Here is a 57,383-nt window from a genome sequence, read left to right on the forward strand (position 1 = left end):
GGAATAAGCGCATACAGCGCCGGGCGATGGCTGGCCACAGCGAATCCTTGCTCACCGCTCTGCACAAACCACCAGGCCACCGGCACCAACAACAGCATATCGACCCACAGGCCGCCGAGGTTGTCCGTGGCTGCGCGTTTGCGCAATACGAAGTACAGCGGGTAACCGATAGCAACCACCAGGGTGGTCCAGGAAAATCCGCCGACCCGGTACACCTCGTTGGCGACCCCGAGGGTGGCCAGAGCCGCAGCGATTTTCTGCAAATGCGATAACTGCTCGCCATAGACCAGGCGCCCGGTAAGAAGCATGGTTAGAGGCAACAGGAAGTAGCCCAGCGAGACGTCGAGGCTATGGCCGTTAAGCGGTGCCCACAGAAACAGCCACAACTGCACCCCCACCAGTGCGCTGGACGCCACCAGCACTGCCCATAGCCGGGGTTGCTGACGCAGCCGCGAGACGATCACCGGAACCAGCCGCCAGTCACCGGAAAAGCACATGAACAGAGTCATGCAGGGCAGGGTCAGGAGCATTCGCCAGCCGAAGATTTCGGCGCCGCTCAAGGGCCAGAGCAGGGACGTGAAGTAATACATGACACCGAACAGGCTCGATGCCAGAACTGATAAGACAATACCTTTGGACACAACAGCCTCGTTGAAACGCACATTCTGATTATTGGAGGTGCATAGCTTGAGGCTCAGCGGGCCGAAGGGCAAATGGCTTGCTCACATTGGCCTCTGCAGGAGCGAACTCGCTACTGCAGAGGCCAAGGGGGTTTATGCCTGAGTCATGCCGCGGGTCATGCGCAGCGCCAACAGGCTGCCGCCCACAATGACTGCCGCCAACAGGTACAGGGCTACGTCGGTGGAGCCCGTGGCGTCTTTGACAAAGCCCACCAGGTACGGGCTGAGAAACCCGGCCATCTGCCCCATCGAGTTGATCAGCGCCAGGCCGCCCGCTGCCGCACCGGCACTGAGCATGGCGGTCGGCACCGGCCAGAACATTGGCAAACCGGTCAGGGCACCCATGGTGGCGATGGTCAGCCCCAGAATGGCGATCACCGGCTGGGCGGCAAAATTGACGGCAATCACCAGGCCCAGTGCACCCATCAACATAGGCACCACCAGATGCCAGCGGCGCTCTTTGCGCAAGTCCGCAGAACGGCCCACCAGCAACATGAACACAGCCGCCAGCAAGTAGGGGATAGCGCTGATCCAGCCGATCACCAGGGTATCGCTGAAGCCCATGTTCTTGATGATCGACGGCAGCCAGAAGTTGATCGCGTATACGCCGCTCTGGATACAGAAATAAATCAGACCGAACGCCCAGATGGCCGGGTTCTTGAACACTGCGAGCAATGAGTCGGAGGTAGTTGCAGGTTTGTTCAGGGCGTCCAGGGCATGGTCCGCTTCCAGCACTGCGCGCTCTTTTGCACCGAGCCATCTGGCGTTGGCAAAACTGTCACTGAGCAAGAAAATCGCCAGTGCGCCCAGCACAACCGTCGGCACCCCTTGCAGCAGGAACATCCACTGCCAGCCGGCGAGACCGCCCTGGCCCGCGGCAAAGTGGCTAAGGATCCAGCCGGAGAAAGGGCCGCCAATCAGGCCCGAAACCGGAATGGCACACATGAACAACGCCATGATCCGGCCGCGGCGGAAGGTCGGGAACCACTGCGAGAGATACAGCACCACCCCGGGAAAGAACCCCGCTTCAGCCGCGCCGGTGAAAAAACGCAGGGTATAAAACCCGGCAGGGGTGGTGACAAACATCAGGCAGGTCGACAGCAGGCCCCAACCGATCATCATTACGGCGATCCAGCGCCGTGGCCCGAATCTGCTGAGGGCCAGGTTGCTCGGCACGCCGCACAGCACGTAGCCGATAAAGAAAATCCCGGCGCCAAGGCCGTATACCGTCTCGCTGAACTTCAGCGCGTCGAGCATCTGTAATTTGGCGAAGCCAACGTTTACCCGGTCCAGGTAGTTAAACAGGTAGCAAATGAAGATGAAGGGGATCAAACGCAGGGTGATGCGTTTGTAGATGGCGTTTTTATCGTCATCGCTGATCAGCGATGCGGCGGCGCTCTGTGACATCTTATGTCTCTCTTTATTATGATTTTTCACGATCCGAGGTTAACGTTGATCGCGTGTTGAGTCTCGGCCACCCCAACGCTGCTGTCTTTGTGCCCCTGCACAGGTTTTATCCGCGCCACCTGTGCCCGTGAACAAATGCCTACAAGGATTTTCACCCTATGTTCGAACTGGATCATGATTTGGCACAGGACATCGTGGATCGCGCGATGGCCATCTTGCCGTACAACGTAAATGTCATGGACAGCCAGGGCCTGATCCTTGGCAGTGGCGAGCCTGAGCGTATCAATACCCGGCACGAAGGGGCGCAGTTGGTACTGGCCAATGGACGGGTGGTGGAGATCGACGAACAAACCGCCAAGTGCCTCAAAGGGGTACAACCGGGGATCAACCTGCCGCTCTTGCTCGATCAGCGCCTGATCGGCGTACTGGGCCTCACCGGCGATCCGCAATTGCTGCGCACCTACGCCGAACTGGTGCGCATGACCGCCGAGATGCTGGTGGGCCAGCGCTTTCAGCAAGCCGAACAACAATGGCGACGCCAGCGCTGTGATGATCTGGTGGCCTTGCTGCTCAGTGAAGGCGGCGATTCCGCGCGCTTGATCGATGAGGCCCGGCAATTGGGGCTAAAGCCACAGTTATCGCGCATTCCATACCTGTTTGAACTGGGCAGCGGGCAAAGCGCCGAGGCCTTGAGTGCCTGGTTGCAATCGCGCTTCCCCGACAGCTGGTGCGTGAGCCCGGCCACCGGCTCACTGCTGTGGTGCCGCCCGGCAACGGCGGCGCTGGATGACCTGCGCCTGCTGGAAAAGCTCGACGCACAGGGCTGGAAGGTTTTGCGCATAGCCGCAGGAGGGCAGGCCGATGCTCTCAATGGCTTGCGCCGTTGTTATCGGCGGGTCGGCGACCTGTTGGCCTACGGTCGTGATGTATTGCCGCAGACGCGACTGCTTAGCCTCAATCGCTATCGCCTGCCGGTCATGCTGTGGCGTCACCGCAATGATGATGCCCTTGAAGAATTGCTTGGCCCGCTGCACAAAGTGGTGGCCAAAGACGGCAACGGCCAGTTGATCGCGACCTTGCGCAGCTGGTGTGAGCACGATGGCCAGAGCCAGGCGTGCGCCGATGCCCTTGGCATTCACCGCAACAGCCTGCGCTATCGCATGGAGCGCATCGCCGAACTGAGCGGTGTCGACCCGCTGAGTCTGAACGGCATGCTGGCCCTGTACCTGGGCGTGCAACTGCTGCCCCAGAATCTCTAGGGTCAGCCGCGTCTTGTAAAAATGAACAACAAAGGCCGTTATTGCTTGTGCACCAGACTGGCGTGTTTGCAGTCAGTTGCTGGCAGCATGGATGCCATAAGAACTGGAGATGCGCCCCATGAAAATCGTGATTGCCCCCGACTCGTTCAAAGACAGCCTGAGCGCTGAAAAAGTCGCTGCTGCCATTGCTGCCGGTTTCGCCCAGGTATTGCCACAGGCACAGTTGATCCAGTGTCCCATGGCCGATGGCGGAGAAGGCACCGTGGAGGCGATCGTGGCCGCAGGCAATGGCCAGTTGCGCCGCAACCAGGTGCAAGGCCCGTTGGGCGCAGCGGTCGAGGCCCACTGGGGCTGGCTGCCGGACAGCCACACGGCAATCATTGAAATGGCCGAAGCCAGCGGCTTGCAACTGCTGACACCGGGACAGCGCGATGCGTGCGTCAGCAGCACCTTCGGCACCGGCCAACTGATCGGGGCGGCCCTGGATGCGGGCGCCCGGCGCATCATCCTCGCCATCGGCGGCAGCGCCACCAACGATGCCGGCGCCGGTGCGTTGCAAGCCTTGGGCCTGGGGCTGTTCGACGAGCAGGGCCAGCCCCTGGCACACGGCGGCCTGGCCCTGGCCGGACTCGCCCGTATCGACCTTGCAGGCCTTGATCCGCGCCTGGCCCAGGTGCGCTTCGAGATTGCCGCAGACGTCAATAACCCCCTGTGTGGCGAACACGGGGCATCGGCCGTATTCGGCCCGCAAAAAGGCGCGTCCCCTGAGCAGGTCCAGCTACTGGACAAGGCCCTGGGGCATTTTGCCGATCACTGCGCCCGGGTCTTGCCCAGGGATGTTCGTCAGGAGCCAGGCTCGGGGGCTGCAGGCGGTCTCGGCTTTGCCGCCAAGGCGTTTTTCGCCGCGCAGTTTCGCGCCGGAGTTGAAGTGGTGGCCGAACTGGTGGGCCTGGCCGAAGCGGTGCAGGGCGCTGATCTGGTGATCACCGGCGAAGGCCGTTTTGATGCGCAAACCCTGCGCGGCAAAACCCCTTTCGGGGTCGCGCGCATCGCCCGGGCCCAGGGTGTACCGGTGGTGGTACTGGCCGGCACTCTGGGCGAGGGCTACCAGGCCATGTACGAGCACGGGGTCAATGCCGCATTTGCCATCACCAGTGGCCCGATGAGCCTGGAAGACGCCTGTGCCCGGGCCGAGCAATTGCTCACCGACCGGGCGCGGGACATTGCCCGCCTGTTGAGCCTGAAACCGGGCCCGTATTAACCCGCCCCCGTCTTGATTGACCGACCCGCGTAGTCGCTGACGAGATTCGAAGGCTGCGAGCTTTCTGGTTGTGACACCGCAGGTGCTTTTTGATACCGCCACAGGTTTTCTGTGTGGCCGTCAAGCAAGGTCCTGCGGACCTAATCGCAGCCTTCGAGCCTCGTCAGCGACCACCGGCAACCTGGCGGTTTGCCATGGCCGGTATGGCTTCGGGGCACGATCGTGTAAGCTTCGTGGCTCTTCGCATTCGACCCTTAGCGAGCCCTATGCCGTCGCTCTTCAAACGCTCTTTGCTGCCCAAGCTACGCAGCTTCCCGATATCCGCCGATGCCTTGAGCATCTTGCCCGGCGCGGCTGACTTTCGTCGGTGCCTGCTGGAGCAGATCGCGGGTGCACGCCAGCGCATCACGCTGGTGGCTTTGTACCTGCAACAGGACGAGGCCGGACAGGAAATTCTCGATGCCCTGCACGCAGCCAAAGCCGCCCGTCCCGAGCTTGAAATCGTGGTGCTGGTGGACTGGCTGCGCGCCCAGCGCGGACTGATCGGCGCCGGCAAGCAGCCCGGCAATGCCGCCTGGTATCAGGCGCAAACCGCTGCCCATGCCAGCCAGGTGCCGATTTACGGGGTGCCGGTGCAAACCCGGGAGCTGTTCGGGGTACTGCACCTCAAGGGCTTTATCGTTGACGACTGTGTGATTTACAGCGGCGCCAGTCTGAACAATGTCTACCTGCACAAGTTCGACAAGTACCGGTTCGACCGCTATCACCTGCTGCACAACAAGCAGCTGGCAGACTCCATGCAGCACTTCATTGAACAGGACCTGATTCAGACCAGGGCCGTGCATCGCCTGGACCTGCCATCATTGCCTTCAACCCGCAGCCTGCGCAGTGCCATCGGCGATTTTCGCAGCCACCTGAAAAAAGCCAGCTACGACACCAGCGCTGGGGTCAGCGGTCACTTTGGCCTGTCGGTCAGTCCGCTGCTGGGGGTCGGCAAGAACAATCCCCTGAGCCGGGTGATCTGTGAGCTGATTGCCAGCAGTCAGCAGCAACTGACTATTTGCACGCCCTATTTCAACCTGCCGCTACCCGTGACCCGGGAGATCAATCGGGCCCTGGAGCGAGGGGTGAAAATTGATATCGTGGTCGGCGACAAGACCGCCAACGACTTCTACATCCCGCCGAGCGAGCCGTTCAAGGTCATCGCGGCATTGCCTTATTTATACGAGATGAGCCTGCGCCGGTTTGCCAAAAAACATCAGTCCATGATCGATAGCGGCTTGCTCAACCTGCACCTGTGGCGTGATGGCGACAACAGCTTTCACCTCAAGGGGCTGTGGGTCGATGACCGCTACACCTTGCTCACCGGCAACAATCTGAACCCCCGAGCCTTCCGTCTGGACCTGGAAAACGGCCTGTTGATCGATGATCCGCGCCGCGAACTGCTGGAGCCGCGAAGCAAGGAGCTGGCGGCGATTTTTGCCAACACTCGACGCATAGAGAGCTACAAGATCCTGGAATCCATGGCCGAGTACCCGCCGGCCGTGGCCAAGTTTCTGCGCCGGGTCAGCCGGGTCCGGATTGAACGTTTGCTCTACAGGATCCTGTAGATCGTCAATTGCTGGCGGAGCATTGCTGCCCGCCAGTCGCCCTCAAGGCAGGCCCGGGATATAGGCGATGCTGCCTTCGGCGCGCCGATGCAGCAAACGCTCACCGTTATCAGGCTGACTGATAACCGCCTGATAATAGCTGCCTGACGCGCAGTTCAACCGGCTGATTCAAACCGGAACAGGCTAAGGGCTGGCGGGTAGCGGCGAGGTGAAGCCAATGTGAAAAAAATGCCGTACCTGCTGTTTGAGGGCGGCAATTTGCTTACACGCTGAAACCTATTCGCTACCAATTACGGTTGACCTCTGCGGTTAATCGCAATCACGTATTTAATCAAGCGCAAATGTGCTCCAGGGCCCGACAAATCGGGCCTGAGGCGATTTGTCGCAGGCCTGCGCCGTTACCGCCCGGTTTGGCTGCCTGCAAGCAGACAGGGCCACTACCGGGGGGCTGCCCGGCCGTGCGGGCAGCAGATGAGAGTGTTAAATTGCGCACCCATGAAACGCGTCTACCCCACAGCAATCGTGCGTACTTGAGCCAATGGCCCGGGCGACGTACACCCCTGTTGCGTACTGCGCAGGGTGAAGGCTTTTGTTTGTAGTAAAAGCCGCTTAAAGGAACCTCATACATGAACGAATTACTGACTCGCCGCCATGTCGTTGCAGGACTTGGCGTGCTCAGTCTCGGTTTGCTTGCCGGCTGCGACATGGGCAGCGGTTTGTCATACAAGTACGCAAAAGACCTGAGCAATGAAATCATGGGGCGCAAGTTCAAGTTGCGCGATGCCGAAGGCAACGAAATGATGCTGGGCAGTTTCCGCGGCATGATGCCGATGATTTTCTTCGGTTTCACCCAGTGCCCGGCCGTGTGCCCGACCGCGCTGGCCCGTGCTGCCCAGGCCAAGAAGCTGATGGGCCCGGACGGTGACCGGTTGCAGGTGGTGTTTATCACCCTCGATCCGGAGCGCGACAAGCCCGCCATGCTCGATGCCTATGTCAAAGCCTTCGATCCGACGTTTATCGCGCTGTCCGGGACGCTGGAAGAAACAGCGGCCACGGCTAAGGAATTCAAGGTTTTTTACGAGAAAATCCCTACCGGCGACTCCTATACCATTTCGCACACCGGCACCAGTTTCGTCTTCGACTCCCGTGGCGTGCTGCGCATGGGCCTGTCACCTTCGCTGTCGGCCAAGCAGTGCACCGAAGACCTGCTCACCGTCATGTCAGTCTGCTGATTTCACGCACCTTTGAACGAGCCACTTATATGAAACCCGTCAAGTATCTGTTGCTGTCCCTGCTGGGCATGAGCCTGCATGTTTCCGCGCAAACCGTGGTCGATGATGCCTGGGTCCGCGCGACCGTTGCCGGCCAGCCCTCGAGCGGTGCCTTCATGCACATCACCGCGAGTACCGACAGCAAGCTGGTCGAAGTCAAATCCCCGGTTGCCAAAACGGTGCAGATCCATGAGTCGACGATGAAAAATGACGTGATGAGCATGCAGCAAGTGCCATCGGTGGCATTGCCGGCCGGCAAGACCGTCGCCATTGATCCAGAGGGCTATCACGTGATGCTGATGGACCTGAAGGGGCAGATCAAAGAAGGCGACAACGTGCCGCTGACCCTGATCGTCGAAGACAGCAAAGGGGTCAAGGAAGCCATTGAAGTCACGGCCAAGGCCCGCGCCCTGAACAGCATGCAGATGGACATGCATGACCACGGCGCCATGCAACACTAACCCTCTGTAGGAGCGAGCTCGCCTCGCGATGGCGCCGCACGTATTGACTGACTCACCGCCATCGCTGGCAAGCCAGCTCCCACAGGATCTGCAAGCAACACCCCATATTCTGTAGGAGCGAGCTTGTCTCGCGAGCTCTTCATTGCTGCGTTGAAGAGCTCGCGAGACAAGCTCGCTCCTACATCCAGTCGCCCGTCGTCAGTGCCGCCCGGCGGTTAAAAACGCCCGCTCAGGGGGTATTCAACGGCCAGCCGGACTTGATCGGTATCCAGTTCGGCCTGGGCCGTATTGCCCCGATGCACGTTATGGCGCAGTGACAGGATGGTGCCCTTGGCGGTACCGCTCTGGATCACATAACGCGCTTCCAGATCCCGCTCCCAGTGCTTGCCGCCCTTGCCGTAACCCAGATACGCATAACCGCCGCGGGGGTCGGCATGACTGCCGTCGATCTGGCTGCCACGCACATACGCCGCGCTGAACACCAGGCCGGGCATGCCCCACGGCGTCATCCCCAGGTCGTAGCGGGCCTGCCACGATTGTTCATTCGGCGCGTTGAAGTCAGACAGTTGCACGGCGTTGGTGAGAAAAATCGCACCCCGCGTCACATAGTCGAACGGCGTATCGCCATGCACCTTCTGATAACCCAGGCTGAAACTGTGGGGGCCTTGAGCGTAGGTGCCCATCAGGCTCCAGGTGGTGTTGTCGATATTGCCCGACAGTGCTTTGCCTTCATCGGTGGTGCGATACAGGTTGAAGTTGTAGGTCAGCGAGCGGTTTTCATCAATCGCCTGGCTGTACAGGGCGCCCAGGTACTGCTGGTTCCAGGTGTCCTCGTAGCGCGAGCTGTAAATGCTGGCACTGAGATTTTTACTCGGCGTATAGACCACCCCGGCCAGGTCGAAGGCATCGCCTTTGGGCCCGTTGGAGTAATTGACCACAAAGCCTTGATCGTGACTGCTGGCGTTACGGTCGGTGCTCCCGGTGAAATGCCCGCCGACCATCTTCAGGGCAGTGAATTCATTGCTGGTGAGAAACACCCCGGTGGCGGTTTCCGGCAGCAGGCGGCTGTCGGAGGAACTGAACACCGGGGTTTTGACCCGTTGTTCGCCCCAGGACAGCACGGTGTCCGACATGCGCAGCTTTATCGCCGCGCCGCCCCGGCCGAAGTTGTCCTTGGGGTAGCCGTCGTTATCCAGCCCCAACAGGCGCGCCTTGCCAGCGCGGCCACCACCGCTGTCCAGTTTGACCCCCAGATAGGCGTGGGCATCCACCCCGACCCCGATCAGGCCCTGGGTGAACCCTGATTGCAACGTGCCCATCAACCCGTAGGCCCATTCCTCGGCATAACCATTGCGTTCGGCGCGCGGTTTATAGGCATTGCGCGCTCCGCTGTTGCGTGCGCCGTGGCGATACTCGCGGCTGTCGTAAACCGTGCGGTTGACCAGGCTCCAGGTGCTGTCTTGGACCAGGCCCGCGGACCGATCCTGGGCGCCCGGGTCGGCGAGCGCCATGGGGCTGGCGAGGGCCAGCAGCATCGCAGATCGCCAGCGGACTTTGCTCACTGCCCGGCCTGCAGTTTTTGCAGGGCCACATGTAAACGCTCAAGTGCCCTGGCCGGTAGCGTTGCAGGCAGTACCGCAGGCTGCGGCCCGGCCTCACCGACCTGAATCAGCATCACCATGCCCATGGCCAGGTGGGGAACGCATTGAATACCGTAGAGCCCAGGCACAGTGAAGGTTTGCTCGATTTGCTGATTGATCTTGCCAGCGAAGGGTTGCGCGCCTTCGGGCAACAGTCCGGGCAAAGTGGCGGCGTTATGACCGGTTTGGGTGGCAACGAATTTAACCGTATCGCCGGGAGCTATGTGCAAATAATCCGGCTCGAACACCATGCCCGCAGTAGCACTGCGGGTAAGCATCTTCACTTCATGGGTTTGCGCCAGTGCCGATGAGCAGAGCAGGGCCGCACTGAGCAACAGGCTCAGGGATGAAATACGCATGTCGGGCTATCCATATAGGCTTTGAGGAGTAACGCAGTCGCAGGGTCAGAAGCCCGCTAAAGTAGCCTGCGGGCGCTGCGCTGTCTGCTCGAAAAGGATTCAGAAATACTTCAGCAGGCTAATGTCGCGACGACGGGCCTTTAACCCGGCAAACCAGCGCACCGGCAGGTAAAGCGCAATTGCCAGCAACATCGCCGTCAGCCACACCGGGCCCATGCCGTCGAAACCGAAATAGTTGCCCTGATTCAGGCCGAGCAGGCCAGCACTGAGCAGATAGAGCACCTTGAGCACATACAGATGCAGCAGATAGAAAAACATCGGCGCCGCGCCAAACACCGCCAGCATGGCGATCCATTTGCTCTGTTGAACCCGCTCGAAGGCCAGTAACAGTAACAGTCCGACGCCCAGGGTCAGGGTCAGGAACAGCAGCGAAGGCGGGTACTTGGTGATGTTGAAAAAGCTCATCAGAGTCTGCAGGTAAGTGCCATTGGCCACCCAGTGCGCCTCACCGTAACCGTTGAACAGGCGCAGTGCGACAAAACCCAGCAGTGCCCCTGCACCTGCCAGCAACAGGTAGCGCTGGCGCTCGGCAGCCGAAGCAGTGCGGGCGAACCAGGGCCCCACGCAGTAGCCCAGGGCAATCACCCCGATCCATGGCAACACCGGATAGGACGTGCGCAGGCGCAAGGTGTCGGAAAACTCTATCCAGCCGCGGTCATGCAAAATCGCCCAAGGCACATGCAGCGTCGAATCGGCAGCGAAGTGCAGGCTGTCCAGCAGGTTGTGCCCGCCGATGATGCCAAGGGCCAGCAACAGCAGGGCGGGCCGCGGCAACCACACCAGCGCCGCCAGGGCGAGCATGCTCAGGCCGATGGCCCAGATCACCTGCAGGTATATCACCGAAGGCGGGAACTGGAAGGTCCAGGCGAAGTTCACCAGGGTCAACTCCAGTAGCACCAGAAACAGCCCGCGTTTAAACAGAAAGACCGAAACGTCGCGCTTGCCCTGATATTTCTCGCCATACAGATACGCCGAAAGGCCGGTGAGCAAGACAAACACCGGGGCACACAGGTGGGCAAGGGTACGGCTGAAAAACAGCACCGGCTCGGTACTGTCGATGTTCATCGGGTCGGCTACCTGGCGGTGCAAGAAAAACGTTTCGCGCACGTGGTCCAGCAGCATCAACAGAATCACCAGACCCCTGAGGGCATCGATGGACAACAGGCGCTGACTTGAGGGTGGAGCTTGGACTGGGGTGGTCATCAAGGGATCACAGACAAGGGGAGGGTATAAGGAGTGGTTACCTTATAACATTTCTAGTTGTGATGTCATCCCTATGGGAAAGATTCCCAATAACCCCGGCTGCGACGGTATTGGTTTACACGACGCTGGTCAGGCCACCATCCACAAACAGGGTTTGTCCGTTGATGAAATCCGCAGCCGGCGAAGCCAGAAATACCGCGGCACCGCACAACTCCTCGACCTGGCCCCAGCGCCCTGCGGGCGTGCGTTTGCACAGCCACTCGGAGAATTGCTGGTCATCCACCAGCGCCCGGTTCATCTCGGTGGCAAAGTACCCGGGGGCCAGCCCATTGGCCTGAATCCCGTGGCGTGCCCACTCGGCGCACATGCCTTTGGTGAGCATTTTCACGGCACCTTTGGACGCGGCATAGGGCGCGATAGTCGGCCGGGCCAGTTCGCTTTGCACCGAACAGATGTTAATGATCTTGCCGCGACCACGGCCAATCATGTGCCGTGCAACCGCCTGGGACACATGGAACACACCGTCCAGATTGACCCGCATCAGCTCATGCCAGTCCTGGGCAGTAAAGTCTTCCAGTGGCGCACGGCGCTGCACACCGGCGTTGTTGAGCAGAATATCGATGGGCCCGGTCTCGGCCTCAAAGGTGTTGATTGCCTCGAACAGTTGCGCCCGATCGGTGACGTCGAATACCGCGAACTCGGCGTTGAGACCTTCGTCGATTAATTGACTGGCAACCCGGCGGGCTTTGTCCATATTGCGATCATTGATCACCACCGTTGCCCCGGCAGCGCCCAGGCCCCGGGCCAGCGCCAGGCCGATGCCTTTGCCGGAACCGGTGATCAGGGCCCTGCGGCCGTTGAGCCCAAAGCTCGCGAGATTGAATGACATGCTGTTCTCCCGGGCCGTTTATTATGTTCGAGGGCCCGGTTGCTACTTCACCCCAGGCCGGGGGTAGCGTCCAATCGTCATTGATGATCTGGTGATCAGCTATTTTGATCAGTGCCCCCAGAGACCCTTTTCAGCGGAGCACCCAATTGGAAATCAAACATCTCAGATCATTTGTGACCCTGGCCGAAGAGCTGCATTTCGGCCGTGCGGCGCAGCGTCTATCCATCGTGCAACCGGCCCTGAGCATGCAAATCAAGATGCTTGAAGAGGAACTGGGTGTGCGCCTGTTCGAGCGCAACCGGCATTCGGTCATGCTCACCCAGGTGGGCGCGGTGTTTTTGCCCGAGGCCCGGGCCACGCTGCATCAGGCCGCCCATGCGGCGGATGTGGCCAGGGCTTCGGGGCGCGGCGAGATCGGGCGGGTGCGCTTTGGTTTTGTGTCCTCGGTGCTGCCGCAACTGTTGCCGGCACTGGTCCGGGCACTGCATGCACGGTTGCCGCGGGTTGAACTTGAACTCAAGGACATGCCGGGGCCGGATCAGGCCACTGCATTGAAAAACGGCCAGCTGGATTTCGGGCTGATGCGCTTGCCCGCCGTGATCCCCGGGATCCACACACGCGAGGTGTTGCAGGAGAGCTTTATCCTGGCACTGCCCGCCGATCACCCGCTGGCCGCGTACGACAAGGTACCGGCGGCCGCACTTGCCGGTTTACCGGTATTGGTCCTGGCCAGACGCTACGCGCCGGGGTTCTACGATGAATTGATGCAATCGCTCAACAGTCATGGCCTGCAGTTGCAAATAGCCTCGGAACTCGGGGAGTTCACCACCATGCTGGCACTGGTCTGCGCCGGGCTCGGCATTGGCCTGCTACCGGCCAATGCCGGACGAGCATTACCGGCCAATGTCATCGCCAGGCCACTGGAGCTGGGCAGCTATCGGGCAACCACCGGCCTGGCCTGGGTGGACCTGGACAGTGCAGTAAAACTCACGGTGTTCAACCTGCTGAACGAGATCCTGTAAGGCCGGGCGCGTCCACCGCCCCCTGAAAAAACTCCGGGCAAATCCTCGGCACGTACGTCAACCGCTGCGGTCAATGGTTTGAAGGGGCCATGAATCCCCGTACAGGATGAGCGCCATGTCCGACCTGTTGCCCCCAGACCTGCACTATGTCGATGACACGCAGCCAGGTATCACGCGCAAGAAACTGCGCGGCAAGTTTGCCTACTTTGACCCGCACGGGCAGCGCATCAGCGATCCCGGGGAAGTTCAGCGGATCAACGCCCTGGCCGTTCCGCCGGCCTATACCGATGTCTGGATCTGCGCTGACCCGCGCGGCCATATGCAGGCCACCGGCCGTGATGCCCGGGGCCGCAAACAATACCGCTATCACGTTCGCTGGCGGGAAGTGCGCGATGCCGATAAATACTCCCGGCTGCGGGACTTTGGCCTGGCCTTGCCGAAACTGCGCCGGCAACTGGACAGCCTGCTGGCGGCCCCCGGTTTCAGCCGCGAAAAAGTCATGGCCACGGTACTGACTTTGCTCGATGCGACCCTGATCCGGGTCGGCAACAGCCAATATGCCAGGGACAACCGTTCCTACGGCCTGACCACCTTGCGCAGCCGGCATGTGGAGGTCAGCGGCAGTACCATCAATTTCCGTTTCCGCGGCAAAAGCGGGGTAGAGCACAACATCTCCGTGAAGGACCGGCGTGTGGCGCGGATCATCAAGCGCTGTCTGGAGATTCCGGGGCAAAACCTGTTCCAGTACCTGGACGAGAATGGCGAGCGCCACACTGTCAGTTCTTCCGACATCAATGCCTGCCTGCACAGCCTCACCGGCGCGGACTTCACGGCCAAGGACTACCGCACCTGGGCCGGCAGCGCCATGGCGTTATCGGTGTTGCGCGAACTGCAATGGCAGCCGCAGGCCGATGCCAGGCGGCATGTGGTGGACATGGTCAAGAGCGTTGCCAGGCATTTGGGCAACACTCCGGCAGTCTGCCGCAAGTGCTACATCCACCCGGCCGTACTTGAAGGGTATGTAGCGGGCGCCCTGGCCGAACTGCCCCGTCCCCGAGTGCGCAAGGGGCTCAAGGCAGAAGAAGTCGGTCTGGCGATGTTCCTTGAAAAGATGCTCGAAACGGCCCCGGCCGGGCAATAGAAGGAGCCCGTGCGGGGCCGTGGCTCGACCACCGATTACGCACCAGGTTTTTGGCAGCGAAAAAAGAGGATCCGTCATGAACGACAAGCTGGATGAGTACCAGAAAAAACGCGATTTTGCAGCCACGCCGGAGCCCGGCGGTGCAGATCAAAAGGCTTCGCAACGCCATGGGTTCTGTATCCAGAAGCATGACGCAAGCCACCTGCACTACGATTTTCGCCTTGAGCTGGAAGGCACGCTCAAGAGCTGGGCCGTGCCTAAAGGACCAAGCCTGGACCCCCGGGTCAAGCGTCTGGCGGTGCAAGTGGAGGACCATCCACTGGATTACGCCACGTTCGAGGGGCATATCCCTGAAGGCAACTATGGGGCAGGGGATGTGATTGTCTGGGATAACGGGGTGTGGAAGCCCATAGGCGACCCGGTCGAGTCATTCAAAAAAGGCAAGCTGCAGTTCCAGCTCGAAGGCCACAAGCTGCAAGGCATCTGGAACCTGGTGCGTTCACAGCAAGAGGGCAAGAAAAAGCTCTGGTTTTTGATCAAGCACAAGGACGATGCCGCCAGAGCGCAGGCTGATTTTGATGTGCTCACCCAGCGCCCGGAATCCGTAATCAGCGGTCGCACCCTCGGGCCCGGGCCGGCAAAGCACAAGCCACGGCAGGCCTGATAAAGGGAACGTTAGCGGTCCTGCACTTGTCCACCGTTGCAATAACCCCAAACCGGCGTCTGGCCGGTAACCACAACGAGGTGAACATGCGCAGCATCATTTCTGCATCAATACTGGCCGGTCTCATGTGCGCAGTACCCTTCGCAGCCCAGGCTGGCGATGAAAAGCCCAGTGACTGCAAACCGGGGCAAATCCTGGCGCAGTCCATGGATCTGAGCAGTTGCTATGGCAACGGCGACAAGGCACCGGACCAATACACCCGCGACACGGCCGCGATAAAAAACTGGAAAGCCAAGGGGCTGCCGCAACCCTCGGATACCGAGCAGTGGGTTGAAATCAGCGGGCATTACGTCCTGGTCAATCGGGTCAATTCGGTGATCAAGGAGATACGCAGCAAGGACGCCAAAGTCCTGGCCCAGTAGCTTCCCCACGCGCAAGGTGCTCCCGATGACCCACCCGACCCCACTGGAAAAGTCGGCGAGCACCTGACATCTGCAGCGTCATATGGGTTACAAAGTGCACTTGATAAAAATAATTACCCATGATGGATCGAGGCCTTACCTATGCAGTTGTCCCGCTTTTCCTTCACCGCAGCCACCGTTCTGGCGCTGCTTGTCAGTGCCGCCGTCAACGCCGCCGAGACGGATCCGCAAGCCTTGCTGGCCAAAGCCCGGGCCGAACAGCCTGCTTATCTGGACACCTTGAAAACCCTGGTCGCAGTGGATACCGGGACCGGGACCAAGCCGGGTCTGGACCAGGTCAGCGCGCTGCTGGTCAAGCGCCTGGAGGCTCTGGGGGCCAAGGTCGAGACCAGTCCGGCCAGTCCTTCGGCAGGTGACAATATCGTCGGCACCTTCAAGGGCACAGGTAATAAAGACTTCCTGCTGATGGTGCATTACGACACCGTATTCGGCCCCGGAACCGTGGCCAAAAGGCCGTTTCGCACCGAAGGTGAGCGTGCCTATGGCCCGGGTGTCGCCGATGCCAAGGGCGGAGTGGCAATGATCCTGCACGCGGTCAAGTTGTTGCAGGATCAACAGTTCAAGGACTACGGCACCCTGACCATACTGTTTAACCCCGACGAAGAAATGGGCTCTGCCGGGTCGAAAAAAATCATTGCCGAACTTGCCCGCAAACATGACTACGTATTCTCCTACGAGCCACCGGACACAGATGCCGTGACCGTGGCCACCAATGGCATCAACCAGCTCAGTATGGAGGTCAAGGGCAAGTCCTCCCATGCGGGCTCCGCGCCGGAAAAGGGTCGCAATGCTCTGACCGAACTGGCGCATCAGATCGTGCAGCTCAAGGACCTGGGCGACCCGGCCAAAGGCACCACGGTTAACTGGACCATGGCCCGGGCCGGCGACAAGGCCAATATCATCCCCGACCTGGCGAGCGCCCAGGCCGACATGCGCTACTCGGATGTGGCCGAAAGCGACCGGGTTCTGGCCGATGCCAAGCGCATTGCGCAGAACACATTGATCCCGGACACCGAAACTGCGATCACCCTGCACCAGGGCCGGCCGCCGTTGGCGAAGAATGCCGGCTCCGAATCCCTGGCCAGAACGGCGCAACAGCTCTATGGCGAAATTGGTCTGAAGGTTGAACCTATCGCCATGCGTTTCGGCACGGATGCGGGTTATGCCTATGTGCCGGGGAGTGCCAAGCCGGCAGTGCTGGAAACCATGGGCGTGGTCGGTGCAGGTTTACACGCAGAGGACGAATACATCGAACTGAGCAGCATTGCGCCGCGGCTGTACCTGACCGTGGCAATGATCAGGGAGCTCTCCAGATAAACCCGCCCCCCGTCCATCTGTAGGAGCTCGCTTGTTGTAGGAGCGAGCTTGCTCGCGAGCCTTTCAGCGAAGAGCTTCTACACGCGGCCATGGGCCTGGGAAGCCAGTTCTGCGGTATCCACGCGCACAAAGATTGAATCACCGACCGCCGTCAGCACATCCCCCGCATAGACCTCGCAGATGACACGGCTTTTGCGTCCCACCTCACCTTCGACTCTCGCCCGCAAGGTCAGGGGCACACCCATCGGGGTCGGTTTGACGAACTTGATCCCCAGATTGCCGGTGACGCAATTGATCCGCGGCAGGCTGTCGACCTCACGCTGCTGCGCACGGTAGTGAAAAGCCATCGCGGTCCAGTTCGAATGGCAATCAACCAGCATCGCAATCAAGCCGCCATAGACCAGGTCCGGCCAGCCGCAATATTTGGCATCCGGCAGGTGCTCGGCGATTACATGCACCCCGTCCTCATGCCAGAAACTCTTTACGTGCAGGCCGTGGACATTGCTGGTGCCGCAGCCGAAACAAACCCCTTCAGGGGCCGCGCTGTCTTGCAGGGAACAACCGAGCTGAGTAGTCATTGGGCATTGCTCCTTGATATGTGTCTGCCAGATGCCATTACGTTAACGTACCCCCCCCGTAGGAGCGAGCTTGCCTCGCGATAGCCTCGAGAGCACCCGACATCCAGACAAAAAAAACGGCGTGACCGAAGTCACGCCGGGGTATTGCCAGTCAGTGCGCGGATATCGTGGGTCCTTGCCCTGACTGTTTGAACCTGTAGCGCTTCAGCCGCGCTCGATGGCCACGGCCACTCCCTGACCACCACCGATGCACAGGGTGGCGAGGCCTTTTTTGGCGTCGCGCCTGATCATCTCGTGCAACAAGGTCACCAGCACCCGGCAGCCCGAGGCGCCGATCGGATGGCCCAGAGCAATGGCTCCGCCGTTGACATTGACCTTGTCCATGTCCCATTCCAGCTCTTTACCCACCGCCAATGCCTGGGCTGCGAAGGCTTCGTTGGCTTCGATCAGATCCAGCTGGTCGAGGCTCCAGCCAGCCTTGGCCAGGCAGCGCCGGGTGGCCGCTACCGGGCCGATGCCCATGATGGCCGGATCAACCCCGGCACCGGCGTAACCCGAGATCCGCGCCAGTACCGGCAGGCCCAGCGCCCTGGCTTTGTCGGCACTCATCAACATCACGGCGGCGGCCCCGTCATTGATGGTCGAAGAGTTGCCGGCGGTGACGCTGCCGTCTTTCTTGAACGCCGGCTTGAGCAGGCCAAGGGACTGCAGAGTGATGCCTTGACGGGGTTGCTCGTCCACCGCAAACGACAGCGGGTCGCCCTTGCGCTGGGGGATCAGGATCGGCGTGATCTCGTCGTCGAAACGGCCGCACTCGATGGCCGCACAAGCCTTTTGCTGGGACGCGACAGCAAAGGCATCCTGCTGTTCACGGCCGAGCTGGTACTTGTCCACCAGATTCTCGGCAGTGATGCCCATGTGGTAGTCGTTAAAAGCGTCCATCAAGCCGTCGTGGAGCAGGCTGTCGATCATCCTGGCATGGCCCATGCGCAAGCCGGTGCGGGCAGCAGGCAGCACGTAGGGGGCCAGGCTCATGTTCTCCATGCCACCGGCAATAATGACCTCTGCATCGCCGCAGCGGATCGCCTGGGCCGCCAACTGGACCGCCTTGAGACCGGAGCCGCAGAGCTTGTTCAGGGTCATGGCGGGAACGCTGTGGGGCAGGTCGGCGAATATCGACGCCTGACGCGCGGGGTTTTGCCCGCAACCGGCGCTCAGCACCTGGCCGAGAATCACTTCATCCACCTGATCAGCGTCCAGACCGGTTTTGACCAGCAACTGGCGAATTACCGCGGCGCCCAGTTCGACTGCCGGAATAGTGGCCAGGGCCCCCTGAAAACTGCCTATGGCTGTGCGCGTGGCCGCGACAATGACGACTTCTTGCATCACATTGCTCCTTGAAAAAGCCAGGTCAGGCGAACTGCATTTCTGGTACATGCTCGGGCACGATCAACTTGCCGGCGGTCTTGCGCACAATTTCTTCCACGCTGACCCCGGGGGCACGCTCCTTGAGGATGAACGCACCGTCAGCGATTTCCAGGTAGGCGAGGTCGGTCAGAACCCGCTTGATGCAGCCGGCACCGGTCAACGGCAGGCTGCAACGGGACAGCAGTTTCGACTCGCCGTCCTTGGACGCATGGGTCATGGTGACGATGATATTGTCGGCCCCCGCCACCAGGTCCATCGCGCCGCCCATGCCCTTGACCATTTTGCCGGGGATCATCCAGGAGGCGATATTGCCCTGCACGTCCACTTCAAAGGCGCCGAGCACGGTCAGGTCGATGTGACCGCCGCGAATCATGGCGAAGGATTCTGCCGAAGAGAAAATCGAAGCCCCGGTGCGGGCAGTAACTGTCTGTTTGCCGGCATTGATCATGTCGGCGTCAGCTTGCCCTTTTTGCGGGAATGCACCCATGCCGAGCAGGCCGTTTTCTGATTGCAGCATGACTTCCATGCCTTCGGGGATGTAGTTGGCCACCAGGGTCGGAATGCCGATGCCGAGGTTCACATAGAAGCCGTCCTGCATTTCGCGGGCGACGCGCTGGGCCATTTGTTCGCGGGTAAGAGCCATTATTGTTCTCCGTGGAGCCAGGGCTGAGGGCAGGGGATCAGGAACGTTCGGTGAGTTGCTCGATGCGTTTCTCGAACGTGCCGCAAATGATCCGGTCGACGTAGATGCCAGGGGTATGGATCTGTGTCGGGTCCAGCTCGCCGGGCTCGACGATCTCTTCAACTTCGACCACGGTGATCTTGCCCGCGGTGGCGGCCAGCGGATTGAAGTTTTGCGCGGTGTGGCGGTAGATCACGTTGCCAAAATGGTCAGCCTTCCAGCCTTTGACAATGGCGAAGTCGCCGGTGATCGACTCTTCCATCAGGTAGGCGCGACCCTTGAATTCGCGGATTTCCTTGCCGTCAGCCACTGGCGTGCCTACACCGGTAGCGGTAAAGAACGCAGGAATACCGGCGCCACCGGCACGCATCTTCTCGGCAAGAGTGCCCTGGGGGGTCAGAACCACTTCGATTTCGCCGTCCAGCAACTGCTTCTCGAACAGGGCGTTTTCCCCCACGTAGGAGGCGATCACTTTGCTGACCTGGCGGTCTTGCAGCAATACCCCCAGACCAAACCCGTCAACCCCGCAGTTGTTCGAGACCACCGTCAGGTCGCGAGTGCCCTTGCGCTTGATCTCGTTGATCAGGTTTTCCGGGATACCGCACAGGCCAAAGCCCCCGGCGATCACGGTCATGCCATCTTCGAGCCCGGCCAGGGCCTCCTCGTAGGACGCCACACGTTTGTCGAAACCTGCCATAGACACCTCTTTTATTGTTAGTGGTGGGTGGTTAGCCAATGGCAGCGAGTGTCACTCCGGGTAATTGATTTGTTAAATTGTTTTTTAAGGTTTATTAATTGGTAAAGTAAATCAATGACTCCAGGGTGCAGCCCATGACCGTAAAACAGATGCGTGCCTTCCTCGCCGTGGCCCAGAGCCTGAGCTTCGCCGTGGCCTGTGAACGCCTGCATTTGTCGCAGTCGGCGCTGAGCCTGACCATCAAGGCGCTGGAGGAGGGGCTGGGAGGGCGCCTGTTCAGCCGTACCACACGGCATGTGGCCTTGACCCCCGAAGGTGAGTCGCTGTTGCCGCTGGCCCGACGGCTGATTGCCGAGTGGGACAATGCCGAGGACGAGATGCGCCAGCGCTTCACCCTGCAGCGGGGGCGGGTAACCCTGGCAGCGATACCTTCGTTTTCGGGCAATCTGCTGCCGCGTATCCTCAAGAACTTTCGTACCCGCCACCCCCGGCTCAACGTCACGGTCAACGACGTGATCAACGAACAGGTGCTGGAGATGGTGCGTGATCGTCAGGTGGAGCTGGGTGTGGCATTCAAGCCGGGCCCGGGGTCAGCGCTGACCTTTACCCCGCTGTATATGGACCGGTTTGTCGCAATAGTGCCCAGTGATTCGCAGTGGGCCGGGCGTTTGCTGATTGATTGGCAAACCCTGCTGGAACAACCCTTCATCACACTGCAGCGACCCTCTGCCGTACGGGTGATGCTCGAAGAGCATTTGCAGGCCCGGCAGATGAAATTGCCGGTGGAATTTGAAAGTCATCAACTGGCTACGGTCGGACGCATGGTCGCCAGCGGGCTGGGAGTCAGTGCAGTTCCGGCACTGTGCGCCGAACAGATGCGCGAGCTCGGCGCCCGCTGCATCACCTTGCATGAACCCGTGATCGAACGGGCCATGGGCATCCTGACCAAACCCGGCCATGAGTTGTCGGCAGCGGCCCAGGCGATGTTTGACAGTTTGCTCGGCGAGAAACTTGGCGAACGGTTTTGCGACTAAGGTCCGGATGGCCCCTGGCAGCGGCCGTGTAATCTTTGGTTACATCATTAAGATACTCTTAGTCATTGCCAGCTATTCCTAAACATCTTGCAGCACTGATTCAGTGCATGAACTTGAATGCCTCAGTGATAGTGGCAAAAAACTTAACCTGTCGCATCTGATAACTAAAGTCTCGCGCGTAACTTGGCCCTAGGACTCCTACAGACACCTCGGACCTTTATTAAGAACAGTCCTAACTTGTAATGCATCAAATACCCATATGCCTTGTTTGAATCGGCCGCCAAACGTACCGCCTGTATTATTTAATAAAGTGATTGAGTAAGATGCCGCCGCTGCATTCAATAAACTGCGCTCCCGAGGCGCTTACTATGGAAGTTACTTATATGTTGTCTTTGAAAAAAACCTTGCTCGTTACTTGCCTGTTGGCAGTTTCTGGAAGTGCACTGGCCGCCAACAAGGCCGACCTGCTTGTGATCGGCAAGATCGTTCCCGCCGGCTGTGACGTAACCATCGGCACGGGTGCACCTCTGGACCTGGGCGATATCCATGTCGCCGATCTGAACCCCGATCCTGATAAACCAACTCCACTGGCTAACCGCAGCGTTCCTTATAGCCTTACCTGCACCGGCCCGGTGGCCATCAGCACCCGCTGGCTCGACAACAATGAAGCCCACGGTACCCACCCCGTGAGCCATAACTTCTTCAGCCTGGGCAAAGATGCGTCTGACGCCCCTATCGGCCACTTGTGGATCCAGCACGGTGGTGGCGCAAGCGTAGCGGTAACCGGTAATGGCGCTGAAACCCATGCCAATGTCATCACCAGCGTCGACGGTATTGTCTGGACTGATGCGACCTACGGTCAGGCCAGCAAGCGTCAGGTCAACTCCTTTGCGCCAGCGGGGGAAATGACACCCGCGGCCTACACCACCTATAGCGGAAGATTCACACTCAAGCCGCAAATTGCGCCGACCAGTACCCTGGACCTTAACAATGCGCTGACCATTGATGCCAGTGCCACCATGGAAGTGACTTACCTGTAACTGTAGTTTTGCCTCTGTCACGCCGAATATTATTCGGCGTGACAGTACGATTATACTGCGGGCAATATGCATGAACGCCGGGTAACAGTAGCGGCCAAACTCAGGGTGGTACTTTTTAGAAAGGGGTGGGCCTATTCATAACTGCCGAACCCATGATTGACTTATAACGCCGCAAGTATGCGCCACATAAAAATCCAACATCTACAGGCTGGCACTGTCGTGAACTATGTATTGCTTCGACCCCCGATTTTTTTGCCAGAGAAAACGCCGGCTAAACAAGGTGAGTTTAAATCCACACCTATAACTGAATATGAGCTGAAAATAGGAATACTCCTAATTGCTTGCGCCCTAGGAGTATTCCTATTTTAAGTTTTGCAACAGGTCGTCAGAGTGCTGGCCGCCGTAATTGGCCTGCTCTGAAGCATTGATTCGAGCAGTTTTATTCATCAAGACATAGACGAACCATTATGAATATTAAAAAAACTTTGCTTGCAACCTGTCTTCTGGCTGCTTCGGCCAATGCATTGGCCGCGACCACTGCCGACCTGAAAGTTACCGGTAAGGTGGTACCTGCCAGCTGCGACGTGACCATCGGCACCGGAGCCCCCGTGGATCTGGGTGATATTCAGGTCAGCGCACTCAATACTGACCCCGATAAGCCAACCGCACTGACCGTTCCTGCGGTTCCTTACAACATCACCTGTACCGGACCGGTCGCCATCAGCACCAGCTGGGTTGATAACCAGGAAGCCGACGGTACCTACCCTGCAACTGGCGTCAACCTGTTCAGCCTGGGCAAAGATGCGGCTGACGCCCCTATTGGCCACCTTTGGATCCAGCACGGTGGTGGCGCAAGCGTTGCAGTGACGGGTAATGGCGCAGAGACCCATGCCAATGTCATTACCAGTGCCGACGGTATTACCTGGGTTGACTCATCCTACGGTCAGGCCAGCAAAACCCTGATTAACTCCTTTGCTCCAGCGGGGGCATCAACGCCCGCGGCCTACACCACCTATAGCGGTCGCTTCACACTCAAACCGTCGATAGCCCCCGTGAACGAGCTGGACCTGAGTACCTCGCTGAACATCAATGCCAACGCCACCATGGAACTCAGCTACCTGTAATGGTTGACCGTGCGCCGGATCCACTCCGGTGCATACAGACGCAATGCTCGTCCGGTTACTTGTGGCTACAGCACGGCGGTGGCGCAAGCGTAGCGGTAACCGGCAGTGGTGCTGAAACCATTGAATCGAGCAGTTTTACCCATCAAGACATAGAGGAACCATTATGAATATTAAACAAACTTTGCTTGCAACCTGTCTTCTGGCTGCCTCTGCCAATGCATTGGCGGCGACCACTGCCGACCTGAAAGTTACCGGTAAGGTGGTACCTGCCAGCTGCGACGTGACCATCGGCACCGGAGCCCCCCTGAATCTGGGTGACATTCAGGTCAGCGCACTCGAAAGCGACCCTGCCAAGCCAACCCCAATGCCCAACGCTACTCTTCCATACAACATCACCTGTACCGGACCGGTCGCCATCAGCACCAGCTGGGTTGATAACCAGGAAGCCGACGGTACCTACCCTGCGGCTGGCCACAACCTGTTCAGCCTGGGCAAAGATGCGGCTGACGCCCCTATTGGCCACCTTTGGATCCAGCACGGTGGTGGCGCAAGCGTTGTAGTGACGGGTAATGGTACGGAAACCCATGCCAATGTCCTTGCCAGTAACGACGGTATTACCTGGACTGTCACACAGTACGGTCAGGTCAGCAAAATCGCGATGAACTCCTTTGCTCCAGTGGGGGCAACAACGCCGGCTGCCTACACCACCTATAGCGGCACCTTCACACTCAAGCCGCAAATTGCCCCTGTGGACACGCTGGACCTGAGTACTTCGCTGAACATCAATGCCAACGCCACCATGGAGCTGAACTACCTGTAACTGTTGCCCCGCACCGGATTCGCACCGGTGCAGGCAGACGCAATGCGCGTTCGGCGTGGGCCATTCAGGCCACCTGAGCTCATTGCCGTGTAACAGCGCTCAACAAGGTGCCTCCGGGCGGGGCACCTTTTCATTGTTGCCGAATCGCCAATAGTCGTCGTCACGCTTTTCTGCGGATCTTTATCCCGGGCCCAACGGCGCAAGAGCGCGAGTGACTGAACCCTTAAACATTTCCCGGACTCCTTGAAGTTCGCCAAAGGTCGTGCCCATATTTTTATTTCGCCTACAGAGCCCCAGATGCTTGCTCAGCTTTTTTATCCTGGCCCTGGCCAGTTGGTTGCCGCCAGTCCAGGCCGCCGGCATGGTCCCCGACACCACCGTCGTGATTGTCCAGGTGGCTGACGGCGAAGGCCGGATCAATGTCACCAATACCGATGCACAGGCCGCACTGCTGCATAGCTCTCTGCAAAACATTGCCGAAGACAAGGAAACCCTGCTGGTGGTAACGCCGCCCCTGACCCGCGTCGAACCGGGGCAAAAACAGCTGGTGCGTTTTATCCTGCAGGCGCGCACGCCGGTCACCACCCAGCGTCTGAAGCGCGTGATATTCGAAGGCATCCCGCAAAAGAAAACCGACGCCAAATCCACGGTCACCATGAACGTACGCCAGAACCTGCCGGTGATTATCCATCCCGAAGGTTTGCCCATGAAAAACGATCCCTGGGTGCTGCTCAAGTGGACCCGCTCCGGCAATACCCTGACGGTGAATAACGACAGCCCGTACGTGGTGCGCCTGACCAAGCAACTGACCCTGCTGCCAGGCAAGACCGCGGCTGAACTGCCCAATAACTACATTTTGCCGGGCCAGACCCTCAGCGTGAAACTCCCCGACCAGAGCCCTGAATCGCTGACTTCGGTGCAATTCACCCCAGCCAGTATTTACGGATTTGCCGTCAACGCATTTACCGCCCCCCTGAACTGATCCTCTGTTTTTAGTATGTCAAGGATGTCCTGGATGATTTTGAAGCCCATGGCAGCGCGTGTCTGTGGCGCGCTGTTTCGCCACCTGAGACCTTCGAGCCTGCTGGCCCCTTTGGCCTTGCTGAGTGTTGAGGCACTTGCCAAGCAAACCGACAGTGCCCATACCCGTCTTGAGCCTGCCGAGCTGCTGGCGCAATTTGATGTGCAAATGCTCAAGCACCGGGGCATCGACCCGGCTGTGGCACAGTATTTTGCCGCCGCACCGCGATTCGGCTCTGGCAATCGACGGGTAGAGTTATGGGTCAACGGTAACCCCCGCGGCCAGGTCGAAGCCCGTTTCGATGATGAAGGCCAGTTGTGCTTCAACCGTGGGTTGCTGGATCAGGCGGGATTGAAAATCCCCAAGGCGCAATGGCAGATAAACCCGGGGCAAAGTCCGGATATCCAGGCTATTTGCTACGACTTTGCCGGTGCCTGGCCGCAAACCGAAGTCGAATTGTTACCCAACAGCCAGCAAGTGCGGCTGGTGGTGAGTCACGATGCCCTGCGCCCGGAGGCGGTGGACCGTGGCATCTACCAGAGCGGCGGTGCCGGGGCGCTGATCAATTATGAACTGCAGACCTTTACCTCGCAGTCCGGCAGTTACTCCAGCAATTATCATTCGGCCAATACCGAGCTGGGTTTTAACCTGGGTGACTGGATAGTGCGCAGCAGCCAGTCGTTTACCGCCAATGATAACGGCAATGACTTCCAGACCCTCTACACCTACGGCCAGACCACCTTTGTCGAACAGGCCCGCACCCTGCAAGTGGGGGAGATCAATATCAGTGATTCGGTGGTGGCCGGTGCGCCCATCACCGGCTTGCAACTGGTGCCCGAGTCGGCCCTGAAAAGCGGTAGCCAGGGCGCCACGGTTGACGGCATCGCGCAAAGCCAGGCCCGGGTCGAAGTGCGCCAGGCCGGTGCATTGCTCTACACCACGGTAGTGCCGGCCGGGCCGTTCAGGCTGTCGGATATCCGTTTGCTCAACAGCAACACGGATCTTGATGTGCGGGTGATCGAAGCCGATGGTCAGGAGCAGCGCTTTACGGTGGCCGCCGCATCGCTGATTCGCACCTCGTTGTCGACCCCGGGAATGTCCCTTGCCGTGGGCAAGCTGCGTACCTTCGACAGCAGCAGCGGCGGGGCCAAACCCCTGATTGCCACGGCCAGCGACGGCTGGCTGCTGGGTTCCAGCAACAAAATTTCTGCCGGCGCCATGTTGGCTGACAACAATTATCAGGCCCTGGCACTGGAGCTGGATTCAGTGCTCAGCCCCACCACGGCACTGACGGTGCGCACCGTGGCGTCCAAGGCGCCGAAGGTCAAGGGCGCAGGCGGGCAGGTCAGTGCCAGCCTCAGTACCCGTGTCAGCGAAAAAATCAGCGTCAACCTCAACACCACCCAGCAAAGCCAGGGCTACCGTGACCTGCTGGACACCACTAACCGGTATAACGAGTACGACTCCAGCGGGCTGGCCCGCTCCCAGTACGGCGTATCGGCCGCCTGGAGCGATCCGGTGCTGGGCAGTTTCAGCAGCACCTGGTCGACCTCCCGCACGTTTGCCGGGCACAGCTCCGAGTACCTGAGCGCCAGCTGGAGCAAGTCATTCCCGCGTTTCAGTGTTAACGCCAGTGTGGAAAAGACCACCCGCAACCTGAACCGCAAGGAGCAGACCCGGCGCTCACGCAATGAAGGGCCACAAACGGCACTCTACTTGTCGGTCAGCGTGCCCCTGGGCAGCGGCCGCAGTACCCGGGCCTACGCCAGCCAGCGTTCGGATCGCACCCGCTACGGTGCCAGCTTCAATGACAGCAGTTTTGAACGGTTCAATTACAACCTGGCAGTGGAGCGCGAAGTGGAAAACGTCAGCCAGCAGTTATCTGCCAACGCCAGCCTGCTGACCCCTTATGCCCAGACCTCAGCCGGGGTTTCCACCAGCGACGACAGCCGCAGCTACAACTTGCGGGCCAGCGGCGGGGTAGTGGTGCATGAGCAGGGTGTGACGCTGTCGCCGTATCCGGTGCGCGACAGCTTTGCCATTGCCTCGGTAGGGGATGTTTCGGGGATCAAGTTGCAGACCCCGAGCGGTCCGGTGTGGACCGATGGCGCGGGGCGTGCGGTGATCGCCAGCCTTAACCCGTACAGCTCGACCAGGGTGGAAGTGGAAACCAAGGATCTGCCACGCAACATCGATATCCGCAATGGCCACCAGATGCTCTCTGCGGCCCGTGGTTCGGTACACCGGATGGATTTTGAAGTGCTCAAGAGCCGGCGGGTGCTGTTGACGGTAATGGATGCCAAGGGCGGTGTTCCGGCCAAGGGCGCCAGTGTCGTGGATGCCAATGGCGGCTTTGTCACCAGCGTCATCGATGACGGCCAGGTGTACCTGAACCACCTGGAACATGCCACACCGCTGCGCATTGAGCACAGCGACGATCAGTCCTGCGAGTTGAGCTTCGAGGTCCCCGAGGAGCAAGACCTGGAAAGCTATTTCGAAACCCTCAATGCCAGCTGTACCTCTGAGCCAAAAGCCATGCTGGCCGCCAATGGGAGAACCCTGTAAATGACTATTCCGGACCCTCGCCGCAAGCTGCTCCCGGTCTCATTACTGTTGCTCCTGTTGGGGGGCAGCCCGCACTTGCTGGCCAGCGATTGCGAAATCACCTTGAGCAGCCAGCATCTCGATTACGGCCCTCAGCAACACCCGTCCGGAGCCGTAACGCCGCAGGCCAGGCACCTTCTGGACCGGCGCGAGGTGCGCCTGAACGCCAATTGCCTGGCAGATTCGGCCATCGAGTTGAGCCTGCACGGGCCCGTGCAATCGAACCGGATGAAGTTCAGTGATCAAGGCCAGGTCAGCATTCAAATGAGCCGGGCGCAACTGGATGGCCGCCCGGTCGGCCTGGCCAGGCTGAGTGATCTGGGGGCTACGGGGGTCGGTCTGGAGAGTCTGGCGAGCGCACCGGGCGATATCATTGTTCCGGTCGAAGGCGGCCTTCCGGCACGCGGCAAGAGCCTGGTGCTGAGCCTGGAAATTGTGCCGGAGCTGCCGTTGAGTGACATGCGCTCGCGGGATGCCAAAACCCACGAGGGGCAGTTGCGCATCGACGTCAGCGCAACATGAGCCGCCATGCTTATGCCCCTAGGCCTCATCAAATTTTGCAACAGGTGATTTTATGCGTCCCTTAACTAGCTTGCTCCTGCTGTTGTTGGTTGTTGCGGGCACTGCACAGAGTGCCTCCAGCGTAGACCTGAGTATTAGCGCCACCACTCACCCGGCGGCCTGTGATATCCGTCTGGAGAATGGCGGTCACGTTGACTACGGGGTGCTGCAGCGCAGTGACCTGAACGCCGATAGCAGCCGTGAAACCCTGTTGCCGGCCAGGAACCTGGGCTGGTCGATCAGTTGCGGGTATGCGGTGCCGGTTGGCCTGCAATGGACCGACAACCACGCCGCCTATGGCAGCCTGCCTGTGGGCACGCAGTATTTCAGCATGGGCAAGGATGGCCGGGGTGCGCCGATTGGCAGCCTGGAGATCCTCTACGGTGATGCCACTGTCGCTGACGGGCAAACCGTATCAGCCATCTCCAGGCAGACAGGAAGTGCCACCTGGATACCCAACCTCACTGGTATCGTCGACAACCGTTTCGTACTGGCATTTGCCGCTCCCGGAACCGGCACCCTCGGGGCATTTGCCAGTTACTCCGGACAGTTGCTGCTGAGCACGCGCATTGCGCCGCTCGATACTCTGGACCAGACCCGGGTGATCCAGCTGGACGCCAGCGCAACGGTGGAGATCATCTACCTGTAGGCCATTGGCCGGTCAGCAGTACAAGACCGGCCGAAGCGTGTACGGGTGGTTACTGGTTGGCGTAGCGAGGCGAGCACTGATCACTCTTGTACATCCATGAACTCCTTGGCCCAGGCCACATAGTTTTCCGGCAGCGTATAGGTGTGGGTCAATTCTGTGGCGCTCAGATTGGAGGTGCTGTGGGTCAGCTGGCGCTGGGCCCGCAGGCTGTCGTAGGTGGCCTTGATGGCGGCAAAGTAGGCTGCATGTCCGGCCACCACCACGCGCACGCCCAGACTTGCCAGGCGCTGGCTGTCATTGAGTTCGGGGTTGCCGTAAGTCACCAGCATCAAGGGCACGCTGAGTTTTTCCGAGATCTGCTCAAGGTGCTCGAAGTCCTTGATGCCGACGATGCAGATACCATCGGCACCGGCTTTCTCGTAGGCCAGGGTGCGTTCGATAATGGCACTGGTTGGCAACACCCCGGCATTGGTCCGGGCAATGATTGAGAGACCGGGATCGACACGGGCTTCCAGGGCGGCCTTGACCTTGCCAATGCCTTCCTCGATGGAAATCAGGTCAGTGGATTTGCGCGCGAACTGGGCGGGCAGCAGGGTGTCTTCAATGGTCAGTGCCGCAACCCCGGCGCGCTCCAGTTCTTCGACGGTGCGCATCACATTCAGGGCATTGCCATAGCCATGGTCGGCATCAGCTATGAAGGGCAATTGGGCCACTCGGCCGATGCGGGTGGCCTGTTCAACGAACTCACTCAGGGTGATCAACGCAAAATCGGGGGCTGCCAGTACCTGCAGCGACGCTACCGAGCCGCCCAGGATGCCGACCTCAAAACCAAGATCGGCAGCGATGCGGGCGGACATGGGGTCGAAAACAGAAGCAGTTTCGACGCACATTGGCGTGGCCAGCAGTTCACGAAAATTGCGACGAAGATCTGAGTGGGAAATTTTGGACATGTTCTTTCCTGGTTCTGGCCATCGTCAAAATACGATCAATGCCCGCTGTTCATAGTGCGGCAAGACTATCACGCAAGAAAACCGGGGATCATGACGTTTAAGCATGGGGTATGCGCCAAGCGCAGGCTTTGCTCCTGGCAAGTGTAGGAGCGAGCTTGCCTCGCGATGGCGCAATGTCCTTGCCGGATGAAATGACTGACACACCGCTATCGTTGGCAAGCCAGCTCCCACAGGGTGAAAGCGGCATTTGTAGGAGCGAGCTTGCCTCGCGATGGCGCAATGTCCTTGCCGGATGAAATGACTGACACACCGCCATCGCTGGCAAGCCAGCTCCCACAGGGTGTAAGCGGCATCTGTAGGAGCAAGCTTGCCTCGCGATGGCGCAATGTCCTTGTCGGATGTAAGGACTGACTCACCGCCATCGCTGGCAAGCCAGCTCCCACAGGGTGGAGCTGCATCTGTAGGAGCAAGCTTGCCTCGCGATGGCGCAATGTCCTTGCCGGATGAAATGACTGACACACCGCCATCGCTGGCAAGCCAGCTCCCACAGGGTGGAGCTTCATCTGTAGGAGCGAGCTTGCCTCGCGATGGTGCAATGTCCTTGCCGGATGAAATAACTGACTCACCGCCATCGCTGGCAAGCCAGCTCCCACAGGGTGATAGCGGCATTTGTGGGGGCGAGCTTGCCTCGCGATGGCGCAATGTCCTTGTCGGATGTAATGACTGACACACCGCCATCGCTGGCAAGCCAGCTCCCACACGGTTTAAGCGTCATATCGGCATGCAACAAGCGCAGCGAGCCTGGCCATTGATCTGTAGTGTCAGCGTGCATCCATCACTGCCCGGTTACTGAGCAGGATCTTGCCGCTGGCCTCGGCGATCTGCTCGCCGCGCTGGTTGCTGCACAGGCCGGTGAGTACGGCAATGCCGCCGTTGCTCCTGGGTTTGTTCAGGGTTTCGGTGATGGTCCATTGCACCCTCAGAGTGTCCCCGGCAAACACCGGGGCGACGAACCGGCAATTATGTTCAAGGTAAGCCACGGCTGTGCCGTAGAAGTACATGCCGATGGAGGCCGACATAAAGGCGCCGGTCATCGGCCCGTGCAGGATTGGCCGGCCGAAACGGCTGGCGGCGCAGAATTCGGCATCGCTGTGCAACGGGTTGAAGTCGCCAAACATGCCGCAGGCACGACTGATATGGGAGGCGTCGATGGTCAGCGACTGGCCAAAGGTCTCACCCTCGGTGATTTCGTCGAATGCTTTTCCTACAAAGTTCATACATCAAGCTCCATGGCTGTTCGGTGCTCTTCGCGTTCGCGTAGGGCCTTGCGAATGATTTTGCCGGTGGTGGTCATCGGCAGTTCGTCGAGGAACTCGATTTCCCGGGGGTATTCGTGGGCAGCCAGCTGGGCCCGGACATGGGCCTGCAGTTGCCCTACGGTCTCGGCGCTGGCGGCATAGCCGGCATTGAGGACCACAAATGCCTTCACCACTTCAGTGCGAATCGGGTCTTTCTTGCCGATAGCCGCAGCCATTTTTACCGCCGGATGCTTGATCAGGCAGTCTTCGATCGGCGTCGGGCCGATGCGATAGCCGGCGCTGGTGATGACGTCATCGTTGCGCCCGAGAAAGAAGATATAGCCGTCTTCATCCATCGAGCCTTTGTCGCCGGTCACCAGCCAGCCGTTGAGGTATTTCTCTTCAGTGGCCGCAGTGTTCTGCCAATAGCGCAGCATCTGGCTGCCGTTGGGCGTCGCCACGGCAATATGCCCCGAGTCCCCGGTGGGTACGACCACCCCGTAGTCGTCGATGATGGCAACGTTGAAACCTTCGACGGCCCGACCTATTGCATGTGGCCGGCAGACACCCAGGGAGGCGCAGGAGGACACCACCAGGTTGCATTCGGTCTGGCCATAGAATTCGTTGATCCGCACCCCCAGTGCCTGATCGCCCCAGGCCAGCAATTCGTCGCCCAGCGACTCGCCGCCGCTGGCAACCGAGCGCAGTGCCAGCTGCCAGCGTTGCTGCGGGTTTTCTACAGGACGTAATAGCTTGAGTGCGGTCGGCGGGAAAAAGACATTTTTGATCTGCAGTTCTTCAATCAGCTCGAACACCTCTTCAGCGACGAACTTTTCGGCACGGTAGGCCACCACCGGTACCCCGTGGTACCAGGCAGGCAACAGTACGTCCAGCAGGCCGCCAATCCATGCCCAGTCAGCCGGGGTCCACATCCGGTCGCCGGGCTGGGGGAAGTCGTCGTGGGAGCTGCGTACCCCCGGCAAGTGGCCGAGCAATACGCGATGGGCATGCAGTGCACCTTTGGGGTGACCGGTAGTGCCGGAGGTATAGATGATCAGGGCCGGGTCTTCAGCGCCGGTGTCGAGGGTCTCGAACTGGTCACTCTGGTCCTTGAGCCGGGCATGATAATCCAGCACCCCGGCCCGCTGCGTGATCGGGTCGATGACATAGCACAGCTTCAAATCGGGGAGACGGTCCCATACCTTTTCAATCTTTTGCAGGCCGCTGTTATCGGTGATAAGCACACCCATTGAACAGTTCGAGGCGCGATGCTCGATGGCATCGCTGCCGAACAGCTTGAACAGCGGAACTGCAATTGCCCCCAGCTTGTACAGGGCAATGTGTGCGGTTCCGGCCTCCAGCCCCTGGGGCAGCATGATCCCGACCCGGTCGCCGGGCTGCACACCTTGTTCGCGCAAGCTGTTGGCCAGGCGGTTGGCTTGCTGTTGCAAGGTCAGGAAACTGTGCTGTTGTACCGAGCCATCGGCGTTTTTCTGAATAATCGCAATGCGCCCGGGTTCGGCGGCCCAGCGGTCGCAACAGGCCCGGGCGATGTTGAAACGCGGGGCCGTCTCCCACTGCGGGTGTCTGACAGCGGCGTGCGGGGTAGTCATGGTCAAATCCTTCTGGTGGTAGGCCTGGATCAGAAACTGCCGAACGTCGAGCCCAGTACCAGCACCACCAGCAAGGCAGTGAGTGGTACCACGGTCGTCATCATGAAAATTTGTGGGTATGACTGGCGGTGGCTGAGGCCGCAGATTGCCAGCAGGGTGATTACTGCTCCCGAGTGGGGCAGGGTATCCAGGCCGCCGGCAGCAATGGTGGCCACCCGGTGAAACAGTTCCGGGCTGATACCGGCGGCCTCGATCATGCGCAGATAATCACTGCCGAGGGTGCGGAAGGCGATGCTCAGGCCGCCGGATGAGGAACCGGTGATTCCCGCCAGCACGTTCATGCTGAGGACGGTGGATATCAGCGGGTGCTCCGGCGAAAAATTGAGAATGGCAGCCTTGATCACCGCAAAACCGGCCAGGCCGGCGATCACCGCGCCATAGGCCACTTCCGAGGCGGTGTTGAAGATCGGCAGCATTGCGCCAAGGCTGCCCTTGTTGATGGTGGTCGTCAGGTTGTCCCAGCGCTTCCAGTTGAGCACGATCACGAACACGATCGCGCACATCAGTGCCAACAATACCGACCAGAGCCCCACCACGCTGGCAGGATCGATGCTGCCAAAGCGCTCCTCGCGCAGAACACTGAGGTCCAGCGAAGGCAGAATCCAGTAGCTGAAGGCCGCATTCAGGCCGATCACCACAATGATGGGCAGCAGCGCTACCAGCAGTCCGGGCCTGGGTACTGCGTCGTTCGACGGGATTTCAATGTCATGGTCACCGTAGCCTTCACCGTTGGCCATCGCCTTGCGCGCCCGTGACTGCAAGATCCAGGTGCCCAGCCACAACATCACTACCGAAGCGATGATGCCCAGGCCCGGTGCGGCAAAGGTGGTGGTGCCGAGGTAGGCCGTGGGAATGGCGTTCTGGATCGACGGCGCGCCGGGCAGGGCGGTCATGGTGAAAGTGAAGGCACCCAGGGCGATGGCGGCAGGCATGTAGCGTTTGGGAGTGCCGGACTCGCGAAAAATCACCGCTCCGATCGGATACACGGCGAAAGCAACCACAAACAGCGACACGCCTCCGTATGTCAGCAGAGCGCAGGCCAGCACTACCGTGAGAATCACATGGCGCCGGCCCAGGCGCCGCATGAACCAGTCGGCAATGGTATGCGCGGCCCCTGAGTCAGCCACCAGCTTGCCAAACAGCGAGCCGAGGATGAACAGAGGGAAGAACTTGATCAGGTACAGGCCCAGCTCCTTCATGAACAGCTGGGTGTAAGTGGGCATGATGTGCGTCGCGCCACCGCTGAGCAGTACCGCCAGGGCTGCCATCAGCGGCGCCAGGATCAGTACGGTCACGCCCCGGTAGGCGAGAAACATCAACAACAGAAGGGATATCAGTATCGCCATCGTGCTCATGGGTGGCTCTCTTATAATTATTGTTTTGGCGTGCGGTGCTGCCTGACGTTTACGTTTGCGTCAACCTAGTGCAGGGGCAATGGCCTGTCAACCGGCCCGGGCCCCCGGGTCGTGTTCACTCATAAACGACGACTGCAAATGTGCGGCGCCCTGAGTCGTATATACCTACTCAGTAGGGGTTTATTTGACCCATGGGCGGCAGGTTCTGTGGAGTGAGAGCAGCTGAACACGTGGTCTGGAGAGCAGGGCAAATTGACAGTATTACTTTTAGGTATAAAGATATTCCTAAAAAATATTACGGCGCAATCAGTCGCTTTCAATTCACACACCTTGCACGAGGTGGGTTGACGCCGTGAATTAGCCAATAAGAAGGAGTCCAGAACCATGAGTCTTGCAACGAGAGTCCGCCTCAAGACCAGCGTAAGCGCCTGTGTTTTTATGCTGGCGACCGCGGCAAATGCCGATCCACAAGGACAAAAAATCTACACCCAGGGGGGCGAGTCCCCGCTAGCCATGGCCTGCACCACCTGTCATGGCGCCAATGGCCTGGGTACCGATAGCGCAGGTTTCCCGCGTCTGGCGGGGCTGCCCCAGGGTTATCTGGTCAAGCAGCTTGAGGACTTTGGCTCCGGCAAACGGGCCAACGCGGTGATGCAACCCATCGCATCAGCCCTCAGCGAAAGCGAAGAACAGGCAGTTGCCAGCTACCTGAGCACCATGGCTGTCCCGGCCCCGGCGGTTGATTTAGCCGCCACCGGCAGTGTTGGCGGGGCAGCGGAAAAACTGGTCAAGCAGGGCGACTGGAGTCGCAATATTCCGGCCTGTGTCGCGTGTCACGGCGTGAGTGACACTGGCGTTGGCCAGAGTTTCCCTCCGCTGCTGGGGCAGTCCGCGACTTACATCGCAGCCCAGTTGAATGCGTGGCGCAGTGGTACCCGCAAGAATGACCCCAATGACCTGATGGGCCATATCGCGCGCTCCCTGACCGATGCCGAAATCAAAGATCTGTCCACCTATTTCGCCAGCCTGAGCGGGGGAGCCAAACAATGAACTTTCCTGCCAAAGTACTGATCGCCGTGGTCGTCGCCGTACCGCTTCTGGCTGCCAAAACCTGGTACGAAGAGCGCGGCATGACACCCGTGGCCAAGGCCCCGAGCGCCGCTGCCGGGGTGGCTGATGCGCACCCTGACGCTGGCGTGGCGGCTGCGCCGGCCAAGCCTTCCGGCCCACTGGTATTTACCCCGCCCCAGGAGTCGGAGTTGCCGGATAACGCCTTTGGCGTGCTGGTGCGCGAAGGGCGAGATATTTTCGTCAATACCCAGAAAAATGCCGCTGACTATGTCGGCAACGGCCTCAACTGCACCAATTGCCACCTGGATCAAGGTCGCAAGGCAGGGTCCGCTCCGCTTTGGGGAGCTTATGGCATGTACCCGGCGTATCGAAAAAAGAACAACAAGGTCAATACCTTTGCCGAGCGCATGCAGGGTTGCTTTGAATTCAGCATGAATGGCAAGGCACCCGCCAGTGACAGTCATGTGATCAAGGCCTTGAGCACCTATGCCTACTGGCTGGCGACCACGGCGCCTGTGGGCGTGGATCTGCCCGGGCGCCTGTACCCGGTCATTCCTGCACCGGAAAAAGGCTATGACCTGGTCAAAGGCAAACAGATTTATGCCGATCAATGTGCTATCTGCCATGGCGCAGAAGGGCAGGGGCAAAAGTCTGCTGATACCTACGTGTTTCCACCACTGTGGGGTAAGGATTCTTACAACTGGGGTGCGGGGATGCACCGTATCAATACGGCCGCCGGGTTTATCAAACAAAACATGCCGCTGGGCAAGGGCGGTTCGCTGACCGATGCTCAAGCCTGGGATGTAGCCGCCTACATCAATAGCCAGGAGCGGCCTCAGGATCCGCGTCTGGTGGACAACTCGGTTGAAAAAACCCGCAAGAAATACCATGAGGGCGACGGCGTTAACCTGTACGGCGAGTCGGTCAATGGCGTGATCCTGGGCCAGGGTATCAAGTAAGCGGCTCAATCCCCCTAGCGACGCCAAGCATCAGCGCGGCGTCGCGCATCAAACAGGTGTTGCCCAGCTATCCGGGAATAAAAATTGTTGAGCCGCAGACCGGTTATTGGCTGCGGGACTCGGCGGTGCGCCCTGGACAGTCGACGCACCCAGCGCAATGAAACGGCAAATGATCTCGGTCACGGTGTTCCAGAACGCCCGGGCGCAGGCGCAGAGCCACTGGAGGTAGCCGGTCAAAGCCTGCTTCGAGCCGTCACGCGATATAGCTGGAAGCGAGCTTTTTATTCCATAAAACAAGTACAAGCGCGATTTATAGTGCGTTTTAATCTATCCAGGTCATTCTGAACAGATTGGAGTATTTGTCTTTGAAAACCGCAGCGCTCTTACCTTTTAGCCTCGCTTTGCTCGCAACCTGCACCAACGCTTTTGCCGGCTCCACTCTGGATCGCGTCATCGAAAAAGGTGAGCTCAGAGGGGTATTGATGGAGAGCTATCCGCCGTTCTCTTTTCTCAACGAGCAGAACCAGCTGGACGGCTTTGATGTTGATGTCGCCAAGGCCGTAGCGCAACGGCTCGGGGTGAAACTCAAGCTGCAAACGCCTTCCTGGGATGTGATCGCAGCCGGCCGCTGGAGCGGGCGCTACGACATCTGCGTGTGCTCCATGACGCCGAGCAAGGCTCGCGCCGAAGTGTTCGATTTTCCGGTGGAGTATTACCAGTCGCCTGCGGTGATCGTGGTCAATGCCCAGGACACCACTATCGCTTCAGGCAAGGATTTGTCCGCAAAGAAGGTCGGCGTGGGCAGCGCGTCCACCTATGAAGCCTATTTGAACAAGGATCTGGTGATCGAGGGGGCAACGGACAAACCGCTGCAATACCCGTTCGAGAATGTGCAGATCGCCCCGTACGATAATGAAACAGTGGCATTCCAGGACCTGGCACTGGGCAGCGGAGTACGCCTGGATGCAATGGTCACCAACCTTATCACCGCCCGTGAACGCATTGCCCATGACCCTCGCTTCAAAATTGCCGGCGACCCGCTGTATGCAGAGCCCAATGTGGTGGCGATTGAAAAGGGCGATCCTCAGTGGAGTGCCAAGGTCACTGAAGTCATTGGTGAACTGAAAGCCGACGGCACACTGAGCAAAATTTCGCAGAAGTGGATCGGTGCCGATATCAGCCAATGACAGCCCACAACCCACACCCCGCCAAGACCGGGGTACCACCCGAAACCGCAGCGTCGCGCCTGAGCCAGCTGTTTGGCTTTCGCACCCGGTTGTATCTGACCTGGGCGGCCTTGCTCGGTTTGTGCGTGATGTTCTTCATGAGCTTCGATCTGAAGTTCTCGATCATTGTTGATAAATTGCCCAACCTGTTGGGCCTGCATCTGGGGCCCAACGGTTTCCTGCAAGGCGCCGCGCTCACCTTGTTTCTGTGTTTGTGTTCGATCTGGCTGTCGTTGCTGCTGGGTTTTGTCACCGCCCTCACGCGTCTGTCACGCAGCGCTGTGGCCTTCGGGATCGCCAGCTTCTATGCCTCTTTTTTCCGCGGCACGCCGCTGCTGATCCAGATCCTGCTGATCTATCTGGGCTTGCCCCAGATCGGCGTGGTTCCAGGTGCAATCAGCGCCGGGATCATTGCCCTGTCGCTCAACTACGGGGCCTACCTGAGCGAGATCTTTCGCGCCGGCATCATGACCGTGGCGCCCGGCCAGCGCGAAGCGGCCATGGCCCTGGGGCTTTCGCCGACGGCGACATTCGTGCACATCATCCTGCCCCAGGCCATGCGCACGATTATTCCGCCGACCACCAGCCAGTTCATTTCCATGCTCAAGGATTCATCGCTGATTTCGGTGATGGGGGTCTGGGAAGTGATGTTCCTGGCGCAGTCCTACGGCCGCTCCACTTATCGCTATATCGAAATGCTCACCACCGCAGCCGTTATCTACTGGCTGCTGTCAATCGGACTCGAACTGCTCCAGCACCGCCTGGAGCGCCACTACGGCAAAGGTTTCAAAAATCAGCGCTGAGGCAGTCCCTTGTTTAATCCATTTTTTCAGGAATCATGATGTCCGATCCCAAACCTCTGTTGTTTGCCCTCTACGAGCAAGCGAGTGTCGGCTGTGGTGGTGCGCCAAGCCTGTGGACCCACCCGGCAGACGAGCGACTGAGCATCAACTCTCTGGGCTATTGGTCGAACCTGGCCCGGATCGCCGATCAGGCTCACCTGGACATGCTGTTTTTCGGCGATGTGCTGGGCTTCTACGATGTGTTTGCCGGCAATGCCGATGCCGCCATGAAATGGGCCGTGGAAGCCCCGGCCAATGATCCGCTGATGATCATTCCGGCACTGGCAGCCATCACCGAAAATCTGGCTTTCGGTGTGACCGTGACCACCAGTTACGAGCATCCGTTTACCCATGCCCGGCGCTTCAGCACCCTGGATCACATGACCAATGGCCGGATCGGCTGGAACATCGTGACCTCGTACCTGTCCAGTGCCGCGCGCAATTTCGGTCTGGAGCAGATGATCAAACACGATGATCGCTACGAGCGTGCCGAAGAATTCATGGACGTGGCCTACAAGCTTTGGGAAGGCAGCTGGGCCGATGATGCCGTGGTTGCCGACAAGGCGCGCCAACTGTATGCCCGGGGTGATCGCGTGCGCCCGATCAACCATGCCGGCGAACACTATCGGGTAGCCGGGCCGCATCTGACCTCGCCATCGCCGCAACGCACACCGCTGCTGATCCAGGCCGGCTGGTCAGGGCGGGGCAGGGCCTTTGCGGCCAAGCACGCCGAACTGATCTTCGTGGCCAAGTCCAACCCCCACGAGATCCGCCAGGGACTGGAAGAAATCCGGGCCCAGGCCCTGGCCCTCGGCCGCCCGGCACAGGACGTCAAGTCACTGACCGTGTTGCGCATTGTCACCGCCAAAACTGAAATTGAAGCCCGGCGCAAATACGACCAGCTGCAGAGCAATTACCACTTGCAGGCACAACTGGTCAGTTATGCCGGTGATACCGGTATCGACATCAGTCGCTACGCCGACAGTGATGCGCTGTCCACCCACACCGAAGGCATGACCTCCTATGTGATGCGAGCGGATGGCAGCGCCAAGCCCTTGACTGCGGGTGACGTCAAACAGCGCTTTGCCAACGTCACCCGGGGCAGTGACTTGATTCTGGTGGGTACACCGCAACAGGTTGCAGAGCAGATTGAAGAGCACGCACGGATCAGCGGGACCACGGGCTACATGCTCAACCCGCTGATCAGCCCCGGCAGCCTTGAAGACTTTGTCGAGCTGATTATTCCCGAGTTGCAAAAGCGCGGCCTGTATCGCACCGAACCCCAGCGGGGTACCTTGCGTTCGCGACTGCGGGCAGACGGCGCCAGTCATTTGCCAGCCAGTGCATATGGCGCGTCGTTTCGTTTCGACCGGGGTTAGGCAACGGATCCATTGTCATCCACGCCCCCTGCAGGAGCGAGCTGGCTTGCGATGCACGCACCGCGGTGTATCAGGTAAAACCCGGAGCGGCCATCGCAGGCAAGCCAGCTCCCACAGGAGCTCCACACGACTCCCGGCGCAGCAACACCTGTGGGAGCCTGGCTTGCCAGCGATTCAATCTGCACAGTTGAACCGCGGTGCGCGTAGCGCCGGCAAGCCAGACCCCAGCTTCAATGGTTGACCTGTTTCGATAAAGGCGAGGGCCCAAGGTCGGGCGCGTGGGCTAAATAGGCCTGGCGCATATCCAGGGCCGATCCGTCGAGTGCCTGTTTGAAATCATCGACGCTCATTGCCTGCTTGTCATTCTTCAGCGTCAGCCCGGCCCCTTTGCTGACCACCTGCGCCACAACCTCATGATCCCAGGCATCCAGAACTGCGACTTCTGTGGTGATTTGTGTGTCCTGGTCACGGATGCCCATAACCGTACTCACGCCGGCGGCAAGCAGCGTCACGGGGAGCCACTCATAAAAGCGCAAACCCTGGGTTGAGGCCGACACGGTGATGATGGCAGGCCTGACGATCAGTGTGTCCGGGCCCGGAGTCGTGACAACGGTCATGACCTTGCCCAGCTCCTGTTTCAGAGCAGCATCGTAGTAATGGCTCAGGTCCGAGAGCATTGCCTGTGAACGTCGGTCGGTCGGCACCAGCGGTAGGTAGTACTGGCTAGGCTCGATATACACCCGGGTGTAATGTTTGAGATCACGCTGCGGGTTTACCCAGGACAATACCCGTTGGCCAGAGGGCAATTTTTTTTCCGTGAGTTGGCTGTAGTCCTGTAAAAACCCTGAATATTCGTCTGGAGAGACGGTTTTGCCGGCGCAAGCGGCGAGTGACATGCACAGGGCTACCAGTAACGGTAGCGAGAGACTTCTTGGCATTGGATCGGTGTTCCCGGGGCGAGTGTTTTCATGAAGGATGTTCGTCGTGCTCAAGCGTCTGTGCCGCTTTCGCAACCATTTATATGCAGTTCGCCATGGGCCATGACCCATTGGGTAAGCTCGGCAACAGGTATTGAGTGGCAGTACTCCACCCACTGGCTGCACTGCGGGCTGTAAGTCTCGATATAGCGGACCAGAACGATGGATTTCTGGTCGCTGGACAGCGTCAGGCGAGACTCCTGGAAAAGCACTGGATCGGTGCGCCAGAATTTGCTGGTGCGCTGGTTCAGAATCAAAGCGTTGGCGCTTTGGGCCTTGCTGCTCAAGGTCGGCATCGAGGGCATCCCGGAATGAATTGCCCGCAGTTTGCCTGAGGGGTTTTGCCGGGAGATGTCTGGTTTATGCGCATACAGGCGCAATGTTTCACGATTGAAATATATGACCCTGACGCCAGAATGGTTTTAGATAGCCCCCCTTATTTACCCATGGATCGCTAATGTGAGCAGGCTGCTGATCGTCGACGACGATGTGGAAATCCTATTACTGCTGGAGAAGTTCTTTCTCTTGCATGCTTATGAAGTGGAACTGGTCACCCACGGAGAAGCCATGTGGGCGGCCATCGGGCGCCAGCGGCCGGACCTCATCATTCTCGATCTGATGCTTCCCGGTGAAGGCGGGCTCAGCCTCTGTCAAAAATTACGCCTGAACACCGGCATTCCGATTGTGATGCTGACCGCCATGGGCGAGCTGAGTGACCGCATTGTTGGCCTGGAACTGGGTGCCGATGATTACCTGACCAAGCCTTTTGATCCTCGCGAGTTGCTGGCCCGTCTGCGGGCAGTTCTACGTCGCGCCAGTGATCCGGTAAGAGCCCGTAATGAAGACACACGGCTGGTGATCAGCTTTGCGGGCTGGCACCTGGACGTAACACGCCGCGAGTTGCGTTCGTCTGCCGATGTCATGATTCCGCTCTCGGGCGGTGAGTTCGATTTACTGGTGGTCTTTCTCGAACACCCTGAACGCATCCTCTCCCGCGAACAATTGATCGACCTGACGCGGGGCAATAATCACGAAGCCTTTGACCGCAGCATTGACGTGCAGGTAAGCCGCCTGAGACGCAAAATAGAACCGGACAGCAAGCGTCCGGACCTGATTCGTACCGTGCGTAACGGCGGCTACCTGTTCAACGCAAAGGTGACGCGCACGTGATGAGTCTGATTGCCCACGCTGACACCCTCAGACGCCGGATTGCCCTGACCATTGTCGCGGCGATGCTCGCTTCGCTGGTGCTCTATGCCCTGTTTGTGCAGGTCGCCGGGGTCTGGGCCAAACCGCCAGTGGATCAAATCGGCTTGCTGGATCAGGTCGCGACCACTACCCGCATCATCCAGGCGGCTCCGCCACAACTGCGGGAGCAGCTGTCGGCTGCGGCGAGCAATCCATCACTCGGGGTGCTATGGAGCGAACACCGGAGCAGCTTCGGACTTCCGGCAACCGGCACCGCCATCGACCAGAACCAGTCGCCGGTTCTGCATCGATTGCTGGACAATACCGAACACAGGATAGAAGTCTTCCAGCCCGCCAATTGGCCTAGCGAAAGCCCGCAAGCGCGTTATGCCATGCTGGTGCAACTGAACGACGGCAGCTGGTTGTCGTTTACCCCTCCGCAACGCAGTTGGGGAATGAGTGCAGCGTTGCGTTTTGCCGTGGTTATTGCCCTGGGGCTTCTTGCTGCCTGGCTGGTAGCGCGGTTCGCCACACGCCAGCTGGCTGACCCGCTGCAGCGTTTTACCAGTGCCGTACAACGCTTCGGTACCGACCTTGATGCCCCCGCCATTGACATCGAAGGCCCCCGTGAAATACGCCAGGCGATCATGGCCTACAACACCATGCAGGCGAAAATCCAGCAATTCATTGCCGAGCGCACCCTCATGCTGGCGTCGATTTCCCACGACTTGCGTGCGCCATTGACCCGCATACGGCTGCGTTGTGAGTTCATTGAAGATATTGACCAGCAACGCAAATTGATCCGCGACACCGATGAAATGCAATCGATGATCAACTCCGCCCTGGGCTTTTTCCGCGACGAGACCCTGCGCGAGCAAGCCACCAGTTTTGACCTCTCCGAACTGCTGCAGACGGTCATCGATGACTACAGCGATCAGGGTATCGACGTGGTTTTTTCAGGGCCTGCCCACCTGGTGTATTTCGGCCGCCCGGTGGGCATCAAGCGAATGACCGCCAACTTGCTGGAAAACGCCGTGAAGTATGCCCGGCATCCACGCATCGAACTGATCAATGGCCAGACTTCGGTGTGTATCGAGGTAAGCGATGAAGGACCGGGGATTGCCGATTCGGAACTGGAGAACGTATTCGTTCCGTTCTTCCGGCTTGAGCCCTCGCGCAATCGCGACTCCGGTGGCGTAGGGCTTGGTCTGTCCTCGGCCCGGGCAATGGCGCGCCAGCACGGTGGCGAGCTGCTGTTGCGAAACCGTATGGGCGGTGGACTCATCGCGCAGGTTGAGTTGCCCCATGGCGCCATCAAACGCACCGGTTCGGCTGAGGGGGCATGAAGCCAAATCACTGCAGGGCTGCTTAAATGCCGGAGCACGACAGCTGACAGGTTTGGATCCCTGTCATGAAATGAAAAGAGGCTGTCGTCTGATGAGAAGCACGCCGACAACCCGCAGCTTACATTCCAATCAACGTAAATCGCCGTAGCGCATCCAGAACGTTGATTGGAGAAAAATAAGCATGGCCCAAGTAGTACGTTTTTATGAAACCGGAGGTCCCGAGGTTCTTCGCCTTGAAGAGGCCGAAGTGGGCGACCCGGGTCCGGGTGAAGTTCGGCTACGCCAGGTCGCTGTCGGTCTGAACTATGCCGATACCTATTTCCGCAACGGCACTTACCCGATCCCGATGCCCAATGGCATGGGCGTGGAAGCCGCCGGCATCGTAGTGGCAGTGGGTGAGGGCGTGAGCAATGTGGCTGTAGGCGATCGTGTCACCTACACCGGCTTTCTCAACACCCTGGGTGCCTACAGCACAGAACGCCTGATCTCGGCAGCGCCCCTGATCAAACTGCCCGAAAGCATTTCATTTGAGACCGCCGCCGCAATGACCATGCGCGGGCTCACTTCTGCCTATTTGATGCGCCGTATCTATGACTTCAAGGCTGGCGACAGTATCTTGCTGCACGCCGCAGCCGGAGGCGTCGGCCTGATTGTTTCGCAGTGGGCAAAACTGCTGGGACTCAAAGTCATAGGCACTGTGTCCAGCGATGCCAAAGGCGAGGTAGCCCGTGCCCATGGTTGCGACCATGTAATCAATTACAGCCACGAAGACGTCGCCAAACGGGTACGTGAGTTGACCGGCGGCGTTGGCGTAAACGTGGTGTTTGACAGTGTCGGCAAAAACACCTTCGCGGGCTCGCTGGACTCCCTCAAGCGCCGTGGCTTGATGGTCTGTGTTGGCACTGCATCCGGCCCGATCCCGCCTTTCGACCCGGTATTGCTGGCAATCAAAGGTTCGCTGCACCTGACTCGCCCGGCACTTGCCGATTACATTGCTGACCCGGCAGAAAAGGCCGATCTGGCCGGCGAACTGTTTGATCTGGTTGGAAGCGGTCAAATCAAGATCGAGATCAATCAGCATTACAGTTTGCAGGACGCGGTGCAGGCCCACCGGGATCTGGAATCGCGCAAGACCACGGGCTCTTCAATCTTCGTGATCTAAGGGGGGCGTCAGTCATGCAAGTTGAGCAACTTAGCTGCAATATCGGCGCAGAACTCTTTGGTGTAAACCTGGCCGAGGCCATACATGACGCGGGTCTGTTCGCAGAGATCCGTGCCCAGCTGCTCAAGCATCGGGTGCTGTTCCTGAGGGACCAGGACATCAGCCGCGCCGAGCATGTGGCCTTTGCCCGACGCTTCGGCGAGCTGGAAGACCACCCCGTGATTGGCAGTCATCCGGACCACCCGGGGCTCGTGCAAGTCTACAAAAACCCCGACAGCCCGGTTGACCGTTACGAGAACTCCTGGCACACCGATGCCACCTGGCGCGAGGCGCCGCCGATGGGCTGCGTGCTGCGCTGTGTGGAGTGTCCTCCAGTAGGGGGCGACACCATGTGGGCCAACATGGTGGTGGCTTACGAGCGCCTGCCGGACGATGTCAAAGCCAAGCTTGAAGGCCTGCGTGCACGGCATAGCATCGAAGCGACCTTCGGCGCCGCCATGCCTATCGAAAAACGCCTGGCACTCAAGGCCCAGTACCCGGACGCAGAACATCCAGTGGTGCGTACACATCCAGAGACCGGTGAGAAGGTGTTGTTCGTCAATGGTTTCACGACCCACTTCAGCAACTATCACACCGCTGCGCGTGTGCGTTATGGCCAGGACTTCAGCCAGGGCGCGCCCGAACTCCTGCGCTACCTGATAAGCCAGGCCAGTATTCCCGAGTACCAGGTGCGCTGGCGCTGGAAGCCCAACAGCATCGCGATCTGGGATAACCGCAGTACCCAGCACTATGCAGTGATGGATTACCCCGCCTGCCATCGAAAAATGGAACGCGCCGGAATCATCGGCGAAAAGACCTACTGAGCCCCCCCTGTAATCAGGTAAACGCCCGTACCAGCACCGTCCGTTGGGCAGGCAAAAATAAAAACAAGGAGACGAACATGCAATTTTTCGACGATTCCCTGCATCCGGAAAACATGGAAAAGGTGGTCATTACCGTCGCCCCTTATGCCCCGGAATGGATGCCCGAAGACTTCCCCCAGGACATCCCGGTGACCATGGATGAGCAGGTACAAATAGCCGTGGACTGCTATGAAGCAGGCGCCACCGTGCTGCACTTGCATGTCCGTGAGCTGGACGGGAAAGGTTCCAAGCGCTTGTCCAAGTTCAACGAACTGATTGGCGGGGTGCGCGAAGCTGTTCCGGACATGATCATTCAGGTAGGGGGCTCGATTTCCTTTGCGCCGGAAAGCGATGGCGAGGCGGCCCTGTGGCTGTCCGACGATACCCGGCACATGCTCGCGGAGCTGTCGCCCAAGCCCGACCAGGTCACCGTGGCGATCAATACCATTCAGATGAATATCATGGAGTTGCTGTACCCCGAATATCGGGAAGGCACCTCACTGGCCGACCCCATCATCGAAGCGGCCTACAGTGAAATGACCGTGCCGGCAGGTCCGGCCTGGGTGACCGAGCACCTCAAGCGTCTACAAGCCAACAACATTCAACCGCACTTCCAGCTGACCGGTATTCACTCTTACGAAACCCTTGAGCGAATGGTGCGCAAAGGTCTGTATAAAGGCCCGCTGAACCTGACGTGGATCGGTATCGGTGGCGGCTTCGACGGTCCCAACCCGTTCAATATGTTCAACTTTATCAATCGCGTACCTGATGGCTGCACCTTGACGTCCGAGTCGCTGATGAAGAATATGCTGCCCCTCAACACCATGGCTCTGGCCATGGGTTTGCATGCGCGTGTGGGCACTGAAGACACCATCATTGACCAGCATGGAAAGCGCTTTACCTCGGTGCAGCAGATCCAGCAAACAGTGCGTATCGCCCACGAGCTGGGGCGTGAAATTGCCACCGGGAAGCAAGCGCGCGAGATTTATCGCATCGGTGTGCAGTACGACAGCATTGAACAGACCCTGCTGGCCAACGGTATGGCACCGAACCGCAAGCCCGGGCAAAAGGGTGTACCTCAGCGCGGTTAATTGTCAGAAAACGGGGGGGCAGGACCACTTTGGGTCTTGCCCCCGCTCAGTTTCAAGCGTTACGCAATACCAAAAAATAATAACAAAACAGGTGCAAGACACCGAGGAGGCAGCATGGCCTATCACCACAGTGCTGTGGGCGATGAAGAAGATACGTCCGCCGGTATTCCACGCCGGTACGCCTGGATAGTGTTTGCTCTGACGTTTGGCTTGTTGATTTCCGATTACATGTCACGCCAGGTACTCAACGCGGTATTCCCGACCTTGAAACAGGAGTGGGCACTGAGTGACGGGCAACTGGGTCTGCTCAGTGGCATTGTCGCCTTGATGGTCGGTCTGCTGACGTTCCCCCTGTCATTGATGGCCGACCGCTTCGGTCGCGTTAGAAGTCTGGCGCTGATGGCCTTGCTGTGGAGCCTCGCCACCCTGGGTTGCGCCCTGGCAGAAAACTATCAGCACATGCTGATTGCGCGCTTCATGGTGGGTGTCGGGGAGGCGGCCTACGGCAGCGTCGGTATCGCCGTGGTGGTATCGGTGTTTCCCAAAACCATGCGTGCAACCCTGGCCAGCGCCTTTATGGCAGGCGGGCTGTTTGGATCCGTACTGGGCATTGCCCTGGGCGGGGCGATTGCCGCGAAACTGGGCTGGCGCTGGTCATTCGCCAGCATGGCGTTATTTGGCCTGATACTGGCGGCGCTATATCCGCTCATCGTCAAGGAGTCGCGGATTTCCCCGCAACGCCTGAACCGCACACGCAGCAAGACTCCGACGGCGCTCAAAAATTCGTTACGCACCTTGTACAGCACCCGCTCTGTGATTGGCGCTTACATTGGCAGTGGCTTGCAGATTTTTGTTTCCGGCACCCTGATCGTGTGGATGCCCAGCTACCTCAACCGTTATTACGCAATGGGCGAGGCCCGGGCAGGCAGTGTGGCAGCGATCATGGTGCTGTGTTGCGGAGCCGGAGCCGTCATGTGCGGGATGCTCAGTGATCGCCTGTGCCGTCAGTCACCGCTGCGCAAAATCGAAATATCCATTGTTTACTGCCTGAGCAGTTGCCTGTTGCTTTCGGTGGCATTGTTGCTACCTCCAGGCCCCGTGCAATTACTGTTGATCGGTATGGGCATGCTGGTGGTTGCGGGTACCAACGGTACAGCCGCAGCCATGGTGGCGAACCTGACCCATTACTCGGTACACGGCACCGCATTCGCCACTCTGACGCTGGTCAACAACCTGCTGGGCCTGGCCCCGGGGCCACTGATCACCGGCCGGGTCTCGGACATTATCGGCCTGCATGCAGCCTTGCAGTGGGTACCACTGATGAGTGTTGCGGCAGCGGCAGTCTTCTTCTACACCCGCCATCACTATCTCAATGATGTCGCCCGTTCAAAGGAGGAGCAGGTCGCTCAAGCGCCCGGCAAATCCCCGTGTGAGGTCTTATCGTGAGCGCCACTTTGCGTATCGATGTGTTCTTCGACTTTATTTGCCCCTGGTGCCTGATTGGCAAGCGTCATCTGGAGCGCGCCCTTGACCTGCTGCGAATCAGGCGTCCGGATGTGCAGCAGGAGCTTGCCTGGCATGGCGTGCAGTTATTGCCGCACCTGCCGCCACAGGGCGTGCCATTTGCCGAGTTTTACCGCCATCGCCTGGGCAGCGCCGAAGCTGTACGCATGCGTCAGGCACAGGTACAACAGGCTGCGGCCGATGCCGGGCTGAGCCTTGATCTGAGCGGCATCGACGTCATGCCCAATACAGCCACTGCCCATCGCCTGTTGCAGCACACCTCGGCACTGGGCGGAGCTGCCCGGCGCAATGCCTTGCTGGAAAAACTCTTCGATGCCTATTTCCATGACGGCAAAAACCTCGCAGATCCGGCCGTCCTGCTGGCCATGGCGCAGGAGTGTGGCTATCCGCAAGACGCTTTGGCCGACTGCCTGAGCGCTGATGCGACCCCCCTGGACGATAACGGCATGCCTGCCAGAGGTGTGCCGTACTTCATCTTCAACCGGCGCATCGAGGTCAGTGGTGCGCAGCCGCCGCAGCTATTGTTGCAGGCCATGGAGCAAGCCCTAGAGCAGGACACAAACAGGAGCCCAAGCCTATGAGCCGGCGCATAGCGGTACCTGCGCAAAAGGTCCCGGCACTTGATAAGCGGGCGCTGTTCGAGGCCGAAGGCAACAGCCTGGCGTTGTTCAATGTCGCGGGCCAGCTCTATGCCATAGACGACAGTTGTCCGCACCAGGGGGCATCTCTGTGTGCCGGCCGCCTGGAGGGCCGAGTCATTCAGTGTTGTGCCCATGGCCTGCGCTTTGATCTGAGCAGCGGCTACCTGCTCAATACCACCGGCCTGAAAGTCCCCAACTACCCGGTGGAAGTGGTTAACGGCCAGGTATATGTGTTGGTGGCCGGGGAGGGCGCAGCATGAGTGTGGTTGCCCTCACTGCGGCGCACAGCCGCGTGCGTGAACTGGCCCCCGGTTTTATCGTCAGCCTGATTGTGGCTGCAGCAGCAAGTTTTCTCTCCGAACACTACGGTGCCCCGGTGATGCTGTTCGCACTGTTGCTGGGTATGGCGTTGAATTTTCTAGCGGCGGACAGCATCTGCAAGCCTGGTATCGAGTTCACCGCGCGGACGGTGTTGCGCATAGGCGTAGCGCTGTTAGGGATGCGCATTACGCTGGAGCAGATCGTCGCCATGGGCTGGAAACCGGTGGCGCTGGTGGTGACCCTGGTGGTGGTGACCATCCTGGTGTCGGTAGTCGCCGCCAAAGCCATGGGCTTTCAACGCTTGTTCGGCATGCTCACCGGCGGGGCCACTGCGATTTGCGGGGCTTCGGCAGCACTGGCGCTGGCCGCGGCTTTGCCTAACCATCCGCAGAAGGAGCGGGCAACGCTGTTCACTGTAATTGGTGTGTCAGCCCTGTCGACCATGGCCATGATCGTCTATCCGATGATTGCCAACTGGCTTGAGCTGTCGCCCCAGATGGCCGGTGTTTTCCTTGGCGCCACCATTCACGATGTGGCTCAAGTGGTGGGTGCCGGCTACAGCATGTCGACCGAGACCGGCGATACCGCCACCGTGGTCAAGCTGATGCGCGTAGCCATGCTGCTGCCGGTGATTGTGTGCGCAGCCATGATTACCCGCATGCAGGGAGCCGATCCCACCGGCAAACGGCCGCCACTGTTGCCCTGGTTTGCCGTGGGCTTCCTGATACTGGCCTGTATCAACAGTACCGGCTGGGTGGTTCCCGCAGTGCAGAACTTCACCAACGAATTGTCCCGTTGGAGTCTGGTGGTGGCCATCAGTGCCCTGGGTATGAAAACTCAGCTCAAGGAACTGGCCGCAGTGGGGATCAAACCCATTTTACTGATGCTGGGGGAAACCATATTCCTCGTCATCCTGGTGCTGGTACTGATGCACTGGGGCATGTAAACCGTTACGCAATTGCTCCTTTTACGGTCGCGGCTAATTACCGGCGGCCGTTTTTTTATTGCATGGCGGTGTTGGCAGCAAACCCGTCGCTGGCGGGCCCTCAGTGATCTTTACGCGGCGCAATCATGCGTTCACTGCGCCAGACGGCCGGCGGCTGGCCGAACTGCGAAATGAACCAGCGGGTGAAAGAACTGGGCATGGAGTAACCGAGCATGTCGGTAATGCGTCCCAGGGAATAGCCGGGGTTCTCCAGGTAGCGAATCACCAGGTCGCGACGCACGATATTGATCAGCTCGCTGAAACTGGCGCCGTCTTCTTCCAGGCGGCGTTGCAGGGTGCGTACGTTCATACCCTGGCTTTGAGCAATTTGCTCAATGGTGGCGCGGCCCATGGGCAGCAGCAGGTAGATGGATTTGCGGACGTCAAATGCCAGCGAGTGATTGCTTTTGCCCTGTAGCGAGTCCAGGTAGCGCTGCGCGTGGCGAGCCATGGCCTCATTGGCCAGAGGGTTGGCAGTGTCAAGGTCGGTGGCGGGGCAAATGATGCCGTTGAACTCACAACCGAACTCCACTTTGCAGCCGAAGATACGCCGGTGCACGGTCAGATCTTCGGGGGCTTCATGGGTGAAGCAGACATTTATCGGGTGCCAGTGCGCGCCAAGTAGGGCCGCGCAAAAACGATACATCACAGCGATGGCCAGTTCGATGGACTGACGGTTACCGGCAGCCACCTCGGTGATCAGTTCCTCGCGAATGATCACCGTCTTGCCGCTTTCCTCAATGAAAATTGCCAGTGAGTCATTGAGCAGGTGCCGGTACTGCACAATCACTTTCAAGGCGTCGCGCAGACTGTTCTGAAGATTGAGCAGCAGGCTCACTTCACCAAAATCCGACAGCTGCCGTAACTCGGCCATGCGCAGGCCAAGGGTTTGGCAACCACTCATTTGCGCTGAGTGCTCCAGCAGACTGACCACCGAACTTGCCGGGATGCGTTGCTTGGGATCGTTGAGAATCGAAGGGCTCAATCCGGCTTGGGCCAGCAGCGCATTGACGTTCAAGCGCAGATGACGGGTCACTTCCAGATAGTTGGTCAGTGCTGCGGATCGGGCTAGAACGGTCATGGGGTGTCTGGCTTCCATTTGCTGACAAATGAGGTCTCGCTACAACGACTGGCTGCCATTTATAGAGGTTTGGTCGTGGAATGAAAAGCGCCTGCGGGTAAAACTCCGGGTTTGATTCCGGGCCCTGTCATCAAAAGAGAAGTGACTGACGCCAAATGTGAAGCGTTGGCAGAAGGCGAAATTTACTGTGCTTCTGGCAAGAGTTCGACGCGTTGGCGAACTGTCCGATGGCTTGTTCAAGGGTGAAAAGAACCATGAGTGAAACCACGATTCTGATTGTTCCGGGCTTGCGTGATCACGTGCCCCAGCACTGGCAGACGTTACTGGCTGCGCGACTGGACAAGGTCCGTTCAGTACCGCCTCTGGAAGACAACAAGCTCAGTCTGGCGGCTCGTGTAGATGCGATTGAGCGTGAGCTTGAGGTGATCAGCGGCCCGGTGATCCTGGTCGCCCACAGCGCCGGTGTACTGATGGTCGCGCATTGGGCGGCCCTCAGTAAGCGCCCGATCAAGGGCGCATTGCTGGCCGCACCGCCAGACCTTGAGGCCGTCTGGCCACTGGGCTATCCAACCTCGCAAAGCCTGCGGGCCAATGGCTGGGACCCTCTGCCAAAAGGCCGGTTGGGGTTCCCCTCGATTGTTGTTGGCAGCACCAATGATCACCTTGCAAGTCTGCCGGCCGTGACCCGCATGGCCCGACAGTGGGGCAGCGAGCTGGTCAATCTCGGGGCTGTCGGCCATCTCAATCCAGCTTCCGGTTACGGCCCGTGGCCACAGGCCGAAGAGTTTATCCGCACGCTGGACCGCTGATCGAGTTACCGCAAAACCGCCTGAAGTCTGCTCCCATCACCGCCAGGACCGGGGTGTGAGCCGTTGTTAAAACCAAAAACAAAAACAAAAAAAAACGGAGACAACGTAATGCACAACACCACAGGTCAAAGCCGCCCGAGTCGCAGCGTACTGACCACTGCCATCCTGCTTGCCTCAATGCCTTGTGCCTATGCTTTCGAACTCACCGATGGTAGCGAAGACTGGGCCGTGCGCTTCGACAACACCCTGAAAGCCAGCTATGGCCAGCGCGTCGAAGGTCAGAACTCGAAGATTGCCGGCACCTCCAACCTCAACGACGGCGACAAGAACTTTGGCGTCGGCAGTGCGGTGAGTCAGCGAGTCGATCTGCTAAGTGAACTGGATGTGGTCTACCAGGGAAAAATGGGCTTTAGGGTCAGCGCCGCAAGCTGGTATGACCATGCTTACGACCATGTCGGTTCAAACTCCAACCCTTTCCCGGGACAAGCGGGTAACGCAGGCAATCTGGTAGCGGCCCGCGCTGCAAACGGTGGCCTGATTCAGCCGGGTGACTCGCTCAATGGACATTCGGCCAGCAGACACGGGCTGAGCAACTATACCGATCGTTATTACAACGGCCCCTCGGGGGAAATCCTCGATGCCTTTGTGTTCTACAGCACTGAAATCGGCGACGAATCGATGCTCAGCGCCAAGCTTGGCAAACACAACGTGTACTGGGGCGAGACCCTGTTCAACGCGGCCAACGGCATCAACTACGGCCAGTCGGCACTGGACATCGCCAAGCTGTATAACGTGCCGGGCACTGAAACCAAAGAATTGTTCCTGCCGCGCAACCAGTTGTCAGTGTCGTTTACGGTCAACCCGGAGCTGACCCTGGGCGCCCAATACTTCCTCGAATTCCAGAACTCCCGCCTGCCCGAAGGCGGCACCTACATGGGCGGCTACGACATGCTGGGGGAGGGCGCGGACGTATTCTGGCTGCCCTTGCCGACCCTGCTGGACGGCTCCGGGGCCTATTACGCGGCGCCACGCGGGCATGATGTAAAACCGCGAAATTCCGGCGACTTCGGCCTGATGGCCAAGTGGAGCCCGCAATGGCTGGACGGCACCCTGGGCTTTTACTACCGCAACACCTCGGACCCGATGCCGGCGGTGCTGATCAATGCACCCAACCTGCACCAGCCGGGTTTGGCGGGCCTGCAAGGCGTCGAGTACATGACAGCCTATGCCGATGACATTGATATCTACGGCATCAGTCTGTCGAAAAGTGTAGGGCCGGTCAGCGTCGGCCTTGACTTGAACTACCGCGAAAACATGCCCCTGGTGAGTAACTTCAGCACGGTCAACTCAACCCTGGATACCCAGGCAGGTGAGGGCCTGATCAACGGCGCCAACATTATCGGCGCCATGCCGGGCAATGGCGAAACCGGGCTGGCCCGAGGCAAGACCTTCCACGTGGTACTCAATGGCCTGGTGACTTTTGGCAAGACAGCGCTCTGGGATGCCTCCTCACTGGCAGTTGAAGGTTCCTTGACCCACCTGGTCAGCGTCGACAAAGGCAAGCAGACATTCAAGGGCGACTCCAGCTACAGGGGCGTCGACAAGGTTGATACCAACGCTTACACCATTGCGGCCAACTTCGCGCCGACCTGGTTCCAGGTCTTCCCGGGTGTCGATATGTCCATGCCGGTTTCCTACAACGTGGGCCTCAAAGGCAACTCTGCGGTGCAGTTGGGTGGCAACGAAGATGCCGGCAGCTACTCGATCGGCGTCGCGGCAGACATCTACCAGAAGTACAAACTCGACCTGAAATACGTCGACTCCTTTGGCCCTTTCGATACCTGCGAAAGCGGGTTTGATAACAACACCCCGGGGGCCAACGGTCTGTACCAGTGCATCCCCGGACAGATCACCTCTCAAGCTGGCCTGTCGCCTTTGCTCAAGGATCGCGGGATGGTCACTGCCTCGTTCAAAGCCACATTCTGACTGACGCTCGAATTATAAAAACAAGTGGAGAGAATTCAGATGAAATTTCTAAGTACTGTGCTCGCAGCTTCTCTGGCCGCCATCATTGCCGGCCAGGCTCAAGCCGGCGTATCGGCGCAAGAGGCCGCAAAACTGGGCACCAGCCTGACGGGAGTGGGCGGCGAAATGGCAGGTAATGCCGATGGTTCGATCCCGGCCTACAAGGGCGGTCTGACCGTCCCCCCTGCCAGTTTCAAAGCCGGTGACAGCATGCGCCCGGACCCCTTTGCCGATGAGAAACCGCTGCTGGTCATCGATGGCAAAAACGTGGATCAGTACAAGGGAATGCTGACCGCTACCACTGTGGAGCTGGCCAGGCGCTACCCGACTTACCGGATCGATGTGTATCCGACCCACCGTACCGTATCGCTGCCTGCGCCGGTGCTGGCCAATACCCTGAAAAACGCCACCGATGCCAAGAGCCTCAACGACGGCCTGGCCATTGATAACGTGCTGCCCGGGGTACCGTTCCCGATTCCGCATTCGGGCAGCGAGGCCATGTGGAACCACCTGTTGCGCTACCTGGGTACCAATCTGAACACCAAGTATGACTCCTGGAACGTTGACGCTGCGGGGGTGCCGACACTGTCCACCACGGCGCTGGCATTCATGAACTATCCGATCTACGAAAACATGTCAAAGCCGGTTGCCAGTACCGACATTTTTTACCAGATGAAGCTGTATTACACCGGCCCTGCGCGTCGTGCGGGTGAAGCCATCATGCTCAGGGATTCTGCCGACCCGTTGACCCAGCCACGCAAGGCCTGGCAGTACCTGCCGGGTCAGCGGCGGGTAAAGCTGGCCCCTGACCTTGCCTATGACACGCCGAACCCCGGCACCGCCGGCGCCAACACCTACGACGATACCTTCGTCTTTATGGGCGCCCTGGACCGTTACGACTGGAAGCTGGTGGGCAAGCAGGAACTGATCGTGCCCTATAACACCTACAAGCTGACCTATGCCAAGGAAGCCGGGCCGCTCACGACCGCCAACCACATTGCCCCGGACTATGTGCGCTGGGAGAAACACCGGGTCTGGGTGGTGGAAGCCACGCTCAAGCCCGGCGCCCGCCACATCTATCACAAACGCCGCTTTTACCTGGATGAAGACAGCTGGATCGCTTTGGCCTCCGACCAATATGACTCCAGCGGCAAGCTCTACCGGGGTGCCTTCACCTTCCTCAGCCAGAGCTACGACAAACAGACCCCGGATACCTCGCCTTTCATGATTTATGACCTGGTCGGGGGCAACTACAACATCAACGGTATCGTCGGCCCGTACGGCGGTATCAAGTACACCAACCCGCTCTCGAAAGTGCAGTGGGCGCCGGACGCCCTGGCCGGGGCCGGGATTCGCTAGGCAGCCGCTCAAAGAAATCCGGGGCCCAAGGCTGTAGTGCCCCGCCAGAGTGACTTCAAGAACGCTGTGTATCTTGAGTTTCCGGCTCCGACAGCGCAGGCACCCAGGTGCTCGCGCTGTTGTTTTCATGGAAGGTGCGGTATGGGTTTGCTTAAAAAGTTCGAACTGGCGCTGCTGTTGCCACTGCTGGCGCTGGTGCCCGGTGGCGCGCATGCCGCCAGTTATGTGGATGTTCTGGACCTGCCATCGGCACCCAGCGCGTTATCCGTACGCAGCCCGCTGGTGGGTATCACCCGTGCAGGTGAGCGTCTGGTGAGCGTGGGACAGCGTGGCCATATTCTTTATTCCGATGATGCTGGCAAGCAATGGGCCCAGGCCAGCGTACCCCTGAGCAGTGATCTGAGTGCGGTGTATTTTCCATCTGCGACACAGGGCTGGGCGGTGGGTAACGATGGTGTCGTGCTGCACAGCAGTGACGCTGGGGTCACCTGGCGCAAGCAATTGGACGGGCGCCAGATCGGTGACTTGCTGATCAAGCATTACACCGCTCTGGCCATAGCCGAGCCCGGCAATGAGCAATGGCCATTACTGGTTGCAGAAGGTCAGCGTCTGGCGGCAGAAGGCGCCGACAAACCGCTGCTCGATGTGTGGTTCGCCAACGACAGGCTGGGTTATGTGGTCGGCGTGTTCAACCTGATCCTGCGTACCGAAGACGGAGGCCGCAGCTGGACCCCTTTTCAGGACCGCACCGACAACCCCCAGGGCTTTCACCTCAACGCCATAGCGTCCACCGGCGACGCGCTGTACATCGCCGGTGAGCAGGGGCTGGTGCTGAAATGGGATGAAACCGCGCAGCGTTTCGCGGCCATCCACACACCCTATCAGGGCAGTTTTTTCGGGGTTATCGGCAAACCCGGCGAGGTCATCGTCTACGGCCTGCGAGGCAATGTGTTGCGCAGCAGCGATGGCGGCGCGCACTGGAGTCCGCTCAGCAGTGGCCTGCAAGTCAGCATTACAGCCGCCGTCGTCAATCCCCAGGGGCAGTACGAACTGTTCACCCAGGCCGGGCACGCGTTGCTCAGTCAGGCCGACAGCCCGCGGTTACGCCTGTTGGCGCAGCAGGATATAGCCCCCGTGGCCGGAGCCACCCTGGCTGCCAATGGCTCGCTGGTGGTAGTGGGTAGCCGTGGTGCACAGGCACTGGCCGGCGAATAAGCCATAGAACAATTAGAGCGAGTACCCAGACATGGGCAATATCAAGCAAGACACCATGCCGGTGATCCGCGATCTGCGGGACTTCGACCGCCACTCCGGCAACCTGTTGGAGCGGCTGGTGTTCAACTACCGCCCACTGTTCATGCTACTGATGGCACTGGTCACCGTGCTCCTGGGTTATATGGCGTTGACGCGCCTGGAACTGCGACCCAGTTTCGAAAAAATGATTCCTCAGAGCCAGCCGTACATCCAGAACTACCTGGCAAACCGCCAGTCGTTACGCGGGCTGGGGAACTCGGTACGGGTGGTGGTGGAGAACACCCGGGGCGACATTTTCGATCCCGGTTACCTTGAAGTCCTCAAACAGGTCAACGACCAGCTGTTCATCACTGAAGGGGTTGACCGGGCCTGGATGAAGTCGTTATGGAGCCCCGGTGTACGCTGGACCGAAGTCACCGAGGAAGGCTTTCAGGGCGGCCCGGTGATGCCCGACACTTATCAAGGCTCGCCCGCAGACATCGCACAACTGCGCCAGAATATCAGCCGGGCCGGGATCGTCGGCAGTCTGGTGGCCAGTGACTACAAATCCAGCATGTTGATCGTACCGCTGCTGGACAAGACCTCCGCCACGGGCAAGGGCGTCAACTATCAGCAATTCTCGCGTTTGCTTGAAGAACAACTGCGGGACAAGATCGAATTCGCCGGTGACAGCGCTGCACGCAAGGCCGGGGAGGAGGGCAAAGGCCAGTACAAGGTGCGGGTCATAGGGTTCGCCAAGCTGATGGGCGATCTGATCGACGGCTTGATTCAGGTCATGATGTTTTTCGGGCTGGCGGTGGTCACTTCCCTGATCATCATCTACCTCTACACCCGCTGTGTTCGCAGCACCTTGCTGGTGGTGGGCTGCTCGTTGATTGCAGTGGTCTGGCAGCTGGGCATTATTGCCTGGCTGGGCTATGCCATTGATCCCTACTCGGTGCTGGTGCCTTTCCTGATCTTCGCCATCGGCGTGTCCCATGCGGCACAGAAAATGAACGGCA

At 59.3% G+C, this 57,383-nt stretch carries 53 protein-coding genes and 1 pseudogene (2 of these 54 cut by a window edge); 37 read left to right on the forward strand and 17 right to left on the reverse strand.

All coding sequences use genetic code 11. The features are described from left to right. Both rarD and B195_RS11590 read right to left on the reverse strand, forming a co-directional pair. Window positions 1–641, reverse strand: partial view of an EamA family transporter RarD gene (gene rarD, locus B195_RS11585; RefSeq protein WP_003445455.1) — the 5' portion only. Its footprint begins 244 nt before the window's first position; the window shows 641 of its 885 coding nt (coding positions 1–641); its start codon is at window positions 639–641; its stop codon lies beyond the left edge, outside the window. A gap of 132 nt (window positions 642–773) precedes the next feature. After that, window positions 774–2,087, reverse strand: a complete 1,314-nt coding sequence (locus B195_RS11590; protein WP_003445458.1) for an MFS transporter — start codon at window positions 2,085–2,087, stop codon at window positions 774–776. A gap of 158 nt (window positions 2,088–2,245) precedes the next feature. Here B195_RS11590 and B195_RS11595 point away from each other — a divergent pair, with 158 nt between their 5' ends. The 5 genes from B195_RS11595 (at window position 2,246) to B195_RS11615 (ending at window position 7,949) form a co-directional block, all read left to right on the forward strand. Next, the gene (locus tag B195_RS11595) at window positions 2,246–3,346 is read left to right on the forward strand and encodes a sugar diacid recognition domain-containing protein (protein WP_003445464.1); all 1,101 of its coding nucleotides are present in this window, start codon (window positions 2,246–2,248) and stop codon (window positions 3,344–3,346) included. Between the two features lie 118 nt (window positions 3,347–3,464). Beyond that, window positions 3,465–4,607, forward strand: coding sequence for a glycerate kinase (locus tag B195_RS11600; RefSeq protein WP_003445465.1), 1,143 nt, complete (start codon window positions 3,465–3,467; stop codon window positions 4,605–4,607). Between the two features lie 266 nt (window positions 4,608–4,873). Next, on the forward strand, window positions 4,874–6,217 hold the full coding sequence (gene pssA / locus B195_RS11605) for a CDP-diacylglycerol--serine O-phosphatidyltransferase (protein ID WP_003445469.1): 1,344 nt from the start codon (window positions 4,874–4,876) through the stop codon (window positions 6,215–6,217). A gap of 626 nt (window positions 6,218–6,843) precedes the next feature. After that, window positions 6,844–7,449 carry an SCO family protein gene (locus tag B195_RS11610; RefSeq protein ID WP_003445473.1) on the forward strand — a complete coding sequence of 202 codons (606 nt, stop codon included), beginning with the start codon at window positions 6,844–6,846 and terminating at the stop codon, window positions 7,447–7,449. A gap of 29 nt (window positions 7,450–7,478) precedes the next feature. Continuing rightward, window positions 7,479–7,949, forward strand: coding sequence for a copper chaperone PCu(A)C (locus tag B195_RS11615; RefSeq protein WP_003445475.1), 471 nt, complete (start codon window positions 7,479–7,481; stop codon window positions 7,947–7,949). Window positions 7,950–8,164: 215 nt separating this feature from the next. Here B195_RS11615 and B195_RS11620 read toward each other — a convergent pair whose 3' ends face one another. The 4 genes from B195_RS11620 to B195_RS11635 all read right to left on the reverse strand — a co-directional run bounded on the left by B195_RS11620 (window position 8,165) and on the right by B195_RS11635 (window position 12,100). Further along, window positions 8,165–9,484 carry an OprD family porin gene (locus B195_RS11620; RefSeq protein WP_003445477.1) on the reverse strand — a complete coding sequence of 440 codons (1,320 nt, stop codon included), beginning with the start codon at window positions 9,482–9,484 and terminating at the stop codon, window positions 8,165–8,167. A 23-nt stretch (window positions 9,485–9,507) separates the two neighbouring features. After that, a complete protein-coding gene (locus tag B195_RS11625) occupies window positions 9,508–9,948 on the reverse strand; it encodes a pseudoazurin (RefSeq protein WP_003445478.1) in 441 nt (146 codons plus the stop codon). 99 nt (window positions 9,949–10,047) lie between these two features. Further along, a complete protein-coding gene (locus B195_RS11630; protein WP_003445479.1) occupies window positions 10,048–11,211 on the reverse strand; it encodes a DUF1624 domain-containing protein in 1,164 nt (387 codons plus the stop codon). A 115-nt stretch (window positions 11,212–11,326) separates the two neighbouring features. Then, window positions 11,327–12,100 (reverse strand): glucose 1-dehydrogenase, encoded by a 774-nt coding sequence (locus B195_RS11635; protein WP_003445481.1) that lies wholly within the window; start codon window positions 12,098–12,100, stop codon window positions 11,327–11,329. A gap of 146 nt (window positions 12,101–12,246) precedes the next feature. Here B195_RS11635 and B195_RS11640 point away from each other — a divergent pair, with 146 nt between their 5' ends. The 5 genes and pseudogenes from B195_RS11640 to B195_RS11660 all read left to right on the forward strand — a co-directional run bounded on the left by B195_RS11640 (window position 12,247) and on the right by B195_RS11660 (window position 16,726). Beyond that, entirely contained in the window at window positions 12,247–13,122 is an 876-nt protein-coding gene (locus tag B195_RS11640; RefSeq protein ID WP_003445483.1) for a LysR family transcriptional regulator, read from the forward strand. Between the two features lie 115 nt (window positions 13,123–13,237). Further along, complete coding sequence (locus B195_RS11645) at window positions 13,238–14,263, forward strand: DNA topoisomerase IB (protein ID WP_003445486.1); 1,026 nt, start codon at window positions 13,238–13,240, stop codon at window positions 14,261–14,263. 76 nt (window positions 14,264–14,339) lie between these two features. After that, a pseudogene (locus B195_RS11650) lies at window positions 14,340–14,924 on the forward strand (DNA polymerase ligase N-terminal domain-containing protein); the annotation flags it as partial. An 89-nt stretch (window positions 14,925–15,013) separates the two neighbouring features. Then, on the forward strand, window positions 15,014–15,349 hold the full coding sequence (locus tag B195_RS11655; protein ID WP_003445489.1) for an RcnB family protein: 336 nt from the start codon (window positions 15,014–15,016) through the stop codon (window positions 15,347–15,349). Between the two features lie 141 nt (window positions 15,350–15,490). Next, window positions 15,491–16,726 (forward strand): M20/M25/M40 family metallo-hydrolase, encoded by a 1,236-nt coding sequence (locus tag B195_RS11660; protein WP_003445492.1) that lies wholly within the window; start codon window positions 15,491–15,493, stop codon window positions 16,724–16,726. 77 nt (window positions 16,727–16,803) lie between these two features. On the opposite strand, the gene B195_RS11665 is transcribed toward B195_RS11660, so the two are convergent. From B195_RS11665 to B195_RS11680, 4 genes are all read right to left on the reverse strand, one after another. Further along, entirely contained in the window at window positions 16,804–17,304 is a 501-nt protein-coding gene (locus tag B195_RS11665) for a PaaI family thioesterase (RefSeq protein ID WP_003445494.1), read from the reverse strand. 204 nt (window positions 17,305–17,508) lie between these two features. After that, entirely contained in the window at window positions 17,509–18,690 is a 1,182-nt protein-coding gene (locus B195_RS11670) for an acetyl-CoA C-acetyltransferase (RefSeq protein WP_003445496.1), read from the reverse strand. A 25-nt stretch (window positions 18,691–18,715) separates the two neighbouring features. Continuing rightward, window positions 18,716–19,375 carry a CoA transferase subunit B gene (locus B195_RS11675; protein WP_003445499.1) on the reverse strand — a complete coding sequence of 220 codons (660 nt, stop codon included), beginning with the start codon at window positions 19,373–19,375 and terminating at the stop codon, window positions 18,716–18,718. 37 nt (window positions 19,376–19,412) lie between these two features. After that, window positions 19,413–20,111, reverse strand: coding sequence for a CoA transferase subunit A (locus tag B195_RS11680; protein ID WP_003445501.1), 699 nt, complete (start codon window positions 20,109–20,111; stop codon window positions 19,413–19,415). A gap of 134 nt (window positions 20,112–20,245) precedes the next feature. Here B195_RS11680 and B195_RS11685 point away from each other — a divergent pair, with 134 nt between their 5' ends. The 8 genes from B195_RS11685 (at window position 20,246) to B195_RS11720 (ending at window position 28,964) form a co-directional block, all read left to right on the forward strand. Then, window positions 20,246–21,145: a LysR family transcriptional regulator gene (locus B195_RS11685; RefSeq protein ID WP_003445503.1), complete on the forward strand. Its 900-nt coding sequence runs from the start codon at window positions 20,246–20,248 to the stop codon at window positions 21,143–21,145. A 368-nt stretch (window positions 21,146–21,513) separates the two neighbouring features. Then, window positions 21,514–22,185 (forward strand): DUF1120 domain-containing protein, encoded by a 672-nt coding sequence (locus tag B195_RS11690; protein ID WP_238143927.1) that lies wholly within the window; start codon window positions 21,514–21,516, stop codon window positions 22,183–22,185. A 467-nt stretch (window positions 22,186–22,652) separates the two neighbouring features. Beyond that, window positions 22,653–23,309: a DUF1120 domain-containing protein gene (locus tag B195_RS11695; protein WP_003445506.1), complete on the forward strand. Its 657-nt coding sequence runs from the start codon at window positions 22,653–22,655 to the stop codon at window positions 23,307–23,309. A 163-nt stretch (window positions 23,310–23,472) separates the two neighbouring features. Further along, a complete protein-coding gene (locus B195_RS11700; protein ID WP_003445508.1) occupies window positions 23,473–24,129 on the forward strand; it encodes a DUF1120 domain-containing protein in 657 nt (218 codons plus the stop codon). Window positions 24,130–24,430: 301 nt separating this feature from the next. After that, entirely contained in the window at window positions 24,431–25,111 is a 681-nt protein-coding gene (locus B195_RS11705) for a fimbria/pilus chaperone family protein (RefSeq protein WP_003445510.1), read from the forward strand. A gap of 33 nt (window positions 25,112–25,144) precedes the next feature. Beyond that, a complete protein-coding gene (locus B195_RS11710) occupies window positions 25,145–27,715 on the forward strand; it encodes a fimbria/pilus outer membrane usher protein (protein ID WP_003445512.1) in 2,571 nt (856 codons plus the stop codon). Beyond that, window positions 27,716–28,276: a hypothetical protein gene (locus tag B195_RS11715; protein ID WP_003445513.1), complete on the forward strand. Its 561-nt coding sequence runs from the start codon at window positions 27,716–27,718 to the stop codon at window positions 28,274–28,276. A 52-nt stretch (window positions 28,277–28,328) separates the two neighbouring features. After that, complete coding sequence (locus B195_RS11720) at window positions 28,329–28,964, forward strand: DUF1120 domain-containing protein (protein WP_003445515.1); 636 nt, start codon at window positions 28,329–28,331, stop codon at window positions 28,962–28,964. An 80-nt stretch (window positions 28,965–29,044) separates the two neighbouring features. On the opposite strand, the gene B195_RS11725 is transcribed toward B195_RS11720, so the two are convergent. The 4 genes from B195_RS11725 to B195_RS11740 form a co-directional block, all read right to left on the reverse strand. Next, window positions 29,045–29,914, reverse strand: coding sequence for an oxaloacetate decarboxylase (locus B195_RS11725; RefSeq protein WP_003445517.1), 870 nt, complete (start codon window positions 29,912–29,914; stop codon window positions 29,045–29,047). Window positions 29,915–30,735: 821 nt separating this feature from the next. Then, window positions 30,736–31,191, reverse strand: a complete 456-nt coding sequence (locus tag B195_RS11730; protein ID WP_003445520.1) for a MaoC/PaaZ C-terminal domain-containing protein — start codon at window positions 31,189–31,191, stop codon at window positions 30,736–30,738. Beyond that, window positions 31,188–32,825, reverse strand: coding sequence for an AMP-binding protein (locus B195_RS11735; RefSeq protein WP_003445522.1), 1,638 nt, complete (start codon window positions 32,823–32,825; stop codon window positions 31,188–31,190). The genes B195_RS11730 and B195_RS11735 overlap by 4 nt, the downstream gene beginning before the upstream one ends. Before the next feature lie 29 nt (window positions 32,826–32,854). Further along, window positions 32,855–34,240: a GntP family permease gene (locus B195_RS11740; protein WP_003445524.1), complete on the reverse strand. Its 1,386-nt coding sequence runs from the start codon at window positions 34,238–34,240 to the stop codon at window positions 32,855–32,857. A 384-nt stretch (window positions 34,241–34,624) separates the two neighbouring features. Between B195_RS11740 and B195_RS11745 the strand changes: the two genes are divergently transcribed. From B195_RS11745 to B195_RS11765, 5 genes are all read left to right on the forward strand, one after another. After that, entirely contained in the window at window positions 34,625–35,290 is a 666-nt protein-coding gene (locus tag B195_RS11745; RefSeq protein ID WP_003445527.1) for a c-type cytochrome, read from the forward strand. Next, window positions 35,287–36,270 carry a c-type cytochrome gene (locus B195_RS11750; protein WP_003445529.1) on the forward strand — a complete coding sequence of 328 codons (984 nt, stop codon included), beginning with the start codon at window positions 35,287–35,289 and terminating at the stop codon, window positions 36,268–36,270. The genes B195_RS11745 and B195_RS11750 overlap by 4 nt, the downstream gene beginning before the upstream one ends. A gap of 365 nt (window positions 36,271–36,635) precedes the next feature. Then, window positions 36,636–37,457, forward strand: coding sequence for an ABC transporter substrate-binding protein (locus B195_RS11755; protein ID WP_003445531.1), 822 nt, complete (start codon window positions 36,636–36,638; stop codon window positions 37,455–37,457). Further along, a complete protein-coding gene (locus B195_RS11760; protein WP_003445533.1) occupies window positions 37,454–38,299 on the forward strand; it encodes an amino acid ABC transporter permease in 846 nt (281 codons plus the stop codon). The genes B195_RS11755 and B195_RS11760 overlap by 4 nt, the downstream gene beginning before the upstream one ends. Before the next feature lie 38 nt (window positions 38,300–38,337). Continuing rightward, entirely contained in the window at window positions 38,338–39,717 is a 1,380-nt protein-coding gene (locus tag B195_RS11765; protein WP_003445535.1) for an LLM class flavin-dependent oxidoreductase, read from the forward strand. A gap of 230 nt (window positions 39,718–39,947) precedes the next feature. Here B195_RS11765 and B195_RS11770 read toward each other — a convergent pair whose 3' ends face one another. Next, window positions 39,948–40,655: a DUF3313 domain-containing protein gene (locus tag B195_RS11770; RefSeq protein WP_051060448.1), complete on the reverse strand. Its 708-nt coding sequence runs from the start codon at window positions 40,653–40,655 to the stop codon at window positions 39,948–39,950. A 50-nt stretch (window positions 40,656–40,705) separates the two neighbouring features. Next, window positions 40,706–40,990: a hypothetical protein gene (locus B195_RS11775; protein ID WP_003445540.1), complete on the reverse strand. Its 285-nt coding sequence runs from the start codon at window positions 40,988–40,990 to the stop codon at window positions 40,706–40,708. A gap of 163 nt (window positions 40,991–41,153) precedes the next feature. On the opposite strand from B195_RS11775, the gene B195_RS11780 reads away from it, so the two are divergent. From B195_RS11780 to B195_RS11820, 9 genes are all read left to right on the forward strand, one after another. After that, on the forward strand, window positions 41,154–41,864 hold the full coding sequence (locus tag B195_RS11780; protein ID WP_003445542.1) for a response regulator: 711 nt from the start codon (window positions 41,154–41,156) through the stop codon (window positions 41,862–41,864). Then, entirely contained in the window at window positions 41,864–43,228 is a 1,365-nt protein-coding gene (locus B195_RS11785) for an ATP-binding protein (RefSeq protein WP_003445543.1), read from the forward strand. Before B195_RS11780 ends, B195_RS11785 begins: the two co-directional genes overlap by 1 nt. A 181-nt stretch (window positions 43,229–43,409) precedes the next feature. Next, window positions 43,410–44,390 (forward strand): quinone oxidoreductase, encoded by a 981-nt coding sequence (locus B195_RS11790; RefSeq protein WP_003445544.1) that lies wholly within the window; start codon window positions 43,410–43,412, stop codon window positions 44,388–44,390. Window positions 44,391–44,404: 14 nt separating this feature from the next. Then, window positions 44,405–45,253: a TauD/TfdA family dioxygenase gene (locus tag B195_RS11795; protein WP_003445545.1), complete on the forward strand. Its 849-nt coding sequence runs from the start codon at window positions 44,405–44,407 to the stop codon at window positions 45,251–45,253. A gap of 77 nt (window positions 45,254–45,330) precedes the next feature. Further along, the gene (locus B195_RS11800; protein WP_003445546.1) at window positions 45,331–46,383 is read left to right on the forward strand and encodes a 3-keto-5-aminohexanoate cleavage protein; all 1,053 of its coding nucleotides are present in this window, start codon (window positions 45,331–45,333) and stop codon (window positions 46,381–46,383) included. A gap of 114 nt (window positions 46,384–46,497) precedes the next feature. Further along, window positions 46,498–47,829, forward strand: coding sequence for an MFS transporter (locus B195_RS11805; RefSeq protein ID WP_003445548.1), 1,332 nt, complete (start codon window positions 46,498–46,500; stop codon window positions 47,827–47,829). Next, a complete protein-coding gene (locus tag B195_RS11810; RefSeq protein WP_003445550.1) occupies window positions 47,826–48,488 on the forward strand; it encodes a DsbA family protein in 663 nt (220 codons plus the stop codon). The genes B195_RS11805 and B195_RS11810 overlap by 4 nt, the downstream gene beginning before the upstream one ends. After that, window positions 48,485–48,808: a Rieske 2Fe-2S domain-containing protein gene (locus B195_RS11815; RefSeq protein ID WP_003445551.1), complete on the forward strand. Its 324-nt coding sequence runs from the start codon at window positions 48,485–48,487 to the stop codon at window positions 48,806–48,808. Before B195_RS11810 ends, B195_RS11815 begins: the two co-directional genes overlap by 4 nt. Beyond that, window positions 48,805–49,815: a YeiH family protein gene (locus B195_RS11820; RefSeq protein ID WP_003445553.1), complete on the forward strand. Its 1,011-nt coding sequence runs from the start codon at window positions 48,805–48,807 to the stop codon at window positions 49,813–49,815. The genes B195_RS11815 and B195_RS11820 overlap by 4 nt, the downstream gene beginning before the upstream one ends. A gap of 100 nt (window positions 49,816–49,915) precedes the next feature. Here the strand turns inward: B195_RS11820 and B195_RS11825 are convergent, their stop codons facing one another. After that, window positions 49,916–50,935: an AraC family transcriptional regulator gene (locus B195_RS11825; RefSeq protein WP_003445555.1), complete on the reverse strand. Its 1,020-nt coding sequence runs from the start codon at window positions 50,933–50,935 to the stop codon at window positions 49,916–49,918. 254 nt (window positions 50,936–51,189) lie between these two features. Between B195_RS11825 and B195_RS11830 the strand changes: the two genes are divergently transcribed. The 5 genes from B195_RS11830 to B195_RS11850 all read left to right on the forward strand — a co-directional run. Further along, window positions 51,190–51,744 carry an alpha/beta hydrolase gene (locus tag B195_RS11830; protein ID WP_003445556.1) on the forward strand — a complete coding sequence of 185 codons (555 nt, stop codon included), beginning with the start codon at window positions 51,190–51,192 and terminating at the stop codon, window positions 51,742–51,744. Window positions 51,745–51,852: 108 nt separating this feature from the next. Next, complete coding sequence (locus B195_RS11835) at window positions 51,853–53,730, forward strand: DUF1302 domain-containing protein (RefSeq protein ID WP_003445558.1); 1,878 nt, start codon at window positions 51,853–51,855, stop codon at window positions 53,728–53,730. Window positions 53,731–53,769: 39 nt separating this feature from the next. Next, window positions 53,770–55,128, forward strand: coding sequence for a DUF1329 domain-containing protein (locus tag B195_RS11840; RefSeq protein WP_003445560.1), 1,359 nt, complete (start codon window positions 53,770–53,772; stop codon window positions 55,126–55,128). A 141-nt stretch (window positions 55,129–55,269) separates the two neighbouring features. After that, entirely contained in the window at window positions 55,270–56,343 is a 1,074-nt protein-coding gene (locus B195_RS11845) for a YCF48-related protein (RefSeq protein WP_003445562.1), read from the forward strand. A 31-nt stretch (window positions 56,344–56,374) separates the two neighbouring features. Beyond that, window positions 56,375–57,383, forward strand: partial view of an RND family transporter gene (locus B195_RS11850; protein WP_003445563.1) — the start only. 1,526 nt of this gene lie beyond the right edge of the window; the window shows 1,009 of its 2,535 coding nt (coding positions 1–1,009); it begins with the start codon at window positions 56,375–56,377; its stop codon lies off the right edge, out of view.

Source organism: Pseudomonas sp. Lz4W, from assembly GCF_000346225.2.
In the GTDB taxonomy this organism is placed as follows: domain Bacteria; phylum Pseudomonadota; class Gammaproteobacteria; order Pseudomonadales; family Pseudomonadaceae; genus Aquipseudomonas; species Aquipseudomonas paraversuta.

Excerpts from the sequence above, each read along its gene's own strand:
- B195_RS11685 (WP_003445503.1), top strand. The coding sequence starts at position 20,246 with ATGACCGTAAAACAGATGCGTGCCTTCCTCGCCGTGGCCCAGAGCCTG.
- B195_RS11625 (WP_003445478.1), bottom strand. The coding sequence starts at position 9,948 with ATGCGTATTTCATCCCTGAGCCTGTTGCTCAGTGCGGCCCTGCTCTGC.
- B195_RS11615 (WP_003445475.1), top strand. The coding sequence starts at position 7,479 with ATGAAACCCGTCAAGTATCTGTTGCTGTCCCTGCTGGGCATGAGCCTG.
- B195_RS11820 (WP_003445553.1), top strand. The coding sequence starts at position 48,805 with ATGAGTGTGGTTGCCCTCACTGCGGCGCACAGCCGCGTGCGTGAACTG.
- B195_RS11675 (WP_003445499.1), bottom strand. The coding sequence starts at position 19,375 with ATGGCTCTTACCCGCGAACAAATGGCCCAGCGCGTCGCCCGCGAAATG.
- B195_RS11790 (WP_003445544.1), top strand. The coding sequence starts at position 43,410 with ATGGCCCAAGTAGTACGTTTTTATGAAACCGGAGGTCCCGAGGTTCTT.
- B195_RS11805 (WP_003445548.1), top strand. The coding sequence starts at position 46,498 with ATGGCCTATCACCACAGTGCTGTGGGCGATGAAGAAGATACGTCCGCC.
- B195_RS11735 (WP_003445522.1), bottom strand. The coding sequence starts at position 32,825 with ATGACTACCCCGCACGCCGCTGTCAGACACCCGCAGTGGGAGACGGCC.
- B195_RS11690 (WP_238143927.1), top strand. The coding sequence starts at position 21,514 with ATGGAAGTTACTTATATGTTGTCTTTGAAAAAAACCTTGCTCGTTACT.
- B195_RS11715 (WP_003445513.1), top strand. The coding sequence starts at position 27,716 with ATGACTATTCCGGACCCTCGCCGCAAGCTGCTCCCGGTCTCATTACTG.
- B195_RS11845 (WP_003445562.1), top strand. The coding sequence starts at position 55,270 with ATGGGTTTGCTTAAAAAGTTCGAACTGGCGCTGCTGTTGCCACTGCTG.
- B195_RS11800 (WP_003445546.1), top strand. The coding sequence starts at position 45,331 with ATGCAATTTTTCGACGATTCCCTGCATCCGGAAAACATGGAAAAGGTG.
- B195_RS11720 (WP_003445515.1), top strand. The coding sequence starts at position 28,329 with ATGCGTCCCTTAACTAGCTTGCTCCTGCTGTTGTTGGTTGTTGCGGGC.
- B195_RS11740 (WP_003445524.1), bottom strand. The coding sequence starts at position 34,240 with ATGAGCACGATGGCGATACTGATATCCCTTCTGTTGTTGATGTTTCTC.
- B195_RS11730 (WP_003445520.1), bottom strand. The coding sequence starts at position 31,191 with ATGAACTTTGTAGGAAAAGCATTCGACGAAATCACCGAGGGTGAGACC.
- B195_RS11795 (WP_003445545.1), top strand. The coding sequence starts at position 44,405 with ATGCAAGTTGAGCAACTTAGCTGCAATATCGGCGCAGAACTCTTTGGT.
- B195_RS11700 (WP_003445508.1), top strand. The coding sequence starts at position 23,473 with ATGAATATTAAACAAACTTTGCTTGCAACCTGTCTTCTGGCTGCCTCT.
- B195_RS11590 (WP_003445458.1), bottom strand. The coding sequence starts at position 2,087 with ATGTCACAGAGCGCCGCCGCATCGCTGATCAGCGATGACGATAAAAAC.
- B195_RS11645 (WP_003445486.1), top strand. The coding sequence starts at position 13,238 with ATGTCCGACCTGTTGCCCCCAGACCTGCACTATGTCGATGACACGCAG.
- B195_RS11770 (WP_051060448.1), bottom strand. The coding sequence starts at position 40,655 with ATGCCAAGAAGTCTCTCGCTACCGTTACTGGTAGCCCTGTGCATGTCA.
- B195_RS11765 (WP_003445535.1), top strand. The coding sequence starts at position 38,338 with ATGTCCGATCCCAAACCTCTGTTGTTTGCCCTCTACGAGCAAGCGAGT.
- B195_RS11610 (WP_003445473.1), top strand. The coding sequence starts at position 6,844 with ATGAACGAATTACTGACTCGCCGCCATGTCGTTGCAGGACTTGGCGTG.
- B195_RS11680 (WP_003445501.1), bottom strand. The coding sequence starts at position 20,111 with ATGGCAGGTTTCGACAAACGTGTGGCGTCCTACGAGGAGGCCCTGGCC.
- B195_RS11785 (WP_003445543.1), top strand. The coding sequence starts at position 41,864 with ATGAGTCTGATTGCCCACGCTGACACCCTCAGACGCCGGATTGCCCTG.
- B195_RS11760 (WP_003445533.1), top strand. The coding sequence starts at position 37,454 with ATGACAGCCCACAACCCACACCCCGCCAAGACCGGGGTACCACCCGAA.
- B195_RS11830 (WP_003445556.1), top strand. The coding sequence starts at position 51,190 with ATGAGTGAAACCACGATTCTGATTGTTCCGGGCTTGCGTGATCACGTG.
- B195_RS11775 (WP_003445540.1), bottom strand. The coding sequence starts at position 40,990 with ATGCCGACCTTGAGCAGCAAGGCCCAAAGCGCCAACGCTTTGATTCTG.
- B195_RS11840 (WP_003445560.1), top strand. The coding sequence starts at position 53,770 with ATGAAATTTCTAAGTACTGTGCTCGCAGCTTCTCTGGCCGCCATCATT.
- B195_RS11660 (WP_003445492.1), top strand. The coding sequence starts at position 15,491 with ATGCAGTTGTCCCGCTTTTCCTTCACCGCAGCCACCGTTCTGGCGCTG.
- B195_RS11745 (WP_003445527.1), top strand. The coding sequence starts at position 34,625 with ATGAGTCTTGCAACGAGAGTCCGCCTCAAGACCAGCGTAAGCGCCTGT.
- B195_RS11825 (WP_003445555.1), bottom strand. The coding sequence starts at position 50,935 with ATGACCGTTCTAGCCCGATCCGCAGCACTGACCAACTATCTGGAAGTG.
- pssA (WP_003445469.1), top strand. The coding sequence starts at position 4,874 with ATGCCGTCGCTCTTCAAACGCTCTTTGCTGCCCAAGCTACGCAGCTTC.
- B195_RS11630 (WP_003445479.1), bottom strand. The coding sequence starts at position 11,211 with ATGACCACCCCAGTCCAAGCTCCACCCTCAAGTCAGCGCCTGTTGTCC.
- B195_RS11750 (WP_003445529.1), top strand. The coding sequence starts at position 35,287 with ATGAACTTTCCTGCCAAAGTACTGATCGCCGTGGTCGTCGCCGTACCG.
- B195_RS11655 (WP_003445489.1), top strand. The coding sequence starts at position 15,014 with ATGCGCAGCATCATTTCTGCATCAATACTGGCCGGTCTCATGTGCGCA.
- B195_RS11620 (WP_003445477.1), bottom strand. The coding sequence starts at position 9,484 with ATGCTGCTGGCCCTCGCCAGCCCCATGGCGCTCGCCGACCCGGGCGCC.
- B195_RS11665 (WP_003445494.1), bottom strand. The coding sequence starts at position 17,304 with ATGACTACTCAGCTCGGTTGTTCCCTGCAAGACAGCGCGGCCCCTGAA.
- B195_RS11695 (WP_003445506.1), top strand. The coding sequence starts at position 22,653 with ATGAATATTAAAAAAACTTTGCTTGCAACCTGTCTTCTGGCTGCTTCG.
- B195_RS11635 (WP_003445481.1), bottom strand. The coding sequence starts at position 12,100 with ATGTCATTCAATCTCGCGAGCTTTGGGCTCAACGGCCGCAGGGCCCTG.
- B195_RS11815 (WP_003445551.1), top strand. The coding sequence starts at position 48,485 with ATGAGCCGGCGCATAGCGGTACCTGCGCAAAAGGTCCCGGCACTTGAT.
- B195_RS11725 (WP_003445517.1), bottom strand. The coding sequence starts at position 29,914 with ATGTCCAAAATTTCCCACTCAGATCTTCGTCGCAATTTTCGTGAACTG.
- B195_RS11835 (WP_003445558.1), top strand. The coding sequence starts at position 51,853 with ATGCACAACACCACAGGTCAAAGCCGCCCGAGTCGCAGCGTACTGACC.
- B195_RS11595 (WP_003445464.1), top strand. The coding sequence starts at position 2,246 with ATGTTCGAACTGGATCATGATTTGGCACAGGACATCGTGGATCGCGCG.
- B195_RS11710 (WP_003445512.1), top strand. The coding sequence starts at position 25,145 with ATGATTTTGAAGCCCATGGCAGCGCGTGTCTGTGGCGCGCTGTTTCGC.
- B195_RS11670 (WP_003445496.1), bottom strand. The coding sequence starts at position 18,690 with ATGCAAGAAGTCGTCATTGTCGCGGCCACGCGCACAGCCATAGGCAGT.
- B195_RS11600 (WP_003445465.1), top strand. The coding sequence starts at position 3,465 with ATGAAAATCGTGATTGCCCCCGACTCGTTCAAAGACAGCCTGAGCGCT.